Genomic DNA, 57,671 nt, shown 5'->3' with positions numbered 1-57,671 from the left:
TCTGACGATATGCATCCATATACGGATGGGCACGGTTCTTCAATTCGATATGGATCATTGGCAAACCGTTGATCAACAGAGTCACATCAAAGCGACGATTCATGTCTTCTACGGTTCGTTTGTCCGACTTGTACTGATTGATCACTTCATAAGAAGAAATCCCTCCAGCAACGTCTTGACGGTTGATAACGCGCAGGCGAATCGTCCCAAGCGACGCATCTTCCCGCTGGACCTGTACTTTTGCGATCCCGTTCTCCCCTGCCAGCCATTTAGCGGCAGAATAGAAGTTAGGAAACATTAGTTGATTCTGTATTTGGCGGAATTCCTGTTCCGTTAAAGGGACACCGTCTAAAACATCTTTATTGTTTGATTCCAGCTTCTGACGGAAGTTCTCCCACAGTTCATCTTCGGTATGCAGATCATCCCGGTAGGTCCACTGTGATTCACTAGAGATGAGCTTTTTTATTAAATTGTCTTCTAAGACTTGTTCAGCTGTAAAAGTTGCCATATCATTCACCTCGTTTCTATATTAAAGTTATTAGACAAACATCTTCTGCAAGAAGGCTTTTTTCATTTGTTTGAGTGATTCTATTTTTTCTTCTTGAAGAGTAATGGAGTTGTCTAATTCTTTGAAGAAGTTACCGATTTTTTGTTGTTCCTTAAGTGAAGGGATTTTCACTTCAAGTTTCATAACCTTTTTCTTTGATATGTTATATCTTGAAATACCTTGAGCTAATATAGCAATTTTTCTTCTCACTAATGGCGATCTCAAAAAGAATGCTAAAAATAATTGGTCTATTTCTGAATGGGGGCGAAATCCGAAACAAAAGCTATTTAAATATACATTCTTTCTTGAATCTAACCATACAGAGGACATACCTACTTCCTCGGGAGTTTCAGAAGACGTTGTAAATAATGCATCCCCAAAATGTACTTCATTTTGCTTTGCATCAATTTCCACATTCTCAGTTCCTTCAGTATCAGCGATAGCATTATTAAAAATATTCTTGTATGTTATAAACTCTGCCTCACCATGACCAAAGTCTTTTTTTGTTTTTCCTGATAAACCAGTAAATGTTTTTCCTATACTTCCTAATGTTGTACTAGTCCATTTTTCATTGTAGCCCTTAAAACGAACGGAGGGTACATCCTCATCTTCTGTTGGAAACATCTTTTGAAAAAAGGCTTTTTTTCTTTGTTTTAGAAGGTTTAGGGCATGCTGATGGAGTTCAATAGTGTCATCCAACTTGGTTAGAAACTTACTTATTTTCTTCTGTTCATCTTTATTCGGCACTAATGATTTAATTTCTTTTAATGTCCCTACCGCCAATCCTGGTTGCGCGGATTGCGTGACCCACCTCTCTAATCTCAATTTACTCATTAAGTAATATAAATATTTAGTTTCATTTTCTTTATTTGCTTTAACAGCGATGGCATGTTCAGTAAAATAAGCTTTTCCAACAGAATAATTCATATTCCCACTTAAAGCTCCTTGCCTTCCAATTAAAGCAAATTCACCATCGTGATTATACGTATCAGTATAGCCACGGACATCATTTCCGCCATAAACCGGAAAATCACCAGTCTTATAGATATATTCTGCTTTAATATTCATGCCGCTTTTAAAATTTTCAGTCAGATCTCCCAATCTACGCTTTTCCCACTCTTTAGAAAACCCTTTAAACCTAACAGAAGGGACTTTTTTAACCATTGAAAGTACCTCCATAAGATTTATTTTTTGCGATAAATTCAATAAACTGGTCCAATTCCTCTTGTATTTCACTTGATGTTGCTGTCAGTTCTTGGACCATTTCATTTAATGATTCTGTCGACTTTTCTAGCTTTAGTTCTATTTCTGCTAACTCTTCAGTGACTTCTGATAAGGAAATTGGCTCATCTTCTTCAAATGTATCGACATACCTAGGAATATTTAAGTTGTAGTCGTTTTCTACTATTTCTTCATATCCGGCTACATAGGCATATTTCTCTACTGCTTCACGTTTTTTATATGTCTTTAGAATTTTGTCAATATGGTTATCTTCAAGCATATTCTGAGCTTTAACCTTAGTGTATTCTTCTGAAGCATTTATAAATAAGACATCTTTATTATCTCTATTCTTTTTAAGAATAATAACCGTTGTTGGGATGCTAGTATTGAAGAAGATGTTCGCTGGCAAACCGATTACTGTGTCTATCGATCCATTCTCAAGTAAACTTTGACGAATCTTACCTTCTGCTCCGCCTCTGAATAAGACGCCATGAGGTAAAACAATCGCCATAACTCCAGAATCTTTCAAGTGATAGTACCCATGTAGTAAGAATGCAAAGTCTGCTTTAGATTTAGGTGCTAGTCTTCCGTACATGGAAAAGCGTGGATCATCTAAAAAGCCTTTATCCGCTGACCATTTTGCACTATAAGGTGGATTCATTAAGACAGCATCAAAGTTAGTAGGCTCTTCCGTTGGCCAATCCGCATCCAATGTATCTGCATTATGTAAGTGCTGGTTAGCGACATCCACTTTATGCAGGAACATATTCATACGTGCCAAGTTATAAGTTGATGTATTCAATTCTTGACCAAAGTAATTGACGGTCCCTGGTTCATTGGAATACTTCTTAACGTTTAAGAGCAGAGATCCTGAACCCATGGTCGGATCGTATACTGAAAAACCTTTCTGATCTTCTTTTCCTTGAAGAACGATTTGTGTCATCAATTTAGAAACGGCTTGAGGTGTATAGAACTCCCCTGCTTTTTTACCTGAGTCAGAGGCAAACTGTCCGATCAAGTATTCATAGGCATCGCCTAAGACATCACCTTGATAAGCCATATCCAACGTAGCCATTTCTTTCATCACTGCAGAAATTGTCTGGTTTTGTTTCTGAGCAGAAGCGCCTAATTTTCTAGAATAGAGATCGATGTCTTCAAATAAGTTCTCAAACAAATCGCTGCTTTGTTCGATATTACGGAAACCTTGAGCCAAGTCTTCTAACTGGAACTTTCCTTTGTAGATAGACTGCATCAAAGCAGTGAATGTTAGTTTTGGTTCTAATGAATAGGAGAAATCAAAGTTCAATTCGTAAATCAAATCATCTTTGATCTCCGGATCGTTATAAGCTTTTTCATATACGGCTTGTGCTTCATCTAAATCCTTAACGTCCTCTTCCAGCAACTCTGCCGCATGATGCAGCATGTTATCGGATAAGTACTTGTAGAAAATCAGTCCCAGCATGTAGTTCTTGTATTCACTAGCATCCATTTTAGAACGCAGAATATCCGCACTGTTCCATAAAATCTGATAAATTGTTTTCGGGTTTTCTTTAGCCATTGAGTAATTGCTCCTTAAATTATTGAATTCCTATTTTTCTAATATATGATGCAACATCATCTGTAGGATACCTTTAATAAAATTTAAATCAAATATAAATTAATTACTTAGCGTCTCTTTAAATCCATAACGTCTAGCCCTTTTTGCAAATGCATCTTGTCCGCCTTCCATGACATCACAAATTCTTTCTTTAATAGTTGTGTTATCTACAGAGCCTCGACTACTTATTGTTATTTTCTTTGTATCTCCCATACAAACAACCCATTCTGAATCTCCATTGACCGGTATATTAGGATTGTGAGTTATAATGATTATCTGTCTGTTCTCTTTTTTGGTTACGAGACTATTAACTATTAGAGTATTAATTAATTGACTATCCAAGTCATCCTCGGGTTGGTCCATAATCAAGGGAGATTCTCCATAAGCTAATATCATGGAGAGGATTGCAGAAGTTCTTTGTCCGGCAGATGCATTAGTAAGTTTCACTCTTTTACCGTTTACATTAAGCGTAATTCCTATTACATCGGAGGGGACAAGTGTTTTTAGTTCTAGTAGTTGTTCTGCTCTTAGTTTCGTAAAAGCGTTCACCAATCTTGTATCGCTTATTATTTCTGGAGGATTATCGTTAAAAATATTCTCGAATTCACTATACAATTCTTTGTATGTTATTACATTAGTATATAATAAATCAGAAATCTTATTAAATTCACCTTCAAATGTATCTTGTTTATTAGTAATATCTCTTACTTTTAAAATATAAGCTTCAAAATCACGCTGAGGTGATATATTAACTATAATTCCATCCATTTCAGAAAAGATGTTGTCTATGAACTCTCTTCTAACGAAAGTTAGATTAGCATAGTTTTCATCCAATTCGTTCTGCAGAACTGATAGTTCTTCTCTGTTTCTAATTAATAAATCTTCTTTTTCATTTATAACATTTAATTTCTGATCTAATTCACTTAATTCTTTGCTTAAAGAGTCTAAATCTGTAACTTTTCTTAATTCTTCATCAGTTAGTTCTTCTTTAAGATCGTTATATCTACCCTTAGTTGTTTTAAAATTCTCTACCCAAGTAGATTTACCCAGTTGCTTTTTATATTTTTCTAGATCTTTCTTCATTTCAGCTACTGTATTCTTTAAGTCTTCTTGGCGCTTATCTAAAGTATCTTTTAGATCTCTTTGTAAAGTGTTTAGTTCTGAATCAACGTCTGATATATTTCTGAAAGTTGGAGCTATAAGATTTTTCGAGATACTTTCTATAGTTTCGTCTAGCTTGGTAATATCTGTTTTAATAATTTCATATACCTTAGACTGCTTTCTAAAATTATCAATTATCTCTTTGTATTTATTATCCGATAGTTTTGTTAACTGTTGGTTGACATCTTCTTTGTTTAACTCTAGTGTTTTTTTATCTGCAATATCTTGACTTATAGAATTGATTTCTCTCATTACTTTATTAATGGATAATTTGTTTTCTCTGATTCTCTCTTTTACTGGTTTTATGTCTTCAATATTATAACTGTCCAATATATCTCTAATGCTATCTTGGTTTTTAGAAATTTCATAAATTTGCTTTTGTGCATAAAGATCGATCTTTCTGGATATCATGTTCATACGTTCGATTTCAGTAGGCACTTTTTCATTGTTTTTGATGATAGATATTTCGTGGCTGTTTTCACTTCTTGAAATCTCATATTTTTCGTCTAAATAGCTTAATTCTAAACCTATTTTTGTTTCTGGCTTCAAGACTCCTGTGTTCCCATCGTCTTTCTGAATGAACTTTTTATACTCTTTGGATATTTCTGAGAATGGACCTAATTCATCTTCTTTACCAAGAACATATAATAAAAATCTTGTTATACAAGACTTTCCTGTGCCTCTTCCGCCAATTACTGTGGTAAGGTTATTACTAAAATCTATTACTAATTCTTCATCGTTTAATTCTGTATTTTGTATTAATAATCTATTTAACACTAATTCCTTGCTGTTGTCTTTAAACTCCTCAAAGTCAGACACTACTCTAATATTTTTAAATAAGAAAGCTTCTCTAAGCGAATGAATATTTGGTTCTTCTCTCATTTTAATATATGTATATCTTCTACCGATACCCCATAGTCCATGTTTTGAATCGCCATTCTTATGAGGATTATCTGAAAAAGTAACTATACCTAAATCATTTTTGTGAGCTTTCTTAACACCATTGTACCAACCTTTTATTTTAGAAAGTTCAATGTCATTCCCATATTTTTCACTAACTTGTTTTTTCAATGACTTAACTTCTTCAGTCGGTAAATTATTTTGTCGATTTTCGTAAAATTCTTTTTGAACAACCTGTACTGCTTGTATTTCTGCGCTTTCCATAACTTCATCTAACCATTTATTTCTAATCTCAGATAATCCATTGTATTCATCAATATGAGCTGGTATAACAATGGCACCTTCATTAGTGGCAGCTTCGACAACATCAACAACACTTTTGGGAGAACATGCAAGAGACTTTGCAAAATCTTTTCTACTAATATCCATTCTTATTAAAAAGTCTTCTACTGTGCTAGTGCTGGCGTTAGTATCAAAGATAACAAGTAAATGTGTTCCTTGATCGCCACATGTAATTTCTACACCGGGGAAAAAGACTAACCCAGCTTTCTCAGCAATGAGTTTATATTCATCAATATTTTTCCCCGTGTTATGATCGGTAAGTGCAACACAATCTAATCCTTTATCTAAACATTCATTTACCCACTGTTCTCCGGTCACTAATTGATCTCTAAAACATTCACTAGCAGTTGAATGTAAATGTAAGTCACATTTATACCATCTATTTCCAACCATATTGTTTTGACTCCTTTTAATATATATTTATATCATATTACCATAAACAAATAACTCTACAAAAAAATGATAGGAGTATCTTTAAGTTCACCCATAAGTAATAAATTTAATGTTGTTATCACAAATAGGAAAATTCTATATGTCTTTAAATCCTGTATCAGTTTGTTCTCCAATAATGTTTTTAAATCTAGTTTCAGCCAATGTCATCTCGACCTCGAATTCTTTAAACGTTTCAGCATGTGAAGGAATCTGTATGCCTAATTTAATAACGGAGATATCACTTTCTATTGCTCTCATGCGCGACATTCCATTTACACCTCGCAACAAATGGAATGTTTCATGATGTGATCGTGTTTCGCTGCTTTGATAGGGATAAATATAAAAGCCTTTATTCGAATCGAACCGGTACATATAAGCTAATAATTGGAGGTAATCTTTACCATAAATATTGTCAAATGGTTTGTATTTTGCATCCGCAATAATTCTTTCATTTTCATTTTTAGAAATAAAATCAGGGTATATGGCGCCTAACTTACCAGCAGATTGTTTTCCAAATAGTTGCTGTCTGTTTTGGTGCTGTTTATTTTTAGGATGCAAAAAATCAGCCTGTATCAGTAAGTTGACGTATTCTTCAAAAAGCCACGCCCCATCAAAGAGAAAGCCATACAGCTTGTCTTTGCCATTTTTATTGTGTATGACTGTCTCCTGGCTTAAAATGGACAGGCACAACTGTTGTAAAAAACGGTACTCAAAATAGTATGCGTGCCGAACGGGCTTTCTTAAATTGTGAGAATAGATCTGATGCAGTCCTTGCTGCTGATAGTTCTGGCTTTTCTCCTCGATGGCTTTAATGTTCTCTCTAGTTACTGCGTCGTGGGTAAGGACTTTTCTGTATTCTTTATGCTTTTTTATATATTCAATAGTGTAGCGGATCAAATGAATAAGCGAATTCTCATAACTATACTCTCTAGAACGGTAAGCCATTTTACCTGTAAAGGGTACATTCTCTTTTATTTGACGTTTGACATCGATGGTTCCTCTTACATTGAAGTCATTATACTGATAGGTACGATATTCTTTATACAACCCTTTTTTTAGTGATTCATTCAAGTATTTAGGGAAAAGATAGATAAGCCAGTCCATGTAGTTACGCTGATTTTTTGAGCCCACTTCTAAATTCAAAAAGTTAAAATTTAATACTCGCTTCAGTAAATAATAAAAGAAAAAATTAGTGCCATTATCGAATCGGGAGCCGATAAACAATTGTTCTTGATTATAACCGACTATCCCCATGATATTGGTTGTCTTAAATATATCTGCATTCGTTTCAATCACTTTTTGATTATCAGATAAGCTGCTATCCTCTGAGATGTGAGGGGGGAAAAGAAACAGATTATCCTGCTGGAGCTCTTGCAGGTCTTTGTTTCCAATTTTACGAAGAAACTCGGAAGATAATGTTATATCTTCTAACTTATGGCTCGTATTATCTGTAGTCTTCATCTGCTAATCCCTCAGTTTCTACAGAAGCAAATTCGTATGCTTCTCGTAGTTCCTGCAATATTTCTTCTTCATCCAAGAATCCTCTAACATACTCTTCAAGAAGTGGCTCTAGATAATCTTCCCAAAGTAAATCAAAATCACTATCTAATTCATCCAGTTTGAGGAAGTAACTTGGACCGATATGATAGTGGTCGTTTAATCCTTCTATACTACTGATTCTTTTATTTAACTGTTCTAAACGTTCTACTGCCTCGTCATAGTAATCCAGTGAAGACAACATTCCCAACTGATCAGGATCATTAGCTTTGATTTTAACAAATCGGAAACGGCGACGCATGGCAAAATCAAAGTTTTCAACACTTCGGTCTATATCATTCATTGTTCCGATAATGTAGACATTTTCAGGGATATAAAAAAGTTCCTCTTCATCTTCATGAAGTGAAGCATATTGAGTTTTAACTGCCCCTCTCATTCCACGATATCCTGGGTCAATGGAGAAGAATAATTCGCCAAAAATTTTCGAAATTTCATCCCGGTTGATTTCATCAATTACAAAAACGAAAGGTACTTCTTTAGCTTCTTCATGTTTAGGTACATAATCCTGCAGGCCGAAGTTTTCCCTTAAGTGTTTGACTATTGCTTTTCTATAGTTATCCAGCCCACCTTTAGGAACACCTGGCTTGTTTTGGTAGATAAGATAACATTGATTTTTGTTATAATATCCATGCGTACCTACTTCCTGCACCCCCTCCATTCCATGATGTACATAAGCTTGTAGATGCATATCTTTTCCAGTAAGAGTTTTAATATCATAAGTCGCATCGCTATCATCACTTGTGATGTCATGTACCTCTTCAAAAAACTTACTCCATGCTTCATCGAAGTTATCGTTCCCACCAATTAGCTTTGATTCCTTTGCTAAGGTTACAAACTTTTTAAATACACCTGGTACTAATTCAAAACCGATTTGTCCATTTGTCTCATCGTTAATAGGCCGCAATCCCTCAACAAAATCGGTATAATCATAACTCGGATGAAACTGGACGAATTCGAACTGTCTCTGTTCATCATTTGAAAGTTCATTAAAATCCTTAGTACGCCCACCGCTAATAATTTCGGCTGCAATTCTTCTTGCCAAATAGGTCTTTCCCGTCCCCGGTGCTCCACGTAAAATAATGTTTTTGGATGATAGTAACTTACGTCTGTATTTCGAAACTGGATTAGAAGATCGAACGTTTGATTCATTCAGAAATGTTAAGTACTCATTGGCAAAAGCCGTATTCTTAAATATACTATATCCCCATCGACGACTACCATCTAGATTCGTATTATTAATGATTTCTCGAAGTTCTTTTGAATGTTTTTTGTAAAAGTTATTAATGTATTCATGTGCTTCGATAAACTTGTCTTTCTCCAGAGAAAACAAATTGTTCGGTAGACTATTTAGCTCTTCGATTTCAGCAGTGTTTAAATTGCTGACTTTAAGGAGTAAATCCTTTATAGGCATCAAATCAATATTCTTTTTGAACTTTACTAATTCTGTAGAGCCTCTCAGCCAGATTGTCTTAGGAACTGTTGCATCCCAGTCTGTTTCCTTTTTTCCTTTATTAACTCTTCTCTGAATTGCCCAATCTTTGAATTCTTTCTCGTGTTTTTCTGCCAAGCTCATGCTATTATCATCTGAATCTGCATTCTTTACACCAACATAAGATTTTTCGATAAGCGGAATGACATCATTTAATTCATTTATATTTGTCACGGATACTTCGCCGTTTAAAGTCCATCGAAAGTTTTCTGGTTTGATATCAACAGACTGTTTCTCTTCGTCATTTAGAAATTTAGCTATCAACGCAATTTTTACATTGTTTTGATAAAAATGCAGTTCTACAAAATTTCTTTTGATCCCCTTACTATTAATCACTTGTAGTGAAGTGTAGTATTTAGTCTTATCTAGTTTACTTGATGGGAAAATTTCCTGTAATCTAGTTATTACTTGTTCTTCAGTCAGCATGCAATCACTACTTTCTGTTTAGTTTGTATATTTAAAAAAATTTAGAAAAAATTATTTTATTCTGACACTTGATAACAATTCTTTTGTTTAGATAATTATGTAATCGAGTTACTTAATAGTATAGAACTAATAATGTTTCTAGTCCATTAACCTTTAACTGATTCTCATAACTTGTTTACTGTTATTATCCATTTTTTTGTCTATGGGAGAGGTATATTTTCTAAGGATTAGATCTTTATTGAAATAGTTTTGACAGGCTTCGATTCTGCCATTTGAATATCTTATTCCCTTTCTTGTTCATTAATATTATCAATTGTATCTTTTCAGTTGTATTTAGATTTTAGTTATTATTCTTATCCTACATCCACTAATATATTTTTCACTGTGGTAAATAGCAAAAGAACTGAGAATGATTTATCTCTCAGTTCTTTTGCTATTTATTAATGGTGTTTGTTTTTATGCTTCGCTAAAGTTGCTGCTGCTTTTGACTTTGCAGCTTTACTTTTTGATGTGGACAAAGTTTTACCAGCTTTACTCAATTGACCACCTTTACATTGCTTTTTAGCCATACGCACTCACTCCTTTCATCAATGTTAAAGAAGTGAGTTAATTGAAATTAGTATATTCTTTATGTATACTATGCTCAATGAGAATTGAGTAACATCATTCACTCGCAAAGAGTAACGAATTGGCAGATTCGTTGCTCTTTTCTTCACACTACTATTATAGCAAATTTTCAGAAATAAACACAACATGTATGTGCTTATTGAATTATCGTTATACTATATGTTGTGTTTTTTTTAATATTGATGTGTTATGAGTGACAATTGACATTTTAAAAATGAATCTACATTTATTTTCTTGATTTGTGATTTTAGTGCTTTATACATTTGCTTTATACATTTATAAAAAAGAGTGATATTTAAGGTAGCTGCCAACATGTTATGATTTTATTACTTGAATTTATTCAATTTTATCTTTGTTTCCTGCTATTTTCATTATTGGATAATACATATAATTGCTATTGCCCCCATTCGGATTTTCATAAACGAACAAGACCAAAAAATATCCTTTATAACAAGGATTATTAACTAAGCGGTCATTCTAGCTCCGATCATTTTCACCTTCTTCATATTCGTTTGATACACATTCGACGATGTCTTTGACACCGGTTTTAAATAAATAAACGAGAGATAAAAACTCAGTGGCATCAACTGAATGGTTCTCCCCTTCAGTTGATGCCACTGAGTACTTATTTTAAAAGCACTGTTTCATGCCAACTATTTTAGTTTCATTAATTACTTTCAACTATATTAAACAAACAAAGTACACCATTTCTCATTTTTTAATTTTGTTAATCCTTCAACAAACTCTCCTAATAACATCGAATTATCGAATATTACAAGAAATTATAAAGCTTGTGAAATTTATCCTCATTATTACACTGTGAATTTACCATTCTGGATATCTTGCATTAATTCTTCCATAATATTTATTCTCTCGAGGTAATTATTTTCATCATACTCAATGTAACCTATTGTGACCGTTTTACCATAACCAAATCTCTTAGGTTTTTTAAAATCAGGTATATTGCAATCCTTAATTATAGTGTTAAATATATCCCATTTAACGTTATTTTTAAGTGGGATTTCACTTTGGACTTTTAAAGTTATTTTATTTTTTTCTATTTGTAAGTGTATTGCTGTAACACCTTCATATTGTAAACCAGTATTAATTAAATCTTTTCCCTCAATAAAAAACCACCACAATCCGATGAAACCTCCTGAGGGATTTGACACGTACTTCCAACCCCATATTCCATCAGTGTTAATTACTTCGGCATCTTCTTTGGTTAAGAACTCATAAAACCCTCTATATGCGTTATGAGACCAATCATCGATTGGAGCACTTTTAAATAAGTTAAACTCACTGTCAATATAACTAATATACTCATAATAATTTTTAATTATTGTATTCTTCGTTTTATTAATGTAAGGTTTTAGTATTTCTATCATATCTTTTCGTCCAATATTTACATCTACTTGTTCTGGTCGATCTTGTCCTATCATTTTATAATACACAGTAATTATATTATTCTTACCCTCTTTTTTGAGTTTGTTTTTATAGTTCTCAATCTGTTTTATTTTCTGATAAGTATAAACTTTATCTTCTATTAGAATATGAAACTTTTTATTTACTTCCACTAAAATATCGATATGGTGATGCTGTCTCTTTATATCTGTAACTAAGATATTTTCTTTTATAGGATTCTTCTCAGTTATTTTTTCTAAAAAGTCTATTGCACAATTTTGAAGTTCCTTATCTTCTCCTATATTATCCTCGTGAACAAAATTTAGTAAATAACATATAAAAGCATCCTGAGATAATTCTTTAGTTGCAAAATCAAATAAATTATTCATATAGTATTACCTCCTATTTAAATAGAGATTCATAAAATAATAAAAGCCAGTCAAGTAACTGTTTGTAAAGTTAATGCTAAATGGTTTTATATCGTTAGTATTAAAATGGAAGATAAGCCTTAACTTCATAATAATAAAAAAATCATACCAGGTATATTTTGTTCTATTACTTCTGAATAAACTTTTCCAACCTTCTCCAAAGCCCATTCCAGAAACTTTATTTATCGTATATTACTTAAACAATTTTTCTATACAGTTAATTACCTTCTTATAACCATCCCCCCAGCCATTAATAATATTTATTTTTAATGTTTAATGGGTAGTAAAAATGACATATGAATAGCCACCCCTAAAATCTCTTTATAAGGGCTCTATTCATATGTCTCTGTCAATTTACTTCGTTTCTTCAACCATCTCCAATGCTTCTTCTAAACTCTTCCCTCTATAATCCTGAGCGGCCATCCACTGTCCGGTGACTGTTTTTGGTACGAAGGCTCCTAGAATCATTCCGGGAATGACGGTATCGACCTCATTTGAGGCTTTTTCTCCGCCCATGTCTGTTTTGATCCAGCCGGGGTCGACGGCATTGATGGTGACGTTTTTAGCTTTCAGTCTGCTTGCGTAGTCTTTGGTCAGTTTGTCCAGCGCAGCTTTTGACGCAGCGTAGGCGCCTACCGCCGGCTGATTCCTGACGCCGCTCGTGGTATTGATGATGCGTCCGAATTTCTGGTCCAGCATGCCCGGCACGAATTTCTCTATCAGGATCATGGGCGCGATGACGTTGACTTGATACGTCTTGATATAATCCCTGGCATCGACTTGCCACTGCGGGTTTTGACTCGTTGACATGACGCCGGCATTGTTGAACAGGATATCGACCGTTGTTTTCTCTAAAACCGACTCGGCCATTTCTCTGACGTCTTCTTCCTTCGACAGTTCCGCAGCGACCGGAAAGACCTCGACACCCAGGTCTGTGATCTCTTCGACTAGCGCTTCCGTGTGCGAAAGATCCCGGCTGTGAAGGATCATATTTGCACCTCTATTGGCCATCGCTAAAGCGATCTCCCGTCCGATCCCCCGACTTGCTCCTGTGACCAGGACCCATTTATTTTTGACCTCTAACATGTTCGCTTCCTCCTTAGTTATACTTGATATGTCTATCCGCTACCTTCTTTTTGCCTTACTGCTCTTCTTCGACCATTTCTAAAGCTTCTTCCAGACTCTTTCCTCTATAGTCCTGAGCAGCCAGCCACTGGCCAGTGACGCCTTTGGGTACGAAGGCCCCGACGATCATGCCTGGGATGACGGTTTCCACATCGTGAGAGGCATTTTCTCCACCCAGGTCTGTTTTGATCGAACCGGGGTCTATGGCATTGATCGTGACGTTTTTGGCTTTCAGTTTCTTGGCATCGTCCTTGGATAGTTTATCGAGCGCCCCTTTTGATGCCGCATAGGCGCCTTTGCTCGGGCTGTTCTTGATGCCGCTCGTTGTGTTGATGATGCGTCCGAATTTCTGGTCCAGCATGGCCGGCAGGAATTTCTCGATCAGGATCATAGGCGCGATCACATTGACCTGATACGTCCAGATATACTCATTGGCATCCAATTGCCAGTAAGGGTCCTGACTCTTTGGCATGACTCCGGCGTTATTGAACAGGATATCGACGTTTACTTTCTCTAAAACGGAATCGGCCATCTTCCTCACGTCTTCTTCCTTCGACAGTTCTGCGGCTACAGCGAAGGCTTCCACACCGTGTCCTTTGATTTCTTCAACTAAATCCTCTGTATGCTTAAGCTCCCGGCTGTGAACGATGAGGTTCGCCCCATATTTGGCCATCGCTAAAGCGATCTCTCGTCCGATCCCGCGGCTGGCTCCTGTGACGAGTACCCATTTGTTTTTAACATCTTGACTACTGCCACACATTTGTACCGCTGGTACATTTCGCTGGCGGTAGTCACATCTAACATATTTTTCCTCCTTATTTAAATAATAAAGCTTTCACTCAATCCTTTTTCTAGCGTTACACGTTTAGACAATCCAGTTTATTCGTCCGCTTAAAATAAATATACTCTCTTTGGAATCGCTTACGCAAGGAATGAGTGGTTCGTTCAGCACTTACTTCTGCGTGTTTTTTCTATAAGAAGATCCTGTGGTGATTTACCTTTCTGCGGCAATGACGATAACGAATACTGATCGAGTTTAAAGTCCCGCTCCTATCCTAGATGTAAGCGAATAGCTGCGGTCAGATAGCAAAAAAGGCAGAAAATCAGAATGATCCACCTGATTCCCTGCCATAAATGTATTATCCTTCGAACTTGCTTTTATCAAATCTGTATACGGCATAGCCTTTTTTATTGTCATCCGCTTTAGTGATATAAGGGATATTATGTTTTACTTTGCTTGCAAAGGCTTGGCCTAAACGCCAGTTGCCCGGCCATACAGCCACTTCGTCCCATTCGCTTTCTATGAACAGATCTTTCAATTCGAATTCAAAGCCGTCTTCAACTAAGCCCTGTTTGATACTCTCCTTGAAGTAATGCAGTCTTTCTCTGAGAATCAATTCCCTGACATCTTTCTGCAAATCTTTACTTATCTTGCTTGTATCCATATCCTAATCGCCCTTTCCGTCCTGTGTAGTTTGTATTATGTAATCCCTTAATTAAATTTATCACAATAGGATATAAATAGAAAGGGTATAATTATAAAAATGTTAGTATATATAAAAAACGTACCAGTGAGTCACGTTCATCTCACTGGTACGATAGCATTGGTTTTGATTCTTTTAGACTCATAGTCAAAGGATAGCTGTTTCGTGTAACTTTGATCCCTTGCTTAACTGCCGTATATGCAGCTAAGCATCCACCATTTACACATGCAGCAGTATATTCTAGCTCTTTACAGTGCGCCAGTGGTTAAGATAATATCCATACCTGCTAGGACGACACTGACGATAATAATGGCTCTTTTGATATGCTGTGGTTTGTTTTCTCCAGAAATATATAAGAAAAGGAACAGTGCCGTCGTAAAGATGCTTACGAGTATCGAAAACACGATATTGCCTTGAAAGTCTAATAATGTAGCAAGTAATTCTAGGATGATGCCAATGGCTGATGAGTAAAACAAGGCAGACCAAATTTCATTTTTATAAACATGCGTGTCTTTGGCGATCCACTGCGTTGGGAATTTTGTCACGAGGTACTGAAACCCCACGCCAAGCAACCCTCCTATCAAACCAATTACGGCTCCGAAAATGAGCCCTAAGGACCGCACGCCTGGATTCGTTTCAAATAGCTCAGCAACTTCCGGTTCAGCTGAAATATCTAATGTACTGAAATTGATCAGGATGGAAGCAATCAAAACAACACTAAAAACAGCGAGTGCTAACCACGGAAATCTTTTTTTATTGTTCGTTACATTTTCATTCATCTGTGTTTCCTCCAATTTTTAACGTTATCATAAAACATCTTGCTTGTTGAAGGCGTAGTAGGACAGTCCTAAAAACACCCCGACATACACCACATTAACGATCGCGGAAAAAGGTAAACTTACCCCTTCGATGTATGTCATGCGTCCCGGTAAGTAGTTTTCCAAACTCCAATTGGCCGTTATTAAATACTTTGCCAGATCCGTTTGTGATGCCAAGTATTGAGTTACCCCGGTACCTAGGAAGATTGCGCCGAGTGTCGCACCCAAGGACAATGAGGTGTTTCGCGTTAGGGTCGACAGCATAAAAGCCAGTGACGCGATAATGACTAGATAAACCAGGTTGCTGGCCACTAAGCCGGCAAAATAGCTCAAAAACTGCACATGTTCATACGTGCCATTCATCGTCATGAAGACATATTCCGATGTTGGATTCATATCTGTGGTGAATAGCGCAAAGATCGCCGTCGATAAATATAACAGTCCATAATAAAAGAACGCCAAGAGTACGGTCGTGATGTATTTAGACGTCAATATTTTTGTTCGGGACTGGGTACGTATCAGCAGCAATTTAATGGTGCCCATAGAAAATTCCTTTGACACCATAGCGCTCGCAATGATCGTTACAAAAATACCTGTCAGTGCATTCACGCTTGATGCGCTGACTAAGCTGCTATAGAAATTATTCGAAGCAGGCGGTTCGATCCCCGCCTCTAAATGATAACCGAGTCGCGCTATTTCCGTTTGATTGTTACTCACTGTAATGCTCTCGTTAAAGGATAACTCAGTGTCCTGGTTCAGCAACTCCTCTGCTTCTTCCTGCAAGGTGTCTATCTCTTGAGACACGTCACTTTCCCAGTTCTCGCTGTATGTACTCGTTTCGTTTGCCTGTTCATTTTGGAAAATCAGCGGCATAAAACTCATCAATGCGGCAATGCCGACAATAAATACCATGATTATGATGTTGCTTTTTCTTGAAAACACTTTTTGCCATTCGTTTATAATTAGGTTTATCATCATATCCTCCTCTTATTCAGCTGTCAGATGTAAAAAGCGGTCTTCGAGTGAATGATTTTTCGGTTCCACACTGTATATCGCGATACCGTTGTTCACGAACGCTTTCACTAGGCTGGAAACATCGGACAGTTCAGCTGGTAATTCGACCACTAAATAGTCCTCCAGCAGCTGACTTATGATGTCGAACTGTTCTTGCAGCAGCCCTTGCGCTTTTTCTGGTTCAGAAACCTTAAAGTGGTAAACCTGTTTCGCTTCATCCCTAACGTTTTCTACCGCAATGAGTTCCCCTTTTTTGATGATAGCGATGCGATCACACATCAGTTCGATCTCACTTAATAAATGACTCGATACGATCACTGTGACGTTTTTCTCTTTTGCAAGCAAACGAATGTGACGGCGTAATTCTTGCATGCCAGCTGGGTCTAGACCGTTGGTTGGTTCATCAAGGATCAACACCTTAGGATCATTCATCAACGCTTGAGCGATCCCTAAACGCTGTTTCATCCCAAGTGAATAGTCCTTGACCTTGTCATTGATTCTATCGGTCAAATTGACAAAGTCTACAAGCTCCGCAATTTTCTCTTTGGACACACCGTTGTCCATGCGTGCAAAATAGTCCAGGTTTTTTTGTCCTGAGAAAAAAGGATACATCTCGGGATTTTCAACGATCGCTCCGATGTTTCCCAAAGCGTCCCGGTGTTCGTTTTCCACATCATGGCCGCAGACACTGATCTGCCCTTCTGTTATGTCGATCAATCCAACGATCATGCGAATCAGCGTGGTTTTCCCTGCGCCATTCGGACCAAGCAGCCCTAACACTTCCCCCTCGTTGATCGTTAACGAGAGATCTTTAATGATTTCTTTTCTATTGATGGTCTTTCCTACCTTATCTATTGCGATGGTTGTCGTCATAGTATCTCCTTTTTCTGTTTATCTTAATGCGCCATTGAAAACTGCATTATTAAAAGTCTATCATAATGTGAACTTACATACAATCAGTGATGGGGATTAGTATAGTATTATCTGCTTGATGAATGCCTCATGTTCTGTTCAATATTTTCAGTGGGTGGCACCTGCTTTTGTTTTAAAAAAGGCTTTTAACAGGCTTCAAAAAAACCCTTAGTCGAAAACTTAAGCACTTCTTTTAAAAAGCGCCTAAACTGAAATCGGCCAAGGGTCAATATCGTTAAATTCTCTCAAATGTGTTTACGGTGTTTGAGTGATGATTTCTTTATTGCAACATTGAAGATTACATGGATATGAAATTAAATGTTGTCTATTCTTGCAGTTCAAATTCAGAAGGTACCAGCACCGTGTCAATGGCATGGATCACACCATTACTCGCGTCGATATCGGTCATGGTTATGGCTGCATCGTTTACCGTCGGATCTCCCGACAAGTCAAAGGTCAATTCTTCGCCATGAACGGTTGCTGCGGTCTGACCGTCTTCCAGATCTCCTGCCAATACCTCACCTGGTACAACGTGATACGTCAATATAGATTCCAGGTCAGGCTGGGCAAGCAGTTCTTCTGCTGTAATGTCCAAGTCAGTCAGCAGTGCCTCGAATGCTTCATCAGTTGGAGCAAAGACGGTAAACGGTCCCTCTCCCTGAAGTGTCTCAACAAGTTCTGCTTCCTGCAGGGCAGAAACTAAGATACTGAAATCAGGATTACCTTGTGCAATGGCCACAATGTCTTCTTCAGTTTCTTCAATATTGTCTTCAGTGTCTTCGGTATCTTCATCTAAGTCTAATTCTTCTTCTACGTTTTCTTCAACATCTTCTATTTCTTCTTCTGCAGTATCAGGGTCTAAATCCGTATCTGCATCATCATCGGTTGCACAGCCAGCTAAAAATCCGACGGTTGCAAATGAAAGGACGCCTGCTCGTAACATCTTAACTAATTCTTTAGTCATCATCTATTCTCCCTCTCTTATGCTACAAAATGAACACTCAAACAGATAGAAAATACAATTATCTTCTATACGTCCAAAGAATAGCAAGCGGTTTCATTAAAGTCAATTGATAGAATTGCAGTGACTGCCTTTCTTCCCGCTTACCATCGAGGAATGGATTTTTCCAATCACTTAGTTTAAGTCAGCTGAAGGTTTTTATGCAGAACTTCACCCTTTTTCATGTATACTTATTTAATATAGAGAAAAAGTATACATGAACAATGAAAGAACCAACATTTAAGTCGAGTATAAAGGAGAATGGTATGGTTAATACGCATCCAATGTGGGACGATTTCCCCAATATCCAGGCCCCTTTAGTGGCGTGCCTTGAACTGATCATAGAAAAAACGACGATTGAAAATAAGGACATAGAAAAAACAGTCACTGCTCTGATAGAGAGTCAGGGAAAACTACTTAGACCCGCCTACTTCTTGCTTTTTTCACAGTTAGGCAATGCCCAAAAGGCTGCATATGACAATATCATCGCTGCGGCTGCCTCGACGGAGGTGCTGCATCTGGCCACGCTCATTCATGACGACATCATCGATGAGGCGGCATTACGGCGCGGGAGCGAAACGGTCCACTCCAAACACGGTCAGGATGTGGCGGTGTATACAGGCGATCTAATGATCTCCGTGTATTTCGAATTACTGGCTGATGCGACGGACTCGGTCGATATCATTCAATTGAATACCCAGTCGATGAAGCAGGTGTTATTAGGTGAAATCAATCAGATGACGAATGCCTATGATACAGCTATCACCTTTGACACGTACTTGAACAGCATTAAAGGAAAGACCGCTCAGCTGTTTGAGTTGAGCTGTTACGAAGGCGCCTACTTTGGCCAGTGCAAACCTGAAGTCATTGAACAAAGCGGTGTAATCGGTCAGCATATCGGGATCGCCTTTCAGATGTTGGATGATATTTTGGATTACACGCAAACACCTGAGAACTTATCCAAGCCTGTTTTGAACGATGTCAAACAAGGGATCTATACTCTGCCCCTCATTTTAGGCTTGGAGGCGAATAAAGACGCCTTCCTTCCTCTACTGGAAAAAGGAGAACAGTTGTCGGACAGTGATCTGGCTGAATTAGTTGCGCTGCTGCATGAACACGACTGCATCGAACGCGCACACGGTATTGCCAGGGAATACATCGATAAAGCGCTGGCCTTGATCGAGCAGCTTCTCGATCAGCCAGAAAAAGAGGTTCTGTATACTTTGACGAAAACACTACTCACCAAAGACTATTAAAAAGGAGATTCCTATGACACTTAAACAATATATCCTGCTCGCTCAGGTAGAAACCACCACGACCAGTATTTTTCCGGCTTTGATCGGTATCCTTTACGCCTGGTACAATTATGACGCCTTCCGCTTAGGTTTTTCTATTTTGGGCTTACTCACCGTCGTTATCTTTCATCTGGCAGTCAATATTAGAGATAACTATCTGGATTATTACATCGCCGATAACAAGAATGCGGACCACGCTCAGGATATGACCGTCGGCAAGGAAAACATCCCGCTTAAAAATGTCCGCCTGGCTTATTATATATCCGGTGCTGTCGCTTTGGTCATCGGTTTATACTTAGTTTTTCAGACGTCCATCATCCTGTTATACATCGGCTTTATTGGAGGCATGCTGATCGGCATTTTGTATACCGCTGGTCCACGGCCGATCTCAAGCACGCCGTTCGGTGAATTCTTCATTGGGTTGTCGATGGGCTTTGGTATCTTCGCTTCCATGGTTTACGTCAACGCCTTTGACGTGATGCAATTCGATCTTGTCACCACCTTGCAGCTGATCGTCGCGTCCATCCCTACCTCCATCACGGTCATGGCCATCCTGCTTGCCAATAACATTTGTGATCTGGAAGAAGATATCGAAGACGACCGGTATACGCTGCCGTATCATATCGGCGTGGATAAAGCCCTCGTTGTCTTTAAATACTTTTACTACGCGGCTTATACCGCGGTCATCCTGTCCGTCGTTTTCGGGACCTTCCCACGACTTGTGGCCTTGTCTCTCTTGACGTTCCCGTACGTCTTGAAGAATATCCGCATCTTCACGAACCATCAGGACAAACAGACCACCTTTATGACGACGATCATCAACTCAGCCGTCATCCCTGTTCCAATCATTATCACTTTCTTCCTTGGTGCCTGGTTGAATATCTGATTATTCTAATAAAATAGGCAAGAAAAAATCAGTGACGAACTGAAAGGTCTCCTTTCGGTGTTCATCACTGATTTTTTTTGTTCATAACACTTTTTCTTGCCTTCTACTTTAAAAGAATAGGCGATGAATTATCTACCGCAGCATTTTTTGAACTTCTTGCCACTGCCACAAGGACAAGGATCATTGCGTGACACGTTTTTGTACGGATTTGTAACAGGTTTTTGAACTGGAGTCGTTTCCAGGAAGTTATCAGATGAAAAATGACTAGCCGCTTTATTTCTAATGAGTAAGGATGCATCCATTTTATCTGGATCATACATTACCCCTTCAAAGCGATCACGCATTTCTATACGCGTATAACCATGGAGCTGCCATTCCCGACTATGATTTGCGGCATCGGCATATAGCTCAACAAAACGGTCAGCTTGTTTTGGATTTTGGAAAAAAAGGACGCTGAAATCGTCTAGTTCTTCTACCACTGACCTAAACCCACTACCGATTTTCAGATGGAAAGTCAATATCTCCATGGCATTACCGTGGTCTTTCGACACGTCACGCACAAACTTTTCTAACTGTTTGTAAGACTTTTCTTGAGCTCTAAAATCAGTTTTCATCCAAGATAAAAGGATTTCTCTTGAAGGGATGTAATACTCTTTTTTAAAATAACTCTCCGACCCAAGTCTAAACGCTTCTGCGTCTTCTATGGTATTGAACGCCTTACTAGCGATATAGTCATCCTCTAAACTATAGTAAGTATCTTCTACCATTAGAATATTCACAAGGATGAAAAAAGTCTGGTAATCGTTTAGTCCAAACGGTTCCTCAGGATAAGCCTTACGATATAACGTGAGTAGAAAGTCTTTACTGACGATGCCATACAGATCAATAGCTAATTCAAGGAGACGTCGAATATGGACAAAGCGCTGAACACGTTCGCTTTTACGGATGGATTTGAGTTGTCTCAGTGCATCTGCCAGCTCGGTTGAATGAACGCTGATCAATTGATCTGAAGAATCCTTCGAAAAAAGCAACCCTAACTTCACTGCAGCGGGATAAACAGCAAGGAAAAACATCGTCTCACGCCTGGATAAGTCAGTATTTGAAAATTTACCATCGACAAACATCTGTAACAATTCTATCTGCAGATCGTTAAAAAAACAGACGCGTTCGTTATAGGTGCCACTTATTTTCTGGGAAAGTGTCTCGACCATTTTAGCTTTATTCCAGCTTTTTTTTACCGGGATGCCATTGATCTCTGCAAGTGTACATAAACTATCTTTGGTATAAGCATCAAGGCAATCCGATAACTTGTTCGATTTGGGCACACGCTGGAGAGAAAGAGTACTTAGGGTTTCATCTACTGATTCCTCGACGAGCTGTGAAGTGAAATCGTCTGTGTATTGTTCAATCAAATCATTGTATTTAAAGTCATTCATTGATAAAGTTCTCCTTTTACTGGTTCGTCCATAAATAATAGTTAACACTGTTACAAGTGAAATATCATTACCTGCTCGCGACGGAGAATCACTGCAGTTATTGTATAAACAACGAGTGATTTCTTTCATATCTCAATCGCCACGTACGTGATCGCGGCAGTGATTATATAATGACACACTCTTCTCTTTGACGTCAATAGTTACAATAAAATCCTTATAATAACTCATCAGGACAAGATGATCTGGCTGTGTGTGCCTCTATTTCTCCTCACATTTTTTTATGTCATTTCTTATTTGAATAAACACAACATCAGTTTACTCTACCTTATCATACTAGTGAAGATCAGCACTGGCTCTTCCCTCTTTTTTCGTACCTTCATATGAATTTTCTAATGAATCAGCATCCATGATTCCGTTCACTTTGAAATCTCTGCCCTGTTTTTGGTATGATGAAACAACGTGAAAACGGACCGAAGCAACTGAAGCTGGCGAGTCCGCTGCGTTTCATACGAGAAATACGCTTGATTTTTATGTAAAGAAAGGGAAATAAAATGAAGACCAATTTTTTAGATCAATTTTATACGATCGACCCGGATACAGGTAATTATATCATTGATATTGCTTTAAAGGATTATGACGAAGTATTCAATACGTGGGATTCGTCTGTCTACAATATAAGGGATCTGGATTCCAGCCTGAAAACTTTTTTAGATGAATTTTCATATGAGATCGACTCAAAAAATAAAATTAAGCTCGTCTTTAACATGCAAGATGAAAAGAAAGACAAGGAAATGGAAAAGACTATCATCAACGGCGTCCGCAACCATTTTAACTATCGCTATTTTTTGACGACGAAACACACGAACCGGAAGAGAAATAAATCCTTTGTGTATATCGCAGTCTCCGTTCTGTTCACGATCTTGACGACCTATCTGCAGATCAGCGAAGAAAGCCGTCTGCTTCAGGAACTCTTGCTTTTAAACTTAACGGTCGGCAGCTGGGTGTTTCTGTGGGAAGCCTTCTCCATTCTCTTCATGCAAAGTAGTGATCTGACACAAAGACGGAAGCATTATAAACGGATCGTCACCGCACCGATCGAATTCAGATACCACTAGCTCCTCCATATGAAAGCACAGCCTTCTCTGAAAGTTGATACTAACAGAGAAGCTTGTGCTTTTTTATTGATCAGAAGCCTTCCTAGGTGATAACCGGAACTGAAATGAGAAAGATTAATTGAGTTCCTGTTATGAGCACTTATAGCTGTAACTGATTGGAAGGAACGAGAGTGAGTTGCTGTTATAAGGACGTATAAGAATAACTGTGGCAGAATAATGCGGATGAGTTCCTATTATTGGTGCCTATAATAGGAACTGAAAGACTAAAAGTGGCTTGAGATCCTGCTAATATCCGCTATAGTGGGAACTCGACATCTATGTACGACTTGGGTTACCGATATAAGCGGCAATAGCCGTAACTCAAAGACTTTAACACGTGCGAGTTCCTGCAATAAGTATGTATTCAAGGAACTGAGCGTTAGCCTTGAGGTCGAGTTCATGAAATAAGCGACTATTCCCGGGACTGAAGACTAGCCATGAGGTCGAGTGCCTGAAATAAGTATGTATTCAAGGAACTGAGCGCTTGCCATGAAGTCGAATACCTGAAATAAGCAACTATTCCAGTAAGTGGGTGCCGGAAAAAGGATGAGCTCCCGAAATAGCTGGAATGTCAACACATTATTGAACAGAAAATATAAAGTGTAAAAGATAATTAAGTTCACGTTCCTTTTGCCTCTCTCAACCGAATGGCGGAAGCCTTTCGTTCAATCGATCGGCTAATTAATGTAACAGTCTGTGTCCACGACTACAAGGGCAAGACCACCCTTTCCGTCCTGGTCCCATACTGTTTTGACTCAGTGGCCGACCGATAGACGAATGACTTAGATTTTCCATTTTCAGACTGTTCTTCTTCCCAAGTTTTACGATAGTCTATGGGAGATTCGTAGTTTAGTGCGCCATGCGGACGAAAATTATTCCACCAATGGACGTAGTCCATAAGTTGGACCTGCAGTTCATAGAGTGTATCGAATCGGTTGTCGTAGACAAATTCAAACTTAAACGATTTATATGTCGATTCCGCTACGGCATTATCATACGGGTTTCCTTTTCTACTTAACGAGCGTTCAATATCAAAGGTATCCAATAATTCATCAATCGTATGGTTATCAAACTCTTTTCCTCGATCGGTATGAAAAGTGTTCACCATATGTAGATCGCCCTTAACTGTCGCCATGGCCTGCATGACTAATTCAGCGGTCTTATGCGGTCCAGCGGAATAACCAATGATTTCACGATTAAATAAATCCAGGATGAAACACACATAAAACCAGCTGGTTGCGACTTTGACGTAGGTCAAATCTGTGACGATTACTTTCATCGGTTCTTCTTGAGAGAACTCACGGTTCAGGATGTTTTCTATTCTAGCTTGATTAACACCGGTTCTCTGGGGTTTGTACGAGGGGTGATTATATTTTGAGACGAGATGAAATTTTCTCATTATACGACCGATACGACGGCGAGAGACAGTAAATCCTCTCTTTTCAAGTACAGGCTTCAATTTTCGCGTGCCGAAGGCATTATTACTTCTTGCGAATTCTTCAATGATTGCTTGTTCGAGTTCTGACTCACTTTCTTTCTTTTTGGCTTCATAATAATAAGATCCTCTGTTGATTTTAAGGGCACGGCACATCGCTGATATAGAATACTTATGTTTATTTGCTTTAATTACTTCGACCTTCGCCCGAATATCAGCGCCGCTTGCTTTAAAATATCATTTTCCATTTCTAGTTGAGCATTTCGCTTCTTTAACTCTCTCAGTTCCTTTTGTTCAGGGGTCAAATTATCCTGTGCTTTGAAAGAACCAGAGTTAGTATTTTCGCGGACCCAGCGGTCAAAAGTGGAAGGAGTGAGTTCGTATTCTGAAATGATTTCATTTCTAGGTTTTCCTGCTTTGTGCAGGTCTACGATTTGATGTTTAAATTCATCTGAGTAATTGCGTCTCTTTCTACGCGTTGACATAATAGATTCCTCCAGTGTGTTTCTTTTAGTATACACACCTTATCTTTTCTGTCCAACTCAGTGTAACCTATCCAAGCCTTCAAAAAAACGTGAACCGATTACAGAGCCTGAACTTTTTTTTGGTGAATGGCTTCTGAATGTGTCTAGGTGAAGAAAAAGAAAAAAGATGTCCGAAATAAGTGCTCAACATAGGGCATCTGGATCGGATGCGCCGGTGTTCCGTGATTCTCTTCATCAATGACCCACATACCGATGCTGTCTGATGCGATCATCGGTATGTACTGTGTCAAGCTGTTAAATCTTCCCATTATCGACCGTCTCCTTTTAGCCCCCATACCACTGCTCGACATACTGTTTCAACTGTTCGAGCTCTTTATAGTTCGTTCCGTCCCCCATCTGATTACAGATGTCCATCTTCTTGTTTATGAGTGCGATGTACTTTCTTCTGGGGAGGTCTTCTTCCAGGTAGTCTTTGAAGGCATCGATGAGCTGGACGGATTTTTGCATGTGCGTGTCGTAGAGTTTGTGGTCCAGGGTCATTTCCAGAGTGACGACGATATTGGATTTTTTAGCTGATGTGATGAATGAATGCTGATCCAGCCGCTGTTGCATCTCAAATAGGATGTATGTAAGTAAGGCATCGATGCTGCCGAACTGGTCCTGCGTGTATTCTTTGATCATCAGGACTTCGGTATAGAAGAAAAGCTGTGTGTTGAAGAAGAGGACGAGTTCGTCGATCTCTCGGGCGATGTCGACCACTTGAGCCAGGTCATCGGTGACGTCCATCAAGGTATAGGAAGTCAGATCATCTCTGCCGTTGAGGTAAAACTCGATCTTTTCGACAAAGTTCATTTTCAGGTAGCGCAGGTCCGGATACAGACGGTACTTGGCATGCTTCATCAGGAGGTATTCCTGCTCGGACGGGTATTTCACAGCCATCTCAACGAGCAGCTCGATCAGTTCGTTTTTATAGAGCCGTGAGAGACTCAGGCGCAGGTTCGTGTCGTTGATGCCCATTCCTTTTAAACCAAGGCTCACAGATAAATGGTAAAAGGCCGCCACCTGGTGTTTGCAGAAAGGTCCCTTGTCATAAGGACAGTCACACTGAGTATGCGTGATGGTGTTCCGGTCCTCGGCGAACGTCACGGTGACGGTATAGGGTTTCGTCCCTTCGACAGTAAAAGTATAATGCCGGTCGTCGTTTTTTTTGACGTCCAGTATTTTGTCTCGCTTGAAGTAGTCCAGCCCCCGGTCAAGGATTTTTGAATCGATCTCGGTTTCGAATGCAGTCAGTTTCATCTCGCTCACCTCTTTTCTGGATAATATGATTCAGTCATTAATAAGTAGTCTGCGGCCCCTAATAACCGGATGTTTCGGGACCACACGACTGGTCTCCTTTTTAGTTCAGGTCTTTTTCAAGCTTTTCTCAGGCTTCTTCCAGGCTTTGTCCTCTAAAGTCCTGGGCCTGAAGCCACTGGCCGCTGACGTCTTCTTTAACAAAGGCGCCAAGGATCATGCCCGGGATGACGGTTTCCACCGAGTGAGATGCCTGTGATCCGCCCATATCTGTTTTGATCCAGCCGGGGTCGACGGCATTGATCGTCACGTTTTTGCCTTTCAGTTCGCCGGCGTAGTCTCTGGTCAGCTTGTCCAGCGCCCCTTTTGACGCTGCATAAGCGCCTTGAGCGGGCTGATTCTTGATGCCGCTAGTGGTGTTGATGATCCGTCCGAAGTTCTGTTCCACCATGCCCGGAAGGAATTTTTCAATGAGTAGCATCGGAGCGATCACGTTTATTTTATAGGTCCATAAGTAGTCATTCGCGTCCACTTGCCAGTACGGGTCCTGACTCTTTGGCTGGACGCCCGCATTATTGAAGAGGATAGAAACCGGTGCTTTTTCTAAAACCGTGTCGGCCATGTTTCTGACCGCTTCTTCATTCGACAGTTCCGCTGCTACAGAAAAGACATTCACGCCAAGCTGTCTGATCTCTTCCACGAGCGATTCCGTGTGTGCGAGTTCGCGGCTGTGGACGATGACGTTGGCGCCCCTTTTTGCCATGGCTAAAGCGATCTCCCGTCCGATCCCTCGACTCGCTCCCGTTATAAGTGTCCATTTGTTTTTGATGTCTATCATTAATGTTTCCTCCCTTAAATAAGTTCAGTTGATCTGAAAGTTAGGCCTATTTTCTTCATGCATAAATTACTTTGAATAAAATTGAAATGTTAGTCGTCTTCGTAATTTTCGGTGTAAAACTCCATCTGATAGATATTGCCTTCTTCGTCTTCATACTGACGGTTGTCGATGTCAGTCAAAGAAAGGCTCCTATTGTCGTAACTGATGTCGATCGTTTCGTCTGAGACGTCATAGGTGACAAGCTCATGGTTCTCATACCCTTCATCATTCTCAAAGTCTTCAAAACCATCAACGTCCTCATCAGTGTCATCAAAGCCGTCGAAGACACTGACCTTCTTCTGTTCAGGTCTGATCTGGATATGTCGTGGTGCTTCGGTCTCGTCGCTTCCGTCTTTTATACGCAGCAGTGAGATAGGCTCGATCTGGATTTTTGAAACGTCTTCATCCGTGCCGCATCCCGCTAAAGTGAGTAGTGCTCCAGTTAGCGCTAAGTATCTTAGATGGTGTGTCATCTTGTCGTCCTTTCTATAAAAATATTTTATGTAACACTTATCTATATTTATTCTACTTGAAATGGCTTACAGTTTCGAGAGTCTTTTTTTCAAAGTTTCGTATTAATGTGATAAGCTGAAATTAGAAATAATTTAGAGGAGGATGTTTGAATGGAAGAACGCACACTGGTCATTATCAAACCGGATGGGGTCGAACGAAATCTGACGGGCCATCTGTTGAAAGAATTTGAACGTAATGATCTACGCATCAGCCGTCTGAAAATGATGCAGGCCGATATGGAACTGGCACGCAAGCACTATGCTGAACTGGCTGATAAGCCATTTTTCAATAAACTGCTGGACTATATCACACGTGGCCCCCTGGTCGTCTGTGTGATCGATGGTGAAGATGCGGTCCACCGCGTACGTGAGCTGGTCGGTGACACCGATCCGAAGGTCGCCCGCCCCAATACCATCCGTACCCTTTACGGAAAAGACAAGACGGAAAACACGATTCATGCGTCGGATTCAGTCGAAAGTGCCGAGCGGGAAATGATGCTGTGGTTTGGTGAACTGTACGAGAAGTAATGAAGTGAAATAAGGTCGAGCTGGAAGCTTCCAGCTCTTTTTTTGTTAAATAATTTCTGCGATAAATATAAGCCCCGTTGTATGCTTTGTTTATATTGCAGAAATATAAATCGTTTACCGATCTGATTCACTTTCAAGGCAAGCGAGCTGCAAGAGTTAGAGGTTATTCAGTCCGGCGGGTCTAAATACTCCCTAGTTCGACAGTTATCTAAAGGAGACTCTCGGCTAACTACCGAATGTGGGGAACTTCGACAAGTAGGTTAGCTAGGCTTAGCTGTAAGTGTCGAAAGTACGGCCTATTCGGTCGATAGCTATGCATCAAGTCATCCTACTTACCGAATGGGCCCTTCTTCGGCAAGTAGAACGACCGATTTCTTTTCAAAGTGTCGAACAGGTGCTTACTTCGGTAAGTAGATCAAGGATTACGCCGGCTAGTTACCGAACTTGACCGACTTCGACAGTTACGTTACAAAAAACTGGTCTAACTTACCGAACCCAGTCAAAAAACTATAAAAGCTTAAAATAAATTATCCCTTTTGCTGGTCTACACTAACCTCTGCAGCTTTTGTATAGACTCTCTCCTATTCATGCGCTTCCCATACGCCGGGTCCGATCGTCATCTCGCTGAAGGTCGCTTTAAAGGAGCCATTTTCTGGACTGCAGGCATACACACCAAAGGAAACGTCTGCGTCGCCTTTATCCATATGGCAGATACGGATTTGCTTGAAATTTGTGCCGTCCAGGCTATACTCCACCCGGAAGTCCGGTCCTCTGCGGCTGAGCCGATACCAGACAGTCGTGATCGCCGCGTCGATATCCTGACTGGCCCAGTCTGAGTATCCGCCGTTCGTCACGACGCTTCCCAGACGCTGGTAGTCTTCGTTCTCGTATTCTGACGACGCCTTGATCCAGTTATCTGAATCCAGATATACCACGATCCCTGCCTGGTCAAAACGGTGACTGCTTTCATTCTCGACTTTTGTGACGAATGAAAAGGACGGTTCATCTGTCTGGGTCTGAACCATCGGCGCATTGTCGTTCTGAAAGCCGTAATACGTCCGCTGCCAGAGATCCGTCCCCGGTTCGGTATGAATCACTAGGCTTTCGTCGGTCTGTTCCATCTTTTTCGGTGCATTGAGTGTAGTAAGTTCTTTATTCAAGAAATGTTCTGTCATGTTCCGTTCCCCCCTTAGTTTGTCTCGAAGTGATGATAAGTTAATTGTAGCTTGACTTGGTGCAAAAATAAAAGGATCAGGCTTTATATTTTTCATCTTTAGTAAAAAAAAAAGAGAGCGATCGCTCTCTTTCCTCATTTTGGTTCCTATAGGACACTGGACAAAAAGACCAGGATAGTGATGAAGTAGCCAGTCATCACTGTAATGATGCCGTTAAAGGTCAGTTCAGTCGTCCCGATGCGCTCAAGGATCCGGTCCCGTTTGAGCAGGCCTTTATAGAACGCAACACCGGCAATGAGCATGAATACATAGACTAGGCTTTTCTTGATATATTCTGCCGTATCGACCTGCAGTTCGATGCCGAAGAAGAATTCGGTCAAAAATTCGCCGAATAAGCCGGTAAACAGTGAGATGACTCCCAATACGAAAGCAGTGGCAGCAGCGATGCGCTCCGGTTTGCCCGGCTGCTCTTCCCTGCTTTTTCCAAACAGCATGGCTGAATACTTGACGTAAGATAGGATCGTTCCTAAATTGATGATGTTGAGTAAGAGAGTGATCCCCGTATCTTTTGTCCCGTTCGCGATCATGTATTTTGAAATACTGCCATTGAAAAAAGGAGCGCCGGTAATGCCGAGTACAGCAAAAGCAGTGGCAGCGCCTACCCAGGGCATGCGCCTGAAGAGGCCTCTGATCTCATGGATATTCCTTGTTTTATACTCTTTTTCGATCAGACCGGAAGTCAGGAAAAGAGTGGATTTAAAGAGCGCATGATTGAAGATATGATAGACCGCCCCCCAATATGCCACATTAGACCCCATACTTAATCCGACCACGATGAGTCCGACCTGAGACACTGTGGAATAAGCCAGGAAAAGTTTGATATCCCGCTGTCCCAAGGCCATGATGACACCCATAACCGACGTGAAAAAGCCGACCCAGAAAAAGAATGACTGCATATCGATGACCGGTGCGAACATTTGATTGAACCGGATAAACAGGTATACCCCGCTCTTGATATACAACCCGCTTAACACCGCGGAAATGACCGGGGGTGCACTCGGTGTCCCGTGTGCTTTGGGAAGCCAGCTGAAGAGCGGCATGACGGCTGTTTTGTTCGACACAGTGACGATCATCATCGCATAAGGCAGGATCATGGCTTGGGGCTCTTCAAGCATCGGCATGGCGGCACTCACAGCCCGGATATCGAGCAGGCCGAATGTGCGGTAGATCATGCCTGCCCCGAACAGCAGAAAAGATGACCCGATGACGTTAACGAAAAAGTAGATCATGCCGTCATAAATGGCCTGCTTCTCTTTGTTGAGCATGATCAGGATCGATACCACGACCGTCGACACTTCTGAAAAGACAAAGATGTTGAACAAGTCGCTCGACAGAAACAGCCCCATGATCAGACCTTCCAGGACCAGGAACATGAAATAGAACTTTGAATGAAAGTAGTCAGCGTTGACGGCAAAAATCAGAAACGCCAAGTAGATGAACGACGTCATCAGAACCATAAAAATCGAAAGAGAATCGGCGAATAAACTTAAAGCAAGACCGTCCGTGTATCCCCCGGTATTCCAGATGATCGGTCCGTTGGCTTTGACAGACAGGAACTGGCTGAAAGCAAAGGCCACATAGGAGAACTGAAAAAGGAACAGCAAGGGTTTTGCCCATGTGTCCCGGATGATATACGCGATCGTTCCAATGAGTATCGGTGCTAACACAAAGATCCCTAACACTTGCGTTCACTTCCCTGCTGATTTCTGTCTCTCGTCCAATGGGTGATGCCATGTTCCTGTTTATAATGCATAAACATGGTCAACCCGATCGCTGTGATGCCAATACCGATCACGATCGCCGTGATCATCAACGCCGCCGGGACAGGATCAGCAAATGCTGCTTCCTGAGCCTGTCCGATCGGAGGGATGGTGTCAGGTGTATAATTGATAGTAATGTAGAATAAAATAATGCCGGATTCCATGACTGTCAGAGCCATGATCGTCTTGACGATCGATTTTTTGATCATTAAGCCGCAGAGACCAATAAAAAATATCAGAATCCCGGCAACTTCTCCAAAAATAAAATTCACTGGTTTCACCTTCTTTTCCTGAAGTATGGTGCGGTCGGTTCGATCAGTTGACTTGTCGGGCGGCTGCCTTTCGATCAGGTTTGCTTACCGGCCTTCATAAAAGACAAAGCGATAAAAAATGACACTCAAACCGGCAAAGACCTTCAGACCGATCAGGCTATTCATGAAGACCATGTAGACCTGATGTGAAAAAAGCGTATCGACAGGTTGGATCTGCATGAAGATATAAAGGATCGGCGTTGCCGCAATGGCCAGGAAAAGCAGTTTTTCAAATTTTTCCAGCCTGTCCAGATCCAGATCAAAGTTTGGATAAACGAGATAACGTGAAATCAATGCTGTCGCCAGAATGGCCCCGCCTTGGAACCCGCCGCCGGGAGAGACATGACCGTTGAAAATAATATACAATCCGATCAGCAGCACGAACGGGTAAATGACCCCCACCATGCGAAGCACGATTTCAGAATGGTCTTTAGGATCGAACGGTTCAGTTTCAAACGTGCGCTGTCTGGCTTGTTTGCCTGCCCAGGAGACGTTGATCACTTCCATAACGGAAACCAGCAGCATCAGCGTTTCCAGCAGTGTATCAAATACCCGATAGTTCAGGTAGATGGCAGACACGGCATTCTGAGCGCCTGTTTCTTCAAAAAAGTTTGCTGTAATGTACTCCCTGAGTGGCGTGTCCAGTTTTTCAGAATGATTGAGAAAAAGGAACAGAACAAGACAGGCACTTGCTGCGGCAAAGACTACCCGGATGACTTTGACCGCTTTATTCGTCTCTTTCACTGTCAGTCACCTCATCTATGTAAATGACCCTGATATCCTGGTTATCTCTGATCACCTCGTGCATATTTGCCACGATATCCTGAAAGACCTGGTCACTTTTATTTCCGTATAAATAAGTCAGATCGCCTTTTCGGTGGATGTAAATATCATGATCGTCTTCTTGCATGATTTGTTCGATCGGATGATTCGTATAGGCCAGCTGCGGTTCAAAATCTTCTGTCCGCTCCAGAAATCGTTCAAGTGGACGGACGACTGTATCCATGATCTCACCGATACTCTGGTCGTTGAACGTTTCGACGTCCTCATTCACGTAACAGATGTCATAAATAGACAGCTTTTTCGTCGCCACTAAATACATGACGGTCGACAGCCCCACACCGATGGCCGCTTCCGCTAGGGCAACGTCCGGGGCATTATAATGCAGGTATGTGACTGCCGTGACGAGTGAAAAAACACCTAAATAGATGACTGACCGCTTTATGTTGTCTGAAAAGACAGCAAAACTGGCAAAGACCAGTAAAGCAATAAGCAGAAAGGTTTGAAACATATCCCTTATCTCTCCTTCTTGATCCGGTATCCGCTGATATGGGCCGAGCGGGTGATCGCATGAGTGGCGATCGGGTTAGTGACCATATAAAGTGTCAGTATAAGCAGGATCTTCCCGCTGAAAAATTCAAAACCATGCTTGATGATCAGACCGGTCATAATTGTGATGAAACCGACTGTATCGACTTTGGAAGTGACCAGGATCCGCGAAAAGTAATCCGAGAACCGGTAGATCCCAAGAACGCCCAGAGCCATGAAGACAAGTCCGACGATAATGATAAGGTTGGCAGCCCAGTCTATCCACTGCTCCATCATATATCGCCTCTTTTCTCGACAAATCGGGAGATCATGATCGTGCTGAGGAACCCGAGAACGCCGTATATGAGGGCGACATCGAGTAAGAACGTGCGTTTATACAGGACACCGATCATCACAGTAGCCACGATGACCTTGGAAGAAAAAACTGAAAAGCCAAGCATGCGGTCCCAAATGGTTGGCCCGATCAGTACACGGCCTAACCCAAACACAGAAAGCCCGGCTACGGTGATCAACACAAATTCATTGAAGTCCATCTTATCCCCTTCTCTCTTTAGTCGTCATGGTCTATATCCTTTTTTCAGCTTGTTTTCATAACGCAGCAGCACATTCTCCAGTTTATAAGGGATCACATCCCGCGGATCGCCATCTTCTGCCGGTGGATTCAGGGCTAGAACACGAAGCTGGTTTCCTTTTTTTTCAACAGTGACCGTTCCCGGTGTCAACGTGATGGAATTGGCCAAAATATTGATCAGCAGTTCGTCCGACAGTTTTGTCTCACACGAAATGATCTGGACGTCCGTTTTCCCGGAAAGGATATAAGGGATCACTTCAAAGCCGGCCAGCCAGATGCCTGTGAGCAGCCGGGCCCCATACTCCGCTAAGGTCAGGAGTCCGATCATATAGGTATGCTGGTAGTCCCCTTTCAACATGAAACGGTTGGTAAATAAAACCACCACTATAGCCATGAACAGACCGGTCAGGGAAATGAAGAGGGTGAACTCTTCAAACAGCAGGATCCACACAAGAGATAATAAAATGATGATGACCTTGTTTTTTACAAGGTCATCCCAGATCGTCCGCATATATGCCTTCACAAAAATACCTCTTTCCTGGTTGTTTCGATTCTCGGTAGCTGAAAGCGAATAAACAAGGGTGTTCTTTAGATGTGTCCAATATCCAAGCATCGTTTACTTTTTAAACTGATTGTTCTGCTTTTTTATAGTCTAACAAATAACGGACGGCTCTCAAACTATAAGATATTCCCGGTCAGACAGAAAAAACTGTTTTCTGCTATTTGACTCGCTTCAGGAAAGAACCCGGAACTTCTGAGGTATAGCGGACCAGTTTGTTCGTGCCCGGATGGACCAGAACGAGTGTGGTCGCATGCAGACCGAGACGTTTGATCGGGTTCGTTTCCGCATCGTAGAGTTTGTCTCCAGCGATCGGATGCCCGATGTCTTTCAAATGCACACGGATCTGATGTTTGCGTCCGGTTTCCAGTTCCACTTCTAAAAGGGAATAATTTTCGTTGCCCAAAACTTTACGGTAATGGGTCACAGCGTGTTTGCCGCCGTTGTCTTCCTGATTGGAATACATTTTGATGCCTTTGCTTTCTTTCAGCCAGGATGAGATCTCGCCCTGCTCTTCTTTGACACTGCCTTCAGCCAGCGCCGTATAGATACGCTCTTTCACGGTGTTCTTCCAGTCGTTCTGGAGAGCCTGCTGGATCTCTTCTGATTTGGCATACAGCATGACGCCTGATGTGTCTCTGTCCAGACGGTGGACCACGAAGATCTTGTTGTCGGGATTTTCTTTTTTGACGTAGTCGCTCAGCTGATTATAAGCCGTCGGTTCCAATGGATCGTCTGCCGCGACAGACAGGAGACCGGCTTCTTTATTGATCACGATGATGTCCTGGTCTTCATGCAGGATGTCCAAACCGGACAATTCCGAGCGTTTTTTATTTTCTCTGTTGCTTAAAATACCGACGACCTGGCCGGGTTTCAGCGGGTGGTTGTGCTGTGTGACTTCTTCCCCGTCGACCGACACCTGCCCGCGGGTCAGGATGGATTTCACTGAATTACGGCTCTTGTTGGTGATGGTTTTTAAAAGAAACGGCAGTAAAGTCGTCTCTTCATCTATGGTGTAGTTGGTGATCCCGCGTTTGTCGATCTGGGTCGTACCTTTACGTAGCTTGTCCGTTTTTTTGTTTTTATTTTTAGGACGATTGTTGCGCTTTTTACTCATAATATTCACTCCTATAGTTGTTGACTCTTTAGTAGTATAACAGAAAAACGCGTTGAAATAAGCGAATAAACGATGAGAAAGTTGACCTATCCTCTAAATTTTTTCCGAAGCAGCAAAAAACCGAGTGACTGAGTCCGCTCGGTTTTCTAATTCCCTGTCTATCTATTCTCTTTTAAAAGGCAGATGATCTTTGACAAACTTATTGACCGCACGGGATACTTTTTTTGGCAGCGGCACGGCGTTACGCGTTTCATCTTCCAGATCCGAATAAGTGCTGTAAGCATCGTTCAGCGCGTCATCGTTATCGAATTCGAGTTCTTTGGTATTCAATTCGCTGCGGTCGAGTTTCAGGTTCTTCTTGAACTGGCTGCGCATCAGACGTTCTAAAAGGCCCAAGTCGATGCTCTCGCCCTCTTTTTCCTTGGTCGCGATGATGCTCAAGACTTCGATGTAGCTGAGTGCCAGCGCACTCGTCACGATGGACGCCGTCGTTCCGCTGATGATCCCGCCTATTATGGTCCCTGCTCCCGGAATGAATTTAAAGGCGTTGGCCACGACTGTTTTCCCGATCATCGTCGCCGATCCGGTCCCGCCGACCGCCGCAATGATGCTGACGATGGTCGACTTGTCCAGCGAGATCCCGAAGATGGCGGTGATATGGGCCAGCAAGGTCACCTGCATCGGGACTAACAAGGAAGCATCTGAAAACGGGATGGGTGCGAAGCCGACACCGAATGTCGTCGCAACATAGCGTGAAGCCCAGCGTCTGGCGGCTTTGGCCTTGCGTTCGATATCGGCCTGCTGGGCATTGTTAAAAGCCTCCCTGCTCTCCTTTGGGATGAGCTGCAGCGTCTTCTCGATCAGCTGCTTGAGTCCAAAACGCGGGATCACATAATCATCTGAGATCTCATACGGTTCCGACATCACATTCTGCACCGCCGCCACGGGCAGGTTCATGTTTTCAAGGTATCGGCTGAACTCATCAGCCGGCTTCCCGATGGACTGCGTCAGAACGAGGATCACAGGCAGGATCTCTGAGATTTCTTTGATCATCTCGATCTCCGTGTCTTCTATCCGTGACGAATTCGCCTGGATACAGTAGTAGACCGCATGGATCGCCTCTCTGGAATTCTTATTCTGCTCGACCAGGTCGAAGATCTCCCTTATGACCTGTTTCTGGATCTTTTCCTGCAGTTCCAGACCGCGTGTATCGTACAGAACAATCGGTATACCTTCTTTCGTGATCCGCCGCAAATGCTTCGTGACGGGTTTACCGATACCCGTGTCCGCCAGCTTTTCCCGGAACACATTGTTGATCAGCGTACTCTTCCCGACCCCCGTCTTCCCCGCGATCAGGATATTGACCGGCGGCATTTTTTCGACTTCTGCTTCTGTTTTTTCTAAGATTTCCTGGATCATATTGTATTTACTGTTTGGTTTCTTCATCGTCACCCTCCTAGAGTGTTTAACACTAGTTTACCATGAAGCGCCTGATTTGACGAAAGAGAACAGTCTCTTGGTGAGTATGGTTTATGTTTCTGTTGTGATTTGGCTGTTCGACCTGTTGGGGTCACTATGAGGAAGGAACAAGCCGAAAAGCGTAAAGTTCGGCTTGTTCCAAGAGGATCAGGAGACGGATAAGCCGAAAGGTTTTTCCGGTTCGGCACTTACGTTTGGATAAACAGTTCGAATCGACCGAAGTTGTCGAACTTCGACACTTACGTTTGGAGCAGCGATTCCTAAGCACCGAAGATGGGCCCGGTTCGACACTTTGAGTCGAGAAAGCTATCTCTACTTACCGAAGAAGCCCGACTTCGACACTTAGTTTTGAACAAACATGTCCTATCAGCCGAAGGTGGCCACACTTCGGTACTTACGTTTGACACATCTGTATGAACCTGTCGAACATGCTGAACTTCTGTCATTAGGATCACCTCATCCTGACTTAACGACCAAACCGAAACAAAATAAGGATATCAAAATGAGCGGGCTCATTTTGTTCCTTTTAAATCACTAAAAAAAGCTTCTAAAGAAATCACCAGCATCACTGGGTCCTTTAGAAGCTCACGAAATATTCAGTTAGAGTTTAGCGGTATTCTGAGGGGACGCTGTCAAGTTCTTCGGCAGCTGTAACGTGCCAAGCATCTTCACCATACTGGAGATAAACGCGGTAAACAGTGTTTCTTCCACTGTCTGAAACGACTGTAAAGGCACGGCCAGGACCATTGTTTCCTACCCACCAGGTGATCATGTCGCTCTGGCTGATGCCGCTGACTGCACTGGCATTTTGCTCAATGGCGTTACGGTCACTGGATCCGTCGCTGAAGTTGATGTTGTAGCTTTCGTTCAGCGGTGCATCGGCATTGATGTCTGCATCGGTTGTCTCTTCTTCTGTCTCAGTTTCGTCTGCTGTTTCTTCTTCAGGTGCTTCTTCTGTATCCGCCGGTTCCTCAGTGGTTTCTTCATCTGTATTTTCTTCGGGTTCTTCTTCGGTTTCGGCTTCTTCAACTGCTTCCTCGGCTTCCGTATCGACCTCCTGATCTACGGTGCCTTCCTCAGCCGCTTCCTCTTCAGCCGCCGGTTCTTCATCTGTATTTTCGTCTGTTTCTGTTCCTTCAGATGACGCATTTTCATCAGTTTCAGAAACCAGTTCAGAATCCTGCGTACCGTTTTGGTCCTCGTCCGTGACGACATCATCCTGGTTGGCGAAAATAAAGATGACCAGACCGCCTAAAATAACGACCAGCAGTCCAATGACCACATAATAGATTTTTTCGATCTTACTGTTATTTTTCGGATCATTCGGATTGTTTTTATTCGCGCGTGTTTTTCTCATGACGTTCTTCCTTTCTAATCTTATGTAAGAAACTCTTTTAAAAGTGTACCATATTATAACGATTTTAGTGAGTAATTAAGATAACAAAGCAACGACATTCTTTGCGGGAGTGTTTCCGTCTTCCCTTCCGGCGTAAAGAAAATCTTTCCCGAAAAACTAATCTATCGGGAAAGATTTCAGCAGAAGCATCCGCTTACGGTTTCAAAACGATCTTAATGTTGTTGTCTTCTTTTTTATCGAAAATATCATACGCCACAGAAGCCTGTTCCAGCGGCATGATATGCGTGATGATGTCCATCGGATCGAGTTCTTCCTTCATGATCATGTCATACAACTTAGGCATCAGATGCGGGACCGGACACTGACCGGACTTGACCGTGATGTTACGTGAGAAAATCAGGTTGAGCGGGAAGTTCGCTGCCGGGGTCAGATATACGCCGGTGATCATGATCGTACCGAATTTCTTGACCGCGATACTTGCCATTTCGATCGGGCTCGTGGTTCCTGACTGGGCAGAAATCAGATTGGTCACTTTTTCTATCTTTCGCTGCTTACCGTCCATACCGACACAGTCGATAACGACATCGGCACCGCCGTCGGTCATATTTTTCAGGGCAAAGCTGGGAAAGTCCACTTCGTCAAAGTTCAGGGTCTCAACGCCTATTTTTTCAGCCGCATAATTCAAACGATGGGTCACGTGATCCACAGCAATGACGCGTTTAGCTCCTGCCAATTTTGAAAATTTCTGAGCCAGAAGGCCGACCGGTCCGCACCCCAGGACGATAACGGTGTCCCCTTTCTTTACGCCGGCATGTTCCACACTCCAGAAAGCTGTCGGAACGATATCAGACAGGAAGAGGACTTTTTCGTCGGGCACAGAGTCATCAGGGATCTTGAATGAGGTCTGGTCTGCATAAGGGATACGCATGAATTCCGCTTGTCCGCCGGGGTAATCACCGTTCAACTTGCCGAAGCCGAACAGGCCACCAAAGTCTGACTCCGGATTCTTGTTGGAATTGTCACACTGGCTTTCCATATCATGGGTACAGTAGTGACAGTGTCCGCAGCTGACATTGAACGGGACCACGATCCGATCGCCTTTTTTGAGGGTCTTCACTTCGGGTCCTACTTCTTCCACGATCCCCATTGGTTCATGGCCGACCACATAATCTTTATCAAGGAGCATTTTCCCGTGATGATAAAGGTGCAGGTCAGAACCGCAGATCGCTGTAGAAGTGACGCGGATGATCACATCGGTCGGGTCTTTTATCGTCGGGTCGGGAACAGACGTAACTTCCATTTTCTGTTTGCCTTGAAACGTAACTGCGCGCATAACACTTTTCCTCCTTTAAATTTTGTATACACTAAGAATTTAGCACTATATTAAGATGATTAAAACTGATAGCCCCTGAAGACAGAAAAAAACCCCGCCGTCTTACTCTCTGATCGCGAAAGGAAGACGGCGGGGCTTTATATAGAAATTATTTTTGATAGGTGATTTTTCTTAACGGGATCGTGACCAGTGGAGCGATAATGGCAGCGGCGATCGCTTCTGCGACACCGTTCGTTCCGACTATCACACCCAGCGCGCCAATCAGATTACTCATGTCGACATCGATAGCCTGTGCATAAGTCTCTCCGTAAAAGAGATAAATGAACAGCAGGACGAAAACGGTGTTCGTAAAGGAGCCGACGACAGACGCACTCGCCAGGGCCAGTTTGTCTTTTTCCGAGAAGAGACGTTTAAAGAAGGCATACGCCCAGCCGGTAAAGAGACCGATCAGTATGCGCGGAATCACCGCGATCATGGGATTGGTCCACAGTAATAGATCCAGCGGTGAGGCCGGCATCGTATAGGCACGGATCATTCGGGTCACGCCCCAGATACCGCCGATGATCATGCCGTCTGTCGTGCTCATCGTCAAGGTGGCGACGATGACAGTGATATGAATAATGGTCGGATTCAAGGGAGGGATCGGGATGTTCCCTAAGAAGGGTACAAAGTTCTGAATAAGAATAATAGCCGTCAGTATACCAAGCAGAGCAATACGACGGGGTTTAGATTTTTTGCGGTTCAATGTCATAACGTTACCTCTTTCTGTCTGGATCAGTTTCAATATGCAGAGATCAGTTCATACGGTTGGTCATGCTTCGGTTCAGTCGTCCGAGTAACACGGTCAGCATATGCGCTTCCTCTTCGGTCCAACCGGAAAGGATATTCTGAAATTTCTCCTCCAGCTGGGTGTGATAGTTTTTGAAGACCTCACTGGCTTTGTCGTTCAGTTTGAAATAAACATAGCGTTTATCGGTGCCTGCCGTTTTGGTGACCAGTTCTTTCCGCACTAACGCGTTCATCTGGCGACTGACGGTCGATTTATCCAGACGGCTTTTCTTTGTGATTTCTTTCAAAGTCATTTCATCGTCACCGATCAGTTCGATCAGATTGATGGTTGAATGGGACAGTCCCAGTTCATGCAGCAAATGATCGGTCAAATATTTATAGTGATGATTGAATTCGGTTACTTTTTCCAGTAATTGAAGTGATTTCTCTGTGCTTTCCATGATACCCCTCTTTCTAAAGTCGTTTATTTGTATACGTCAACTATAGCACGATGTCCGTGAATGAGCAATGAAAAGATGAAAGTTGGTATGGCCTATTATTTAATGCTATACTGAAAAAGAGTTTTTTATAGATAGGAGTGACGAAATATGTCTTTTGACGGCTTATTTGTCTATGGTTTAAGAAATGAATTAGAAGAAGAACTGAGTGGCGGACGCATCACAAAGATCCAGCAGCCTTATGATAATGAAGTGATCCTGCGTATCCGTGCCAACCGAAAAAATAAATCCCTGCTGCTGTCCGCTCATCCTCAGTATGCAAGGGTCCAGCTGACAGATATCCCTTTTGAGAATCCTGCTCAGCCACCTAACTACTGCATGGTCCTCAGGAAGTACCTGGATGGCGCAATCATCGAAGCGATCGAACAGAAAGAGAATGACCGTATCCTGACCTTCACCTTCAAGCGACGCAATGAACTGGGCGACACGGAATACCTTAACCTGATCGTTGAGATCATGGGTCGGCACAGTAATGTCCTGCTCGTCAATACAGAAGACAATAGACTGGTGGACGCGATCCGTCATGTCCCTTCGAGTCAGAATACTTACCGCACTCTGCTTCCCGGAGCTGAATACAAAGAAGCCCCTAGTCAGGACAGGAAAAATCCGTTTGACTATGACGGACCTTTTCCAGTTGCGGACCTAGACTATAAGGATAAAGTGAAGTGGATCCAGCAGACGTTCCAGGGCTTCGGTAAAGATTCAGCTAAAGAACTGGCGTATCGGATGGACACGCACACCGATGATGCACCTGGAGCCGTCTTTCAGCACTTCATGGCGCCGTTTAAATCCAATAAGCTTGAACCGACCTTGACGCGAGACGGACAGAAGGAATACTTTTCTCCCCTGCCTTATCTGCATCTTGATGGTGAAAAAATCCCATTCGGTTCTTTGAGTGAACTGATGGACCGCTATTACCAGAACAAGGCAGAACGTGATCGTGTCCACCAGCAGTCGAATGATCTGAGTCACCTCGTTAAAAACCTGTATCAGAAGGACAAGAAAAAGATCCAGAAACTGAAGAAAGAGCTGCAGCAGACCGAAAAAGCTGATGAGTATAAAGTGAAAGGCGAAGTGCTGACGGCCTATCTTCATGAAGTGAATCAGGGCGACGACAAGATCACCCTTCCAAACTTTTATGAAGAAGAAGCACCGCTTGAAATCGATCTGGACCCGCAGAAAACACCGGCTGAAAATGCCCAGTACTACTTCTCGCGCTATCAGAAGCTGAAGAGTGCCAAGAGTCATTTAACAAAACAGTTGAAATCGACCCGCCACGAACTGAATTACTTTGATACCCTGCTCACGCAGCTGTCCATCGCCTCCACCTCGGACATCGAAGACATTCGCGACGAACTGCGGGAAGGCGATTATCTGAAGAAGAAAAAAAGCAAGAAAGACCGCAGAAAGAAAAACAAGAAATCCAAACCGGAAGCCTTTGTTTCGTCAGACGGCATCAGTATCTTGGTCGGCAAGAACAATACCCAGAACGACGAACTGACGCTGAAAAAGGCGCACAAAAAACACTGGTGGGCTCACGCTAAGGATATCCCAGGATCCCATGTAATCATCGAGGACGAGGATCCGTCCGAAGAAACGATCGAGGAAGCCTGCGTACTGGCAGCTTATTACAGCAAGTATCGCCTGTCCTCTTCCGTTCCGGTGGATGTCGTCCAGGTCAAGCACATCAGAAAGCCTAACGGAGCCAAACCCGGCTATGTCATTTATGAAGGTCAGTCGACCTATTACGTGACGCCGAGTGATGAGAAAGTCCGCGAACTCAAACCAAAAAGCTAAATGAGGAAAGCCGTATTCAGGTGAAATGAACCTGAATACGGCTTTTTCACTTTTGACTGAATTTTTAGGGTCGAAACTGGCCCGGCCAGTTTCATCAAAATTAGTTTTTAAGTGGAAGATACACGCTGCGAGCGCGTATCGCCATCATACAGAGCAGGTAAGTGGTGTATTCGACAAGTTAGATTTGATTTAAGTGCTCAACCTGTCGAAGTTGCCGTTATTCGGTAAGTAGTTGCAGGATCTGCTCCTCTACTTACCGAAGTCAGTATGGTTTCGACACGTTGAGATCAAGAAATGCATCCTACTTACCGAATAGACAGTTCTTCGGTAAGTAGCGCGTTACAAAAACATCCTATCTACCGAACAGTGCCCAACTTCGACAGTTTGGATCCATTCAAAGCTTCTAACTTACCGAAGAATGCCCTTTTCAGCACTTAGGAAACTAAACGGCAATCCTACTTGTCGAATACAGACTTTATATCTGAAACATGGATATAATAAATAATAATTGCCCCTTAGTCTCTCAGTCTCTCAAAAAATAATTGTTACATAGCATTTTGATAGATGCGATCCCTACAAGTACTTGATCATTAAAAAAAAGCAGCAGCCCAGTAACGTATCTCTGGACTGCTGCTCGTCTTTATTCAATTAGTTACTGAGTGATTATTTTTCCTCTTTAAGTGGTTTGTAGACTAAGACGAATGCAAAGGCTGCTGCAGCTGCGATCATACCAAACAGTAAGATCGAGTTGGATTCGATACCCGTTTCAGGCACGTCCTCTTCTTCCATATCTACTTCCTGCAGTTCAAAGTTTTCAGGAACGAGGACTGTGTCGATCACGTGAATCACACCATTTGTTGCTTCGATGTCTGTGTCCACGATCATTGAGTCATTTACCATAGGGTCACCGCTTAAGTCGAATGTCAGCATTTCTCCATTGACTGTTTCAGCTTCCATACCGTCAGTTAAGTCACCGGCCAAAACTTTGCCAGGTACAACGTGGTAAGTCAAGACGTTTGCCAGATCTGGTTGAGCCAGCAGTTCTTCAGCTGTAATGTCTAATGCGGCCAGTAAGTCTTCAAAAGCTGCATTGGTTGGTGCGAAGACTGTGAAGGGTCCTTCACCCTGAAGGGTTTCAACAAGTTCAGCTTTCTGTAATGCAGAGACCAAAATACTGAAATCATCGTTCCCTAAAGCGATCTCGACGATGTCCTGTTCTCCATCTACATGATTGTCAGCAAATGCGGTTGGGGCGAGAGCAAACGTGAGTGCGAAAGCGATTACAAACGACAAAAATCCTTTGACAAATTTTGACATGGTGACACTCTCCTTCTCTGGTATAAGATGGTAAAATTGACTCAACAACTTTACAACCCTATAAGAAAGATATAAAATAACAGAGTCAATTCTAAACACCTCGAATTAATGATAATTTGTTAATCTTTTTCAAAGGAGGGATCGCGATGAAAAGAAAAACACTTCTGCTTGCTTTGGCGACAGTGTTTCTGCTGCTTCTCAACCTAAGTATCCGTTCACATTTGGAACAATCCTCTACGGCCGACGTCCCTCCTCCAACTACTGATATCAGTATCAGTGAAACGCGACCAACCGAAGCCTCGATTTTTCCGGTGGAGACGTCTGAACCAGATGAGCCTGTTCCAGGATCCAACGCATTTTCCTTCCTGGCCAACCCGTCAGCCGACTATTATGAACTGAATTCAGATTACGTGGGCTGGCTCAAAATCGGTGGAACCGTCATCGACTACCCTGTCGTCAGAGGACAGGATAATGAATTCTACCTGGAACACGACTTTTATAAAGAGGAACATATCCTGGGCTCGATTTTCATGGACTACCGCAATGTCGGGATGGGCCTGGACGACCACACTATTTTATATGGTCACTACACCCAGACCGGACTGATGTTTGCAGACCTGGAAAAGTTCATGACAGAAGACTTTACCAAAAAGAATCCGACGATCAGTTTTCAGGATCCGTACACGGATCGTACGTATAAAATCTTCTCCGTTCACATCGCGTCCGCCGGTTCCGACTATATAAGGACCTCTTTCGAAGATAACGAACTGAAAACGTACTATGAAAAGTTAAAAGCTGACTCAGCCTACCCTATCGAATCGGAATTCAAAGAGGATCAGAAACTGCTGACCCTGATATCCTGTAACTATTCGGTCGATGACGGTCGCGTCTATGTCCATGCATATGAAGTCACAGATTAAGTAATAAAAAGATGCCCGTGAGTTTCGAATCCTCACGGGCATCTTTTTATGTGTACTGATTAATCCGGCTTGATGATTTCTACTGCATCTTTGCCGTCATATTCTTTCATGGAGACTTTGACTTGCTCCTGTTTTGATGTCGGGATGTTTTTCCCGATAAAGTCAGCTTTGATCGGGATCTCTCTATGACCTCGATCCGTAAGTGAAGCGACCATGATTTTTTCCGGACGTCCCAGATCGATAACAGCATCCATGGCGGCACGGATCGTTCGTCCAGTGTAGATGACGTCGTCCACTAAAATCACAACTTTACCTTTCACGTCAACAGGGAACGCCTGACCTTTGACTTCCGGATCTTCCACTTCCTCGGGAAAATGTCGGTCATCGCGGTACAGCGTGATGTCCAGTTCTCCTACAGGCACGGCCTTGCCTTCGATCTCTTCGATCTTCTCGGCGATCCGTCTGGCGATGAACACCCCTCGTGTTTTGATCCCCGCGAGGATAAGGTTGTCGGTCCCTTTGTTCCGTTCGATGATTTCATATGAGATACGAGTCAATGCACGGTTCAGTGCCACGGCATCGAGAATAGATACGATTTTTGACATCAGTCAGTCTCCTTTCACTTTTTTAACGTCGTCTTACCCAGTCAAGTGTTTCATTAAAGTCATCCGGCAGGGGTGCTGTGAATGTCAAATGTGCCCCAGTTCTGGGATGGACGAATGACAAGGATGCGGCATGAAGGAACTGCCCTTCCCCTTCCAGTGTTTTTCGAGGCCCATACAAAGGGTCACCGGCCATACGGTGACCGATATATTCCAGATGCACGCGGATCTGATGTGTGCGTCCAGTTTCCAGATTCAAACGCAGCAACGTATATTCGCTGAAACGCTCGATCACTTCAAAATGAGTCACGGACTCTTTGCCGCCTTGAATGACGGTGAATTTTTTACGATTTTTCGGGTCTCTGCCGATCGGGGCATCTATGGTCCCTTTGTCGTTTTCGATGACGCCATGGACTAAAGCGATGTATTCCCGTTTGGCTGTCTTCTCCTGCAGCTGTTCAGCCAGCTTTTCGTGAGCCAGATCGTTTTTAGCCACCATCAAAAGACCTGAGGTGTCTTTATCGATACGGTGAACGATGCCGGGACGGATTTTTCCGTTGATCCCTGACAGATCTTTCACATGATACAACAGCGCATTGACCAGGGTCCCGCTTGCGTGACCGATAGACGGATGGACGACCATGCCGGATGCTTTATTGACAACAACGACATCGGCATCTTCATAAACGATATCGATGGCGATATCTTCCGGCTGTGCGTCGATCTCTTCCGGCTCTTTCATCGTGACATGGATGATGTCTCCGTTTTGGATCTTGTAGTTTGCCTTTGCTTCTTCGTCGTTGACAGTGACCAGACCCTCTTTGATCCAGGACTGGACCTGACTGCGTGAATGTTCGTTTAATTCGTCACTCAAGAATTTATCCAGGCGTCCGGTTTCATTTGATATGTGAAATGTTTTTGTCTTATCCATTTAATTCTTTCCAACTTTCTTCTGTCTGTATTCTTTCCATTCGTCAAAGAACAAGTAAATCACCATCAATGTCACACCTATGGTCAAAGACATATCCGCCACATTGAAGATTGGAAAATCAATGAACTCGACGCGGATCATATCGACCACATATTGAAGGAACAGCCGGTCGATGAAGTTCCCGACAGCCCCACCCAGGATCAGACTCAGCGAAAAGGCAAAAACCTTGTTCTGTCTACCGTAAGTCTGCATGTAATACACGATGACACCGATAACGATCAGGGTGACGATATAGAAGAAAATCATCTGACCTTCCAGCATACTCCAGGCCGCACCCGTATTCTGGTAATAGGTGAAGGATAAAAAGGAAGGAATGACTTCCAGTGTTTCATGTAAGGGGATGTTTTGAACAGTCAGGTATTTCGTGAACTGATCGATCCCGACAATAATAAGTGAAATTATATAATATATCAGCATAGTGAACTCCTTTATTAGTGAACTTTCTATTATTGTACAATATTTTCGAGTCAAAACCTACCTTGATTTACTTATATCCATATAAATCTCAGGATAAAGAGCTATTTCTTTTACAATATTATTAGATTAGAACAAAATCTGTATAAAAGCGTTTTATTTACGGTAAATATTTGCTATACTCTACAAGATACTTTAAATTATAATTATGAGACTAAACTGCTAAAGGAGATTATTAAATGACAACTAAAAAGTGGGTCCTTCTCTCACTCTCAGCGGTGCCGATCGTACTGGCCGGCTGTGATTCAGAAAACCTGGGCGAAGTGCAGGAAGCGACAACTGAAATCGAACGCATCACAGATGAAGCGGTGGCAGATATCAATCAACTGGCACAAACAGAGACCGAGCTGCAGAAACTGTTCAGTGAAACCCTTGAAACAGATGAGGAATTAGCGACACTGCAGGATGAATCGTCCCCTGTCTTTGAAAATATCACTGCAAGAGAAGAAATCTTAGCCGATCTGGAAGCCGTGGAAAATGATATGGAAGCTCAGCAGGAGATCCTGGCAACTTATGACGGCGAAAGCCTGGATCAGGAACAGATCCAAGGAGTCGATACGGTCGTGGACGATTTTGAAGAAAGTCTTTCCACTTATGTCGACTCTTATTATCAAACCTTAGAAGGTGAAAGAGAATTCTTTGCGGAGATCTCAGATGAAGAAGCCACATACGACGACTTTGTCAATGGCATCGAAACACTCAATGAAGAACGTGAAAGCTTGAGAGAACCATTAATGAACCTGGATGAAATCCTTGTCGATCTGGACGAACGCTTGTCTGAACTGCAATCGTCTATTGAAACTGAACTCAGCGAAGAATAAGGAGACTGACTGATGAAAAAACTGATACTCTCTACCCTGCTTGCTTCCACCCTTGTTTTGACGGCCTGTGAAGCGGCAGAAAGCGAAGAAACCCCAGAAACTGACGAAGAAGCGACACAAGAAGATGTTTCCGGCGAAGAAGTCTCAACGGAGACAGACGACGAAATGTCTGACGAAGAAACAGAAGAACTGGAAGAAAATACTGATGAAGAATCAGATGAAGATAGTGAAGTGGTGGAAGCGCCCGAATACTTATATGAAGTAAGTGACAATTTTGCCTACATCAATGTGCTGGATGGCAAAGAGGCCAACAAGAAGGTCGCCCTCTTGACCTATGATGATGCCCCGGACAAGCATGCGGTAGAAATCGCACGCGTTTTAGCTGAAAAAGATGCCCCGGCGATTTTCTTTGTCAATGGGATGTATCTTGAAAGCGATGAAGGCAAAGACATGCTGAAGGAAATCCATGAAATGGGCTTTGCGATCGGGAACCATTCCCACACGCATCCAAGCCTGCCTTCTTTATCTGAAGAAAAGCAGAAAGAAGAAATACTTAAAACCAGTGACCTAGTCGAAGAAATCATCGGCGTACGTCCCCGTTTCTTCAGAGCTCCTTTTGGCCAGAACACCGATTACTCTAAAGAAGTGGTCAAAGAAGACGGTATGGCGCTGATGAACTGGACATACGGTTATGACTGGGAAGCCGATTATCAGAATGCCGAGGCTTTAGCTGACATCATGACCAATACGAACCTTCTCGTATCAGGGTCCAACCTGCTCATGCATGACCGGGAGTGGACCAAAGAAGCCACCCCTGCTATTATCGACGGCTTGAGAGAAAAAGATTACGAACTGCTGGATCCAGAACTGATCCAGTCTGGAGAAAGCGAAAGCGAGGAAATGAGTCATGACTAAATTACTGAAAAAAACGTTCATGGGTTCTGCGGCTGTCTTAGCCTTAAGTGGGATCGCCAATACAATTGTCCATGCGGATGAATCTTCGGAAACCGAAGCTGTGGAAACGACCTACTTAACGGTCAACACGGAACCTTTACTTAGGGTACCTGAAACATTCCCAAGTCAGTTCAAGTATGACAGTGGCGTTGATATCGCCTATCCCGAAGATGGGGTCAAAGGTGTATTCGTTACGGCTCACTCTGCCGGTGGTGCGCGCATGGAGCCGTTGACCAATTTGCTTAATTCAACTGACCTGAACGCGATGGTCATTGATATAAAAGAAGACAATGGCGATATTACGATGCCGCTCGAATCTGACCATGAACTGGTCAATAAGTTTTCCACTAACTGGATCGATCCGGAAGGCTTGATGTCTCATCTAGAAGAAAACGAGATCTACCCGATCGCTCGTATCGTCGTCTTCAAAGATTCGCGCCTGGCTAAAGAACGTCCTGATTTGTCCTTCAGAAATCCTGACGGCTCTGTCTGGTCAAACCGTGCCGGCCACAGTTTCGTCAACCCCTTCCAGAAAGAAGTCTGGGACTACAATGTTGAAATTGCTAAACAGGCAGCGATGATGGGCTTCAAAGATATTCAGTTCGACTACGTCCGTTTCCCTGAAGGGTTCGAACTGCGTGATGAAGAACTCGATTATTCCCGCGGCGACTACGCAGGCGATGATATGGATAATGTCCAGCAGCGTGTGGAAGCTGTCACGGACTTTGTTGCGTATGCCAGAAAAGAACTGGAAGCTTTTGATGTCGATGTATCTGTCGATATTTTCGGCTACTCAGCAACCGTACCGGAAGCTCCCGGCATCGGTCAGAACTTCTCCCGTATTTCCGAGAATGTCGATGTCATCTCTTCGATGATCTATCCGAGTCACTGGGGTCCCGGTTCACTCGGCATAGCTAAACCCGATCTGGAACCTTACAATGTTGTTGCCAACTATATGGACCATGAGAATGAAGTTTTAGATAACCTTGGCGAAAAAGCGCCGGTCTCCCGTCCATGGATCCAGGACTTTACTGCTTCTTATTTAGGCTCCGGCTGGTATAAGAACTATGGTGCTCAGGAAGTGAGCGAACAGATCCGCGCCCTGAACGATTACGGCGTCAATGAATTCCTGCTCTGGGACGCTGCCAACACTTATTCTGAAGGTGCACAATACAGTTTCGACTAAATGTAATGCTATAAGGAAAGCTGAGACCTCGGTCTCAGCTTTTTTCTTGGATTAAAAACTTCAGGTTTCTTCTTTCCTCACTTTTAAATAGCCCAAAAACACTGCCATGATAATCCATGCGGTCCTGATTAGGCTAAAGCCTAATCATTCATTATAGATTGGGCGGATTTGATAACTCTCACAGCAACTCGGGGCGAGTCTGATCACTGAGATAGGGTTATCAATCCTTATAATAGGAACTCGTGATGGTCCTTATTACTGAATTAAGGTTATCAGACGTTATAGTAGTAACTCAAAATGAAAAATGACACTGAATTCAGGTTATCTGTCGTTATAATGGCATCTCAAAAGAAAAGATATCGCTGGGTTTGGGCTAACAGCCGGTATAATAGGAACTCATAGGAAGAACTGTCACTGAATCAGGATTATCATTCGTCATAATGGCAGCCCAAAACTCATCTCTTTGCCGAGTTCTAGATATATGCCTGCCTGTCTTTTTCTAGACAGGCAAAAAGCGAGCCGATTCTGTGAAATTAAGAATCGGCTCGCTTTTTAGATACTAATTAATTCACCCGTACCGTTTCACTGATGTCAAGCATCACAAGATGGGACTCCAGGACAGGCTTTTTAAGGATCGATTCCAATGCCCGCTTATAGAGTGTCAGCTGGCCGCGATACTTTTTGAGCATTTCGTCCCCTGCCATCTGACCTAAATGCGCGACCCGGTCCGTTTTGTAGTCGAACAGAATGATGCCGTCTTCCTTTTCGATATAGCCGTCGATGATCCCGTGGATAAGCACATGATCATCCAGCGCTTCCATATCGTGGAAGATATCCTGTGCTTCCATGAGCAGCGAGAAGGGCACTTCTCGCTTCATGTCTTCAGAGTGTTCAATGATGTACTCTCCAAACGCTGTTTTAAAGAAACTGAGGATCTCTTCTGTACGTATCAGTTTCGCCAGTTCAGGTGTGAACACATTTTCCTTTACTAAACGATTGATGACAGCATAAACAGAAGCACTTGCCGGTTTCTCACTCAAGTCCAGCGTCTGCAGCACCAGGTGAGTGGCCTGCCCCACTTCGGCCGGTGTCGGCTTCAGGTCTTCCTGAATAAAGGACGGCCGGCTCAACTGATCTTCGACATACCGATTGACTTGTCTCGGCTTTGTGACATCGATCTTGACCATTTGACCATCGTCCGGTTCTTCAAACAGCCGCTTAATTTCTGAAACCGACTGATAGCTAGTCGTCTGGGTGGCGATCTGATAAGCATAAGGCTTGTTCATCAGCATGACCGCTTCTTCCACTGCCTGCTTGATTTCTTCATCGGCCTGCGCTTTGATCGTGCCTTCTTTCAGCTTCGGATACCAGTCAGACGTTTCTGATTTCTGATGGGACAGCAAGGCTTCTTCCAGCTCTTCCTGCGAATAAAAATGCACATCAAAGGACGTATCGTAATGATGGATCTCATTATTTTGTGCGGCGATCGAACGTGATTCATCCATCTGTTCATGCCGGATGATACTGAAACCGATCCAGTCCATGAAACCGCGGGCACCCAGACGCATATCAGAAGGCAGGACGCGTTTGGGATGACCGCCGACCAGTCCCCACCGTTCAAGGGCCGCCTCTTCATTCTTGTATGAGCCAACCAGCAGGAGTTTCTGTTCCGCACGTGTCAGTGCAACATAAAGCACACGCATCTGTTCAGACAACAGCTTGGTTTTCTTTTTGTATTTCAGCGCTTTTTCAGGCAGTGTCGTTTTCTTCTCACGTGTTTTCAAATCACGGTACTCTGCCCCTACGCCGTATTCTTCGTCAAAAACCGTCGCCCCCTGCGCATCTCTGACATTGAACTGTTTCGTCATATCCAGCACGAACACGATCGGGAATTCCAGCCCTTTACTGGCGTGGATCGTCATGACGCGAACAGCATTCTCGCTGTCGGAGATTGCCTGCGGTTCCGCCAGGTCCTTGTCTTTCTTCTGCATTTTTTCAATGAAGCGGATAAACTGAAACAGACCCTTGAAAGAGGTCTTCTCATAAGCGGCTGCCCGTTCATACAAGGCATGCAGATTGGCTTTGCGCTGTCTGCCGGAACTCATCCCACCGACATAATGCAGGAAGCCGGTGTCTTCAAAGATCATCCAGATCAGATCGATCAGCGACTGCCGGCGTGACTGTTTGCGCCAGTTCTCAAGCATGGCTAAGAATTTCTGTACTTTTGCCTGCAGTTCGATGTTTTTGATGTCCTGCCAGTCGTCTTTGTCGGCAAACTGTGTCAAAGCGTCGAAGTAAGACGACTGTTTGTTGATGATCCGGATACGGGTCAGCTCCACTTCATCCAAGCCAACGATCGGTGAACGCAGGACTGCCACCAGCGGAATATCCTGCTGCGGATTATCAATGATCTTAAGTATCGACATCATGATCGTTATTTCAGTGGTCTGGAAGTAATTCTGTGTATCTTTCACCGCTGTTGGTATACCCAACTGTTTGAAAATATCCTGGATATCCAGATTGTTTTTCTTTGTCGGTGTCAAAAGGACGATGTCTTTCAGCTCCAACGGCCGCATGACCTGGGATTTTTTATCGTAAACTTCATACCCTTCAGCCAGCATTTCGAGTATCTTGTTGGCCACCATAAAGAGTTCACCTTTAGTTTTCGTATCGATATTGAAAGACGTCGACAAGGCTTCCGGTTCGTCCTCTGCTTCAGACTCTTCTTCTTTCGATTCATAGATCAGGATCTCCGTCTGAAAATCATCAGAATCTGGAAAGGCGGTAAAGCCATTGATCAGTTTTGCCGAATCATCGTAGGTCAGGTCTCCGACTTCTTTATCCATCAGTTGGTCGAACACGAAGTTGGTGAAGGACAGAACATCCTTACGTGAACGGAAATTCTCGGCGAGGATGATCCGTTCACCTGCCTCTTTCGTAGCATAGCGTTCATACTTATCGATAAAGAGGCTCGGGTCTGCCAGACGGAAAGAATAAATCGATTGCTTGACGTCCCCGACCATGAATTGATTCCCATTTCTAGGGTCCGGTTTTGTGACCCATTTGAGTATCTCTTCCTGGATCTGGTTGATATCCTGGTATTCGTCGATCATGACTTCTTTAAACTGATGGCGGTAATGCTTGGCTGCTTCAGAAGCGACTTTGCCCTCCGCGGTCTGCTCTGACAATATCCGCAGCGTCAGATGCTCGAGGTCATTAAAGTCCAGCACTTTCCTGTCAGCTTTGTGAGCCTGATAGCGTTCATAAAAAAGGGTCGCGACACGAGCCATTTCTTCTACTAACTTGCCGACTTTGGACATGTTATCCAGTTGTTCATCCGGAGAAAACGAGAACACATCGTTGACCATGTCTGTATACATATCTTTCGCCTTGTCTCTGAAAGGTTTCATCTCTCTACCGGCTTCTTTCACCGCTTCTGGGGTGTCTTTTTTATTTGGCGCATACCATCTGCTGTGACTGAAAGTTTCACTGAGAGCATAAGCTTCCTGTAGTTTGTTGTCAGTTACAAGTGACTCCAAAGCGTTGATATGAGTGAGATCATCTTCCAATATACCGAGCGTTTTACCGAGTTCTTCTTCGCCAATAGCCATAGTGATTGCATCATCCAACAGTTCTTTGTTGCTGTATAGCGTACTTAAAAGCTGAGCTTTGATGAGCTTCTGGAAAACGAAACTCTGTCCTAGATCATTTCCTTCAACGGCATACATCTGACTCAGTCCCGCCAGCCATTCCAGCGGATCAGGATTGGCCCGTGAGAATTCATACAGTGACAGAATTAGATCAGTCATGCCGTCATCGTTTTTATCACTAGAATAAGCCGCTGCAAGTTCTTCGAACAACTCATTATCATGGCCATATAACTCTTCACGCAGGTCATCCCAGACATCTTCTTTCATCAAAGCGATCTCCGTATCATCCGTCAGTAGTCGGAAGACGGGATCAAAGTCGATCAGGTAATAATAGCGCCGAATCACTTTCAGACAGAATGAATGGAGGGTGGAGATATCTGCATGTCCCAGCATGGGGATCTGTCGGATCAGATGATGTTTCTGATCTACATCCCTGGTCTCGTTTATTTCTTTCTGGATCGCTGACTGGATACGCTGCTTCATCTCTCTCGCAGCTGCATTAGTATAGGTGACGACCAGTAACTCATTGATATCTGTACGACTTTTTATCTTTTCGATCACCCGCTGGACGAGGACGGTCGTTTTTCCCGATCCGGCCGAAGCAGAGACTAAAAGGTTCTTGCCTTCATCATGGATCGCCTGCCACTGGTGATCAGTAAATTGCGTGTTTTCCGGTTTTTCAGGTATGGTTTTCATCCTTCATCATCCCCCTTTGCTGGTTCGATAATCTGGTACTTCAATTTGAGCTTATCGATCAGCTCACTCTGGTCTTTGATCTTAGGCAGATTACGGTAGTAGTTCTGGTTGCCTGGAAGCAATACATCAAACTGGGAGATCGGATGATATTCCCCTCCGACAGTCGTAGGTGTGCGTCCTTTCTTCTCGTAAAAAGGTGCCAGCTGATTTTCACCGGACAGGATCAGGTTACCAGCTTCTCTTATTTTGGTCCGGTGGTGCTTCAAGAGCAGCTCCAGGTCATCCAGAGTAATAAACGAGCCTCGAAGCTGACCTTTCACCAGTTTCTTCAACGGATAGACCAGCGATGATACCCCGTTATCCAGTGTCTTATCTATACTTGAAAGCAGATCATCCTCATTAAGAAGAATGCCTTTCATTTTGAACTGCTTCAGCATTTCTTCCAGCCAGTCCTTATTTTTCACTGAACGTCCGTCAAGCAGCGGGTTTTTAACTTGGGCGTAAAAGGCCCCCGCCGGTTTGGCTTTTCTGCCGAATAATTCTTCAGAATGCTCAACTGCTGTATCCAGATAAGTCAGCAGCTGCATCATGAGACCATGATAGATCTCATCAAATTCGAGCTTTTTATCTCCTGATTTATAATCGACCACACTGATATAGAGCTGATCATCGATCTCCATCGCATCCAGACGGTCGATTTTTCCACGGACATGGAGTTTTCCTCCGTTATTTAAAGGAAAAGTCAGTCCTGGGACGCCCTGTTTGGTTGCAATACGTCCGAAAAGCACTTCCGATTGCTGCGGCGCCATGCGTGACCGGCGTGACTGATTGGCGATCGCCCACATCATCTGTCTGATAGTGTCACTCAACTGCCTGCGGATAAACTTCATCCGATTCGACATGGAAAGCAGCCGGAATTTATTTTTCTCATACAGCTCCTGGAGTACTTCGTCGGTCAGCTCATTGAGTGTCTTGTCATTAAGGTCGCTCATATTCAAGTTCCGGTTCACGATGCTTTTGAATATACTGTCCAGAGCATCATGGAAAAATGTCCCAGTTTCTGCCGGGGTCAGTTCCTGAACGGTCCGTTCTTTCAGTTTCAGTCCATAACGCAGGAAATGACTATAAGGATCAAGGTAAAAACTCTCAAGCTGTGACACAGAAAGGTACAGATCCTTTCCGTATAGTTCCTCCGCCAGTTCGCGGTGGAGTCGTTTAGGTACATTAGAATACTCCAGACTACTCAATATTTTCCGTTCGATCGGATTCGCGTCTTTAAAGAGTGACTGATAAAGTTTTATCCAGAAAAGTGACGGCTGATGTTCTTTGTCGATCCCTTCCCGTAAAACATTCACGAGATGCCCCATCGTCTCCCTGCGCGACCCTACAAAGGAAAGGAGGGTCTCGAATGATTCCTCTGTCAGGCTCCCGGGTTCTGCTTTGATCTGTTTTACTGGAACATTCAGATGACGGCTGATCCGTTCGATGTACGGACTCAGCTGATTGTCTCCGGACCCGTCATTCTTGACCGGATAACTGAAAATCAGTCGCTCGGAAGCATTCATGAAAGCTGTGTAAGCTGCAAAAGGTTCACTCGCCAGGCGCCCGCTCGTTGTCGGTGCTAAATACTTGTCGTCCGGTAAGTAGACCGATAAGGCTTCTCTGTCTTCGTCCGTCAAAATGGAGTCATTTTCCTGGCTCATAGGCAGCTGGGTATCGGTCATGCCAAGAATGAGCACGACTTTTTTCGTGTTGATCCTTGATTTATCGAAGTTAGTGAACATGACCTGGTCGATGCTCGGCGGCACGATGCTGTAAGTCGCCTGTTCGAATCCTGTTTCCAGAATAGACAGGAAAGAATCCATATCCCACGGTTCATCGCCTAAGACATCGACGAATTCATCAAGGAGCTGGATGAATGTCTGCCAGACCTGTTCGTGCTTTCTGGCATTTTCCAGTTCCCCCTGCTCGATCGCCTGGTCACGCCAGTACAGCAGCTGATCATTGAAGCCCTGCTCATCAAGGAACTGGTACAACAGGCGGGCAGCCTCGCGGTTTGTTTCTATCTTTGACAGCCGCTGATAAAACGGCAGCAGGATATCGCGGACTTGATCTTTAGCCGCGTTGGCCTGACGCTGCATCTGTTTGTCCGCATCCAGCTGTTCATCCATTTCTTCCAGATGGAAACGGGCATAGATCCACTCTTTGTCTTCGACCCACTCGCGTCCTTCATAGCCATAGGCCAGCATGACGTTCTCTAGAATATCCAGTCGCGTACGCCACTCTTCTGCTTTGTCGTTCCAGAATGCCAGTTTCTCTACGTTGTCTTTCGGCAGCTGTTCGTTTTCGTTCAAAGGAATAAAGAGCTCGGTTTTTAAGAACCTCATGATATCATCATAGCGCCAGTAGCGTTTGTGTATCAGGAACAGACTTTGTATCGCCTCGACTAGGGCATGGCCTGACATGTGATCGGCCTGATCCACGAACAATTCGATCTCATTTTCAGCAAAGGTCGCTTCCAGCATCCGCTTGTAATCGTCCAGCACACGGGACACCACCAGGATGTCTTTGTATCGGTAGTTGTCTTTAGCAACCAGCTGTTTTATCGTAGTTGCCGCATGCAACACTTCGGCCTGTTTGTTCTCTGCCGCCCTTATTTCAATGCATTGATCCATAGGAACATCTTGAGGCAAGGTCTTCTCCGGTGACAGGTCAAAACTGTCGACCCAATACTCTTCCAGTACATTCAGTTCACTGCAGTGCTCACTGCTGGCTTCGTTCAGTACGACATCATGCTGGATCTGAAGACGCCGTTCACGTGCCTGCTGGTACAAACGATAATAGGTCATTCCGGTTTCATAAAAGAAGTCAGTCAATTCAGGCGGTTCGACCGCATGTTTTTTATCCAGGATCAGTGACACTTTGACATCCTGTGCCTGCTCGACGAGTTCAAGGATCAGGGCCTGTTCCTGTGCGGAGAAACTGTTGAAATGTTCGATGATGATACGCGTTTGAGACATATCTCTCTGTTTCACTTCCTGGATCAGTGCCTCAAGAACATCTTCTTTCTCGATATATTTCCCGATGAGCTGATCCATGAATGCTTCGTATAATCTCTTGATATCTGTCAGTTTAAGTCTCAGGTCGCTGTTCCCTGCTTCATCTGACCATTCATGTATGAAGAGCTCTTCCAGGTCTTCAGGATGGACACGTCCATTTCTCATTTCCATAAATAAGGTCGTGGTTTTATCCACGAATCCCTGCTGATGGCTTTCACCTCTGAATATGGTCAGGTCTTCTTCATTTTCTTTCAGTATCTTGCGTATAAGCATGGACAGTCCAGTCTCTGTTAACTGCGAATGGCTGAATATGGCCGTGTCCTGAAGATAATACCAGGCCAGTCGACTGAAACTGAATACCTGCAGATTGATCATCCCGGCATACTGTTCATTCCTCTCCTTGTCTGACTGAGTGGTTTTGATGTATTCCAGGATATTCATCTCAGACTCAAATTTGATGTGATCCGGGACGAGATAAA

General features: G+C 42.8%; 49 protein-coding genes and 1 pseudogene (2 of these 50 cut by a window edge). 9 read left to right on the top strand and 41 right to left on the bottom strand.

The genetic code is table 11. The annotated features are described in order from the left end of the window. The 15 genes from AB4027_RS05930 to AB4027_RS05860 form a co-directional block, all read right to left on the bottom strand. Positions 1–508: the 5' end (the start) of a type I restriction endonuclease subunit R gene (locus tag AB4027_RS05930; RefSeq protein WP_368644664.1), read on the bottom strand. Its footprint begins 2,543 nt before the window's first position; 508 of the gene's 3,051 nt are visible here — the first part of the coding sequence; the start codon lies at positions 506–508; the stop codon falls past the left edge of the window. 30 nt (positions 509–538) lie between these two features. Beyond that, positions 539–1,711 carry a restriction endonuclease subunit S gene (locus tag AB4027_RS05925; protein WP_368644663.1) on the bottom strand — a complete coding sequence of 391 codons (1,173 nt, stop codon included), beginning with the start codon at positions 1,709–1,711 and terminating at the stop codon, positions 539–541. After that, positions 1,704–3,326: a type I restriction-modification system subunit M gene (locus AB4027_RS05920; RefSeq protein WP_368644662.1), complete on the bottom strand. Its 1,623-nt coding sequence runs from the start codon at positions 3,324–3,326 to the stop codon at positions 1,704–1,706. The genes AB4027_RS05925 and AB4027_RS05920 overlap by 8 nt, the downstream gene beginning before the upstream one ends. 99 nt (positions 3,327–3,425) lie before the next feature. Continuing rightward, positions 3,426–6,161 (bottom strand): TrlF family AAA-like ATPase, encoded by a 2,736-nt coding sequence (locus AB4027_RS05915; RefSeq protein ID WP_368644661.1) that lies wholly within the window; start codon positions 6,159–6,161, stop codon positions 3,426–3,428. 135 nt (positions 6,162–6,296) lie between these two features. Further along, positions 6,297–7,661 carry a hypothetical protein gene (locus tag AB4027_RS05910; RefSeq protein ID WP_368644660.1) on the bottom strand — a complete coding sequence of 455 codons (1,365 nt, stop codon included), beginning with the start codon at positions 7,659–7,661 and terminating at the stop codon, positions 6,297–6,299. Continuing rightward, positions 7,645–9,672 (bottom strand): McrB family protein, encoded by a 2,028-nt coding sequence (locus AB4027_RS05905; RefSeq protein ID WP_368644659.1) that lies wholly within the window; start codon positions 9,670–9,672, stop codon positions 7,645–7,647. Before AB4027_RS05905 ends, AB4027_RS05910 begins: the two co-directional genes overlap by 17 nt. A gap of 440 nt (positions 9,673–10,112) precedes the next feature. Beyond that, positions 10,113–10,241 (bottom strand): hypothetical protein, encoded by a 129-nt coding sequence (locus AB4027_RS05900; RefSeq protein WP_368644658.1) that lies wholly within the window; start codon positions 10,239–10,241, stop codon positions 10,113–10,115. Positions 10,242–11,111: 870 nt separating this feature from the next. Then, complete coding sequence (locus tag AB4027_RS05895; RefSeq protein WP_368646391.1) at positions 11,112–12,092, bottom strand: PD-(D/E)XK nuclease family protein; 981 nt, start codon at positions 12,090–12,092, stop codon at positions 11,112–11,114. A 393-nt stretch (positions 12,093–12,485) separates the two neighbouring features. After that, entirely contained in the window at positions 12,486–13,217 is a 732-nt protein-coding gene (locus AB4027_RS05890) for an SDR family NAD(P)-dependent oxidoreductase (RefSeq protein WP_368646390.1), read from the bottom strand. A gap of 55 nt (positions 13,218–13,272) precedes the next feature. After that, a complete protein-coding gene (locus AB4027_RS05885; protein ID WP_368646389.1) occupies positions 13,273–14,016 on the bottom strand; it encodes an SDR family NAD(P)-dependent oxidoreductase in 744 nt (247 codons plus the stop codon). 379 nt (positions 14,017–14,395) lie between these two features. Continuing rightward, positions 14,396–14,701, bottom strand: coding sequence for a DUF1413 domain-containing protein (locus AB4027_RS05880; protein WP_368646388.1), 306 nt, complete (start codon positions 14,699–14,701; stop codon positions 14,396–14,398). A gap of 287 nt (positions 14,702–14,988) precedes the next feature. Next, entirely contained in the window at positions 14,989–15,519 is a 531-nt protein-coding gene (locus AB4027_RS05875; RefSeq protein WP_368646387.1) for a hypothetical protein, read from the bottom strand. A 27-nt stretch (positions 15,520–15,546) separates the two neighbouring features. Continuing rightward, complete coding sequence (locus tag AB4027_RS05870) at positions 15,547–16,533, bottom strand: ABC transporter permease (RefSeq protein WP_368646386.1); 987 nt, start codon at positions 16,531–16,533, stop codon at positions 15,547–15,549. A 12-nt stretch (positions 16,534–16,545) separates the two neighbouring features. Then, positions 16,546–17,445, bottom strand: a complete 900-nt coding sequence (locus AB4027_RS05865; protein WP_368646385.1) for an ABC transporter ATP-binding protein — start codon at positions 17,443–17,445, stop codon at positions 16,546–16,548. Between the two features lie 364 nt (positions 17,446–17,809). Further along, a complete protein-coding gene (locus AB4027_RS05860; RefSeq protein ID WP_368646384.1) occupies positions 17,810–18,448 on the bottom strand; it encodes a fasciclin domain-containing protein in 639 nt (212 codons plus the stop codon). A gap of 302 nt (positions 18,449–18,750) precedes the next feature. Here AB4027_RS05860 and AB4027_RS05855 point away from each other — a divergent pair, with 302 nt between their 5' ends. Together AB4027_RS05855 and AB4027_RS05850 are read left to right on the top strand one after the other, a co-directional pair. Then, on the top strand, positions 18,751–19,740 hold the full coding sequence (locus AB4027_RS05855) for a polyprenyl synthetase family protein (protein ID WP_368646383.1): 990 nt from the start codon (positions 18,751–18,753) through the stop codon (positions 19,738–19,740). A 13-nt stretch (positions 19,741–19,753) separates the two neighbouring features. Continuing rightward, the gene (locus AB4027_RS05850; RefSeq protein ID WP_368646382.1) at positions 19,754–20,665 is read left to right on the top strand and encodes a prenyltransferase; all 912 of its coding nucleotides are present in this window, start codon (positions 19,754–19,756) and stop codon (positions 20,663–20,665) included. Between the two features lie 128 nt (positions 20,666–20,793). On the opposite strand, the pseudogene AB4027_RS05845 reads toward AB4027_RS05850, so the two are convergent. Continuing rightward, positions 20,794–20,889: pseudogene (locus AB4027_RS05845) on the bottom strand (SEC-C metal-binding domain-containing protein); the annotation flags it as partial. A gap of 1,763 nt (positions 20,890–22,652) precedes the next feature. Between AB4027_RS05845 and AB4027_RS05840 the strand changes: the two are divergent. Continuing rightward, positions 22,653–23,216 carry a hypothetical protein gene (locus AB4027_RS05840; protein ID WP_368646381.1) on the top strand — a complete coding sequence of 188 codons (564 nt, stop codon included), beginning with the start codon at positions 22,653–22,655 and terminating at the stop codon, positions 23,214–23,216. Between the two features lie 745 nt (positions 23,217–23,961). Here the strand turns inward: AB4027_RS05840 and AB4027_RS05835 are convergent. The 5 genes from AB4027_RS05835 to AB4027_RS05815 form a co-directional block, all read right to left on the bottom strand. Next, positions 23,962–25,175 (bottom strand): IS3 family transposase gene (locus tag AB4027_RS05835; RefSeq protein WP_245746652.1). Its coding sequence is split into 2 segments (ribosomal slippage): positions 23,962–24,890 and positions 24,890–25,175, totalling 1,215 coding nucleotides; the frame shifts between segments, so codons are not numbered across the junction. 143 nt (positions 25,176–25,318) lie between these two features. After that, complete coding sequence (locus AB4027_RS05830) at positions 25,319–25,483, bottom strand: hypothetical protein (RefSeq protein WP_368646380.1); 165 nt, start codon at positions 25,481–25,483, stop codon at positions 25,319–25,321. A gap of 16 nt (positions 25,484–25,499) precedes the next feature. Continuing rightward, positions 25,500–26,474, bottom strand: a complete 975-nt coding sequence (locus AB4027_RS05825) for an SWIM zinc finger domain-containing protein (RefSeq protein ID WP_368646379.1) — start codon at positions 26,472–26,474, stop codon at positions 25,500–25,502. 127 nt (positions 26,475–26,601) lie between these two features. Beyond that, a complete protein-coding gene (locus AB4027_RS05820) occupies positions 26,602–27,309 on the bottom strand; it encodes an SDR family NAD(P)-dependent oxidoreductase (protein WP_368646378.1) in 708 nt (235 codons plus the stop codon). An 89-nt stretch (positions 27,310–27,398) separates the two neighbouring features. Next, entirely contained in the window at positions 27,399–27,821 is a 423-nt protein-coding gene (locus AB4027_RS05815) for a hypothetical protein (protein ID WP_368646377.1), read from the bottom strand. A 150-nt stretch (positions 27,822–27,971) separates the two neighbouring features. Here AB4027_RS05815 and ndk point away from each other — a divergent pair, with 150 nt between their 5' ends. After that, entirely contained in the window at positions 27,972–28,388 is a 417-nt protein-coding gene (ndk, locus tag AB4027_RS05810; protein WP_368646376.1) for a nucleoside-diphosphate kinase, read from the top strand. Between the two features lie 581 nt (positions 28,389–28,969). On the opposite strand, the gene AB4027_RS05805 is transcribed toward ndk, so the two are convergent. From AB4027_RS05805 to AB4027_RS05740, 14 genes are all read right to left on the bottom strand, one after another. Beyond that, a complete protein-coding gene (locus AB4027_RS05805; protein ID WP_368646375.1) occupies positions 28,970–29,563 on the bottom strand; it encodes a DUF1349 domain-containing protein in 594 nt (197 codons plus the stop codon). A 146-nt stretch (positions 29,564–29,709) separates the two neighbouring features. After that, on the bottom strand, positions 29,710–31,305 hold the full coding sequence (locus AB4027_RS05800; protein WP_368646374.1) for a complex I subunit 5 family protein: 1,596 nt from the start codon (positions 31,303–31,305) through the stop codon (positions 29,710–29,712). Then, on the bottom strand, positions 31,299–31,655 hold the full coding sequence (locus tag AB4027_RS05795; protein WP_091487304.1) for a sodium:proton antiporter: 357 nt from the start codon (positions 31,653–31,655) through the stop codon (positions 31,299–31,301). The genes AB4027_RS05800 and AB4027_RS05795 overlap by 7 nt, the downstream gene beginning before the upstream one ends. Before the next feature lie 84 nt (positions 31,656–31,739). Next, positions 31,740–32,438 (bottom strand): MnhB domain-containing protein, encoded by a 699-nt coding sequence (locus AB4027_RS05790; RefSeq protein WP_368646373.1) that lies wholly within the window; start codon positions 32,436–32,438, stop codon positions 31,740–31,742. Next, the gene (locus AB4027_RS05785) at positions 32,422–32,985 is read right to left on the bottom strand and encodes a DUF4040 domain-containing protein (RefSeq protein ID WP_091487302.1); all 564 of its coding nucleotides are present in this window, start codon (positions 32,983–32,985) and stop codon (positions 32,422–32,424) included. Before AB4027_RS05785 ends, AB4027_RS05790 begins: the two co-directional genes overlap by 17 nt. Before the next feature lie 5 nt (positions 32,986–32,990). Beyond that, a complete protein-coding gene (gene mnhG, locus AB4027_RS05780; RefSeq protein WP_368646372.1) occupies positions 32,991–33,296 on the bottom strand; it encodes a monovalent cation/H(+) antiporter subunit G in 306 nt (101 codons plus the stop codon). Then, the gene (locus AB4027_RS05775; RefSeq protein ID WP_091487300.1) at positions 33,296–33,556 is read right to left on the bottom strand and encodes a monovalent cation/H+ antiporter complex subunit F; all 261 of its coding nucleotides are present in this window, start codon (positions 33,554–33,556) and stop codon (positions 33,296–33,298) included. Before AB4027_RS05775 ends, mnhG begins: the two co-directional genes overlap by 1 nt. A gap of 24 nt (positions 33,557–33,580) precedes the next feature. After that, positions 33,581–34,117, bottom strand: coding sequence for a Na+/H+ antiporter subunit E (locus AB4027_RS05770; protein WP_368646371.1), 537 nt, complete (start codon positions 34,115–34,117; stop codon positions 33,581–33,583). 196 nt (positions 34,118–34,313) lie between these two features. Beyond that, the gene (locus AB4027_RS05765) at positions 34,314–35,270 is read right to left on the bottom strand and encodes an RluA family pseudouridine synthase (RefSeq protein ID WP_368646370.1); all 957 of its coding nucleotides are present in this window, start codon (positions 35,268–35,270) and stop codon (positions 34,314–34,316) included. Positions 35,271–35,432: 162 nt separating this feature from the next. Beyond that, on the bottom strand, positions 35,433–36,716 hold the full coding sequence (locus AB4027_RS05760; protein ID WP_368646369.1) for a YcjF family protein: 1,284 nt from the start codon (positions 36,714–36,716) through the stop codon (positions 35,433–35,435). Between the two features lie 640 nt (positions 36,717–37,356). Next, positions 37,357–38,106 (bottom strand): DUF1510 family protein, encoded by a 750-nt coding sequence (locus tag AB4027_RS05755; protein WP_368646368.1) that lies wholly within the window; start codon positions 38,104–38,106, stop codon positions 37,357–37,359. A 193-nt stretch (positions 38,107–38,299) separates the two neighbouring features. Continuing rightward, the gene (locus tag AB4027_RS05750; protein ID WP_368646367.1) at positions 38,300–39,439 is read right to left on the bottom strand and encodes a zinc-dependent alcohol dehydrogenase; all 1,140 of its coding nucleotides are present in this window, start codon (positions 39,437–39,439) and stop codon (positions 38,300–38,302) included. A 148-nt stretch (positions 39,440–39,587) separates the two neighbouring features. Continuing rightward, complete coding sequence (locus tag AB4027_RS05745) at positions 39,588–40,190, bottom strand: ECF transporter S component (protein WP_091487289.1); 603 nt, start codon at positions 40,188–40,190, stop codon at positions 39,588–39,590. Positions 40,191–40,233: 43 nt separating this feature from the next. Then, a complete protein-coding gene (locus tag AB4027_RS05740; RefSeq protein ID WP_091487288.1) occupies positions 40,234–40,668 on the bottom strand; it encodes a MarR family winged helix-turn-helix transcriptional regulator in 435 nt (144 codons plus the stop codon). 147 nt (positions 40,669–40,815) lie between these two features. Here AB4027_RS05740 and AB4027_RS05735 point away from each other — a divergent pair, with 147 nt between their 5' ends. Next, positions 40,816–42,522 (top strand): NFACT RNA binding domain-containing protein, encoded by a 1,707-nt coding sequence (locus AB4027_RS05735; RefSeq protein WP_368646366.1) that lies wholly within the window; start codon positions 40,816–40,818, stop codon positions 42,520–42,522. 663 nt (positions 42,523–43,185) lie between these two features. Here the strand turns inward: AB4027_RS05735 and AB4027_RS05730 are convergent. Continuing rightward, entirely contained in the window at positions 43,186–43,839 is a 654-nt protein-coding gene (locus tag AB4027_RS05730) for a fasciclin domain-containing protein (RefSeq protein WP_368646365.1), read from the bottom strand. A 146-nt stretch (positions 43,840–43,985) separates the two neighbouring features. Between AB4027_RS05730 and srtB the strand changes: the two genes are divergently transcribed. After that, entirely contained in the window at positions 43,986–44,759 is a 774-nt protein-coding gene (gene srtB, locus AB4027_RS05725) for a class B sortase (protein WP_368646364.1), read from the top strand. 59 nt (positions 44,760–44,818) lie between these two features. Here the strand turns inward: srtB and pyrR are convergent, their stop codons facing one another. The 3 genes from pyrR to lspA are packed head-to-tail and all read right to left on the bottom strand — an operon-like array spanning position 44,819 to position 46,769. Then, positions 44,819–45,364 (bottom strand): bifunctional pyr operon transcriptional regulator/uracil phosphoribosyltransferase PyrR, encoded by a 546-nt coding sequence (gene pyrR, locus AB4027_RS05720; RefSeq protein WP_368646363.1) that lies wholly within the window; start codon positions 45,362–45,364, stop codon positions 44,819–44,821. A 22-nt stretch (positions 45,365–45,386) separates the two neighbouring features. After that, entirely contained in the window at positions 45,387–46,292 is a 906-nt protein-coding gene (locus tag AB4027_RS05715) for an RluA family pseudouridine synthase (RefSeq protein ID WP_368646362.1), read from the bottom strand. Then, positions 46,293–46,769 carry a signal peptidase II gene (gene lspA, locus AB4027_RS05710; protein ID WP_368646361.1) on the bottom strand — a complete coding sequence of 159 codons (477 nt, stop codon included), beginning with the start codon at positions 46,767–46,769 and terminating at the stop codon, positions 46,293–46,295. Positions 46,770–47,005: 236 nt separating this feature from the next. Between lspA and AB4027_RS05705 the strand changes: the two genes are divergently transcribed. Genes AB4027_RS05705 through AB4027_RS05695 form a run of 3 tightly spaced genes read left to right on the top strand, consistent with a single transcriptional unit; the run spans position 47,006 to position 49,787 of the window. Then, a complete protein-coding gene (locus AB4027_RS05705; RefSeq protein ID WP_368646360.1) occupies positions 47,006–47,647 on the top strand; it encodes a YkyA family protein in 642 nt (213 codons plus the stop codon). A 12-nt stretch (positions 47,648–47,659) separates the two neighbouring features. Continuing rightward, positions 47,660–48,562 carry a polysaccharide deacetylase family protein gene (locus AB4027_RS05700; RefSeq protein WP_368646359.1) on the top strand — a complete coding sequence of 301 codons (903 nt, stop codon included), beginning with the start codon at positions 47,660–47,662 and terminating at the stop codon, positions 48,560–48,562. Next, positions 48,555–49,787, top strand: coding sequence for a putative glycoside hydrolase (locus AB4027_RS05695; protein ID WP_368646358.1), 1,233 nt, complete (start codon positions 48,555–48,557; stop codon positions 49,785–49,787). The genes AB4027_RS05700 and AB4027_RS05695 overlap by 8 nt, the downstream gene beginning before the upstream one ends. Positions 49,788–50,350: 563 nt before the next feature. Here the strand turns inward: AB4027_RS05695 and addA are convergent. After that, on the bottom strand, positions 50,351–54,133 hold the full coding sequence (gene addA, locus AB4027_RS05690) for a helicase-exonuclease AddAB subunit AddA (protein ID WP_368646357.1): 3,783 nt from the start codon (positions 54,131–54,133) through the stop codon (positions 50,351–50,353). Beyond that, on the bottom strand, positions 54,130–57,671 hold the 3' portion of the coding sequence (locus AB4027_RS05685; protein ID WP_368646356.1) for a PD-(D/E)XK nuclease family protein. It continues 103 nt past the right edge of the window; the window shows 3,542 of its 3,645 coding nt (coding positions 104–3,645); its start codon lies beyond the right edge, outside the window — the gene reads right to left on this strand; its stop codon occupies positions 54,130–54,132. The genes addA and AB4027_RS05685 overlap by 4 nt, the downstream gene beginning before the upstream one ends.

Origin of the sequence: Alkalibacterium putridalgicola (assembly GCF_040959045.1) — a bacterium.
GTDB classification, from domain to species: Bacteria; Bacillota; Bacilli; order Lactobacillales; family Carnobacteriaceae_A; genus Alkalibacterium; species Alkalibacterium putridalgicola.
The sequence above is the reverse complement of the archived record's forward strand: the minus strand, read 5'-3'. Positions and strand labels throughout refer to the sequence as shown.

What these genes read in the sequence shown, in the direction of transcription:
- AB4027_RS05925 (WP_368644663.1), bottom strand. Translation starts at nt 1,711, where the DNA reads ATGGTTAAAAAAGTCCCTTCTGTTAGGTTTAAAGGGTTTTCTAAAGAG.
- AB4027_RS05920 (WP_368644662.1), bottom strand. Translation starts at nt 3,326, where the DNA reads ATGGCTAAAGAAAACCCGAAAACAATTTATCAGATTTTATGGAACAGT.
- AB4027_RS05915 (WP_368644661.1), bottom strand. Translation starts at nt 6,161, where the DNA reads ATGGTTGGAAATAGATGGTATAAATGTGACTTACATTTACATTCAACT.
- AB4027_RS05910 (WP_368644660.1), bottom strand. Translation starts at nt 7,661, where the DNA reads ATGAAGACTACAGATAATACGAGCCATAAGTTAGAAGATATAACATTA.
- AB4027_RS05905 (WP_368644659.1), bottom strand. Translation starts at nt 9,672, where the DNA reads ATGCTGACTGAAGAACAAGTAATAACTAGATTACAGGAAATTTTCCCA.
- AB4027_RS05900 (WP_368644658.1), bottom strand. Translation starts at nt 10,241, where the DNA reads ATGGCTAAAAAGCAATGTAAAGGTGGTCAATTGAGTAAAGCTGGTAAA.
- AB4027_RS05895 (WP_368646391.1), bottom strand. Translation starts at nt 12,092, where the DNA reads ATGAATAATTTATTTGATTTTGCAACTAAAGAATTATCTCAGGATGCT.
- AB4027_RS05890 (WP_368646390.1), bottom strand. Translation starts at nt 13,217, where the DNA reads ATGTTAGAGGTCAAAAATAAATGGGTCCTGGTCACAGGAGCAAGTCGG.
- AB4027_RS05885 (WP_368646389.1), bottom strand. Translation starts at nt 14,016, where the DNA reads ATGTGTGGCAGTAGTCAAGATGTTAAAAACAAATGGGTACTCGTCACA.
- AB4027_RS05880 (WP_368646388.1), bottom strand. Translation starts at nt 14,701, where the DNA reads ATGGATACAAGCAAGATAAGTAAAGATTTGCAGAAAGATGTCAGGGAA.
- AB4027_RS05875 (WP_368646387.1), bottom strand. Translation starts at nt 15,519, where the DNA reads ATGAATGAAAATGTAACGAACAATAAAAAAAGATTTCCGTGGTTAGCA.
- AB4027_RS05870 (WP_368646386.1), bottom strand. Translation starts at nt 16,533, where the DNA reads ATGATAAACCTAATTATAAACGAATGGCAAAAAGTGTTTTCAAGAAAA.
- AB4027_RS05865 (WP_368646385.1), bottom strand. Translation starts at nt 17,445, where the DNA reads ATGACGACAACCATCGCAATAGATAAGGTAGGAAAGACCATCAATAGA.
- AB4027_RS05860 (WP_368646384.1), bottom strand. Translation starts at nt 18,448, where the DNA reads ATGACTAAAGAATTAGTTAAGATGTTACGAGCAGGCGTCCTTTCATTT.
- AB4027_RS05855 (WP_368646383.1), top strand. Translation starts at nt 18,751, where the DNA reads ATGGTTAATACGCATCCAATGTGGGACGATTTCCCCAATATCCAGGCC.
- AB4027_RS05850 (WP_368646382.1), top strand. Translation starts at nt 19,754, where the DNA reads ATGACACTTAAACAATATATCCTGCTCGCTCAGGTAGAAACCACCACG.
- AB4027_RS05840 (WP_368646381.1), top strand. Translation starts at nt 22,653, where the DNA reads ATGAAGACCAATTTTTTAGATCAATTTTATACGATCGACCCGGATACA.
- AB4027_RS05830 (WP_368646380.1), bottom strand. Translation starts at nt 25,483, where the DNA reads ATGGGAAGATTTAACAGCTTGACACAGTACATACCGATGATCGCATCA.
- AB4027_RS05825 (WP_368646379.1), bottom strand. Translation starts at nt 26,474, where the DNA reads ATGAAACTGACTGCATTCGAAACCGAGATCGATTCAAAAATCCTTGAC.
- AB4027_RS05820 (WP_368646378.1), bottom strand. Translation starts at nt 27,309, where the DNA reads ATGATAGACATCAAAAACAAATGGACACTTATAACGGGAGCGAGTCGA.
- AB4027_RS05815 (WP_368646377.1), bottom strand. Translation starts at nt 27,821, where the DNA reads ATGACACACCATCTAAGATACTTAGCGCTAACTGGAGCACTACTCACT.
- ndk (WP_368646376.1), top strand. Translation starts at nt 27,972, where the DNA reads ATGGAAGAACGCACACTGGTCATTATCAAACCGGATGGGGTCGAACGA.
- AB4027_RS05805 (WP_368646375.1), bottom strand. Translation starts at nt 29,563, where the DNA reads ATGACAGAACATTTCTTGAATAAAGAACTTACTACACTCAATGCACCG.
- AB4027_RS05785 (WP_091487302.1), bottom strand. Translation starts at nt 32,985, where the DNA reads ATGTTTCAAACCTTTCTGCTTATTGCTTTACTGGTCTTTGCCAGTTTT.
- mnhG (WP_368646372.1), bottom strand. Translation starts at nt 33,296, where the DNA reads ATGGAGCAGTGGATAGACTGGGCTGCCAACCTTATCATTATCGTCGGA.
- AB4027_RS05775 (WP_091487300.1), bottom strand. Translation starts at nt 33,556, where the DNA reads ATGGACTTCAATGAATTTGTGTTGATCACCGTAGCCGGGCTTTCTGTG.
- AB4027_RS05765 (WP_368646370.1), bottom strand. Translation starts at nt 35,270, where the DNA reads ATGAGTAAAAAGCGCAACAATCGTCCTAAAAATAAAAACAAAAAAACG.
- AB4027_RS05760 (WP_368646369.1), bottom strand. Translation starts at nt 36,716, where the DNA reads ATGAAGAAACCAAACAGTAAATACAATATGATCCAGGAAATCTTAGAA.
- AB4027_RS05755 (WP_368646368.1), bottom strand. Translation starts at nt 38,106, where the DNA reads ATGAGAAAAACACGCGCGAATAAAAACAATCCGAATGATCCGAAAAAT.
- AB4027_RS05750 (WP_368646367.1), bottom strand. Translation starts at nt 39,439, where the DNA reads ATGCGCGCAGTTACGTTTCAAGGCAAACAGAAAATGGAAGTTACGTCT.
- AB4027_RS05745 (WP_091487289.1), bottom strand. Translation starts at nt 40,190, where the DNA reads ATGACATTGAACCGCAAAAAATCTAAACCCCGTCGTATTGCTCTGCTT.
- AB4027_RS05740 (WP_091487288.1), bottom strand. Translation starts at nt 40,668, where the DNA reads ATGGAAAGCACAGAGAAATCACTTCAATTACTGGAAAAAGTAACCGAA.
- AB4027_RS05735 (WP_368646366.1), top strand. Translation starts at nt 40,816, where the DNA reads ATGTCTTTTGACGGCTTATTTGTCTATGGTTTAAGAAATGAATTAGAA.
- AB4027_RS05730 (WP_368646365.1), bottom strand. Translation starts at nt 43,839, where the DNA reads ATGTCAAAATTTGTCAAAGGATTTTTGTCGTTTGTAATCGCTTTCGCA.
- srtB (WP_368646364.1), top strand. Translation starts at nt 43,986, where the DNA reads ATGAAAAGAAAAACACTTCTGCTTGCTTTGGCGACAGTGTTTCTGCTG.
- pyrR (WP_368646363.1), bottom strand. Translation starts at nt 45,364, where the DNA reads ATGTCAAAAATCGTATCTATTCTCGATGCCGTGGCACTGAACCGTGCA.
- AB4027_RS05715 (WP_368646362.1), bottom strand. Translation starts at nt 46,292, where the DNA reads ATGGATAAGACAAAAACATTTCACATATCAAATGAAACCGGACGCCTG.
- lspA (WP_368646361.1), bottom strand. Translation starts at nt 46,769, where the DNA reads ATGCTGATATATTATATAATTTCACTTATTATTGTCGGGATCGATCAG.
- AB4027_RS05705 (WP_368646360.1), top strand. Translation starts at nt 47,006, where the DNA reads ATGACAACTAAAAAGTGGGTCCTTCTCTCACTCTCAGCGGTGCCGATC.
- AB4027_RS05700 (WP_368646359.1), top strand. Translation starts at nt 47,660, where the DNA reads ATGAAAAAACTGATACTCTCTACCCTGCTTGCTTCCACCCTTGTTTTG.
- AB4027_RS05695 (WP_368646358.1), top strand. Translation starts at nt 48,555, where the DNA reads ATGACTAAATTACTGAAAAAAACGTTCATGGGTTCTGCGGCTGTCTTA.
- addA (WP_368646357.1), bottom strand. Translation starts at nt 54,133, where the DNA reads ATGAAAACCATACCTGAAAAACCGGAAAACACGCAATTTACTGATCAC.